Source organism: Bradyrhizobium agreste, assembly GCF_016031625.1.
Taxonomy (GTDB): domain Bacteria; phylum Pseudomonadota; class Alphaproteobacteria; order Rhizobiales; family Xanthobacteraceae; genus Bradyrhizobium; species Bradyrhizobium agreste.
The window spans coordinates 1-43,770 of the sequence record NZ_JACCHP010000040.1 but is presented as its reverse complement, the minus strand read 5'-3'; the positions used below and the strand labels follow the sequence as shown (position 1 = coordinate 43,770).

Genomic DNA, 43,770 nt, shown 5'->3' with positions numbered 1-43,770 from the left:
AACGGCCGCTACATGGTGCAGTACCGCGAGCAGCTGATGCCGCTGGTCGCCATGGACGGCGTCACCATCGCCAGCCAGGGCGCCCAGCCGATCCTGGTGTTCGCCGACGACGGCCGCTCCATGGGCCTCGTCGTCGACGAGATCATCGACATCGTCGAGGAACGGCTCAACATCGAGGTCGGCGGCTCCTCCTCCGGCATTCTCGGCTCGGCCGTGATCAAGGGCCAGGCCACCGAGGTGATCGACGTCGGCCACTTCCTGCCGATGGCGTTCGTCGACTGGTTCACCCGCAAGGAGATGAAGCCGTCGCTGCACTCGCAGTCGGTGCTGCTGGTCGACGACAGCGCGTTCTTCCGCAACATGCTGGCGCCGGTGCTGAAGGCCGCCGGCTACCGCGTCCGCACCGCGCCGACCGCGCAGGAGGGCCTCGCCGCATTGCGCGCCCAGAACTTCGACGTGATCCTGACCGACATCGAGATGCCGGACATGAACGGGTTCGAGTTCGCCGAAGTCGTCCGCGCCGACAACAACCTCGCCGCAACGCCGATCATCGGCCTCTCGGCCTTGGTGTCGCCGGCGGCGATCGAGCGCGGCCGTCAGGCCGGCTTCCACGATTACGTCGCCAAGTTCGACCGTCCCGGCCTGATCGCGGCGCTGAAGGAGCAGACCGCGGGCGCCGCCGGCGCCTCCGAGCTGAGCCGGGCGGCCGCGGCTTAGGCCCTGAAGCGGGATGGATCAGGAGAGACGCAAGATGAGCAAGACCCAGTCCAGCGAAGGCGCCATGGTCGAGTACGTCACCGCGATGATCGGCGGCCAGCTGTTCGGCCTGCCGATCTCGCGCGTCCAGGACGTGTTCATGCCCGAGCGCGTCACCCGCGTGCCGCTGGCCTCGCGCGAGATCGCCGGCGTGCTGAACCTGCGCGGCCGCATCGTCACCGTGGTCGACATGCGCTCGCGCCTCGGCCTGCCCAAGGACGAGGACGGCAAGACCGCGATGGCGGTCGGCGTCGATTTGCGCGGCGAATCCTATGGCCTCCTGATCGACCAGATCGGCGAGGTGCTGCGCCTGCCCGAGGACGGCAAGGAGGAAAACCCCGTCAACCTCGACCCCCGCATGGCCAAGCTCGCCGGCGGCGTCCACCGCCTCGACGGCCAGCTCATGGTCGTCCTCGACGTCGACCGCGTGCTCGAGCTCGAAACCAAGTCGCAAATGGCTGCCTGAGCCAACGAAACATCGAAGCCGGAGAACCGAAATGAAGACGTGTTTGGTGGTCGATGATTCCAGCGTGGTACGCAAGATCGCGCGCCGGATCCTGGAAGGCCTGGAGTTCGAGGTCACCGAGGCCGAGGACGGTTCGAAGGCGCTCGAGATCTGCCAGCGGCAGTTGCCCGACGCGGTGCTGCTCGACTGGAACATGCCGGTCATGGACGGCTTCGAGTTCATGGGCCACATGCGCCGCCTGCCCGGCGGCGACCAGCCCAAGGTCGTGTTCTGCACCACCGAGAACAACGTGGCTCATATCGCTCAGGCGCTCAGCGGCGGCGCCAACGAGTACATCATGAAGCCCTTCGACAAAGACATCATCGCCGACAAGTTCGCTGAAGTCGGTCTGATCCCGGTCGGACAAGCCATGGTCTGAGTGTGTCTGGCCCAACGTGCTTGGGTCGGAGTGTTCCAGTACAGCTTTCGAGAGGCCATTCGTGACCCCGACCGAGTATGAGTATCTGCGTAAGTTCCTGAAGGATAATTCCGGTCTCGACCTGTCCGCAGACAAGCAATATCTGATCGAAAGCCGCCTGCTGCCGCTGGCCCGCAAGGCCGGGATGTCCGGCATCGCCGAGCTTGTGCAGAAGCTGCAAGGCGGTTCGCGCCAGCTGATCACCGACGTGGTCGAGGCCATGACCACCAACGAAACCTTCTTCTTCCGCGACAAGGTCCCGTTCGATCATTTCCGCGACCACATCATGCCGGAGATCATCAAGGCGCGTGGGGCCAAGCGCAGCGTGCGCATCTGGTGTGCCGCCGGCTCGACCGGGCAGGAGCCCTATTCGCTGGCGATGTGCCTGAAGGAGATGGGCGCGGCCCTCACCGGCTGGCGCGTCGAGATCATCGCGACCGACCTGTCGCAAGAGGTGCTGGAGAAGGCCAGGGCCGGCGTCTACAGCCAGTTCGAGGTGCAGCGCGGCCTGCCGATCCAGATGCTGGTGAAATATTTCAAGCAGACCGGTGAGACCTGGCAGATCAATCCCGAATTGCGGGCGATGGTCCAGCACCGCCAGCTCAACCTGCTGCACGATTTCGCCCAGCTCGGCACCTTCGACGCCATCTTCTGCCGCAACGTGCTGATCTATTTCGATCAGGACACCAAGATCAACGTCTTCAACCGCCTGGCGCGCCAGATCGAGTCCGATGGCTTCCTGGTGCTTGGCGCCGCCGAGACCGTGGTTGGGCTGACCGACACGTTCCGGCCGATTCCAGAGCGGCGCGGCCTCTACAAGCCAAACGATCCGCGCGCGGCAGCGGCCAAGCCGGTTCTCGCCGGTGCGCCGCCGCGCATGGCGGCGATGGCGGGACGATAATCATGGCCGAGGATGGCAAGGGCGCGGAGCGTGTGACCTTCAGCCGCGGCTATGATGTCTGCATCATGGCCATCGACGGGACCTGGCGGCGCGACTGCAAGCTCAATGCGATCTCCGACACCGACGCCGTTCTCACGGTGGAGGGCTCGATCCAGGGCTTGAACCTGAAAGAGTTCTTCCTGCTGCTGTCGTCCACGGGTCTCGCCTATCGTCGCTGCGAGCTGGTCCGTGTCAACGGCGCCGAAATGGACATCCAGTTCCTGCGCGGCAAGAACCGGAAGAAGCGCGGTGCGGCCGGCGGCCACGACGCCGCGGCCTGATCTCGCCGCCGCCGTCGCGACGCTTTCCGGCACTTTGCTTCACATTTGCTGAACATTTCCGAGTCAATTGCTCGCGGCAGCTTTACGCGGCTGAAGCGCGATCCGTGTATCCATTGACGCTCTCAATCTCAGGATACGGCAATGCCCAGAAGTTCTCTTTCCGCGATCTCGCCAAACCTGCCCGACGGCACTGAACGGCGTGCACTTCAGCTCCTGGTGGTCGATGACGACGCCACGCAGCGCCGCCTGATCACGGTCGCGGCCAAGCAGGCGGGCCACGAGGTCACCGTGGCGCCATCCGTGGCGGACGCGATCGAGAAGCTGCGCGCCGCGCGGTTCGACTGCGTGACGCTCGATCTCGTGCTGGAGGATGGCGACGGCATTGACGTGCTGCGCGAGATGGCGAGCGCGAAGTTTGCAGGCTCCGTGATCGTCATCAGCGGCATGGACGGCAAGCGCCGCAGTGCCGCCCGCAGCTTCGCCCGTTCCGTCGGGATCGAGCTCCAGAGCCTGCCGAAGCCGCTGGATCTCGCGGCGCTGCGCATCAGCCTCGCCAATCTCGGCAAGACCGCGATGGGCCTGCCGGCGATTCACACCTGGGGTGGTGTCGCCACCGACGCGATCGTGGAACGGCACCGCGCCTAGCTTGCGGAGCCGCCAGGCGGTCAGACGCGGCCGCCGGCCGCGTTGCCGGATTCCGATAGACATTGCAGGGCGTGGCCGAGGCCCGCCCGGCAGGCATTGAGGGCCGCGCTCGCGCTGGCGTAGCGGGGCGTGACGTCGTCGAGCAAGACGACATCTGCGGAACCTTCCGGATCGCTGCCGTGTTCTTGATCCATGGCTGCGGCGATCCGGCGCATGCTGGTCTCGATCTGTGCGACCAGCAAACGAAGGTCCGCCGCAATCAGCTCACGGCTCTCGACTTCGGACGTTGCGACGGGAGGCGACGTGTCGGCCAAATTTAGCATGGATATTCTCCCTCCACTGCAATTAGGCGCCATGCCGCTACTTGTGCGTTAAGTCCATGTCCCGTACAAATACGGGTGGGCCGAATCCGCGCCGAGCGCCATAACGATTGGCGCGGACGCGAGTCCTTCATGCCAACCGGATGTGGCACATGGCGGAACAAAGCTCTCGCGGTGAAATCTTCGTGGTCGATGACGACCCTGCCGTTCGCGACACCTTGTCGATGGTGTTGAAGGCGGCGGGCTATGAGGTGATCTGTTTCGCCGACGGTGCAGCGCTGCTCTCCGTCGCGCGAAACCGCACGCCGGCTGCAATCCTGCTCGATGTGCATATTCCCGGGAAGTCGGGTCTCGACATCCTGAAGGAGCTGCACGGCGAGGACTATCCGGCGCCGATCTTCATGATCTCCGGGCAGGGCGACATCGCGATGGCGGTGGGCGCGATCAAGAGCGGCGCGCTCGACTTCATCGAGAAGCCGTTCCGCGGCAGCGAGATCGTCGGCCGCCTCGACGAGGCGATCGGTGCCTATGCACGCAGGCAGGCGGAGAACGCGTCGCCGAAATTCGGCTCGCTGCATTTCCCCGGCCGCGAGCCGCTGACGCGCAGGGAGCGCGAGGTCCTGGAGCAGTTCGCCTCCGGTGCCTCCAACAAGGAGGCCGGCCGCACGCTCGGCATCAGTCCGCGTACCATCGAGGACCACCGTGCCAACATCATGAAGAAGCTCGGCGCGCGCAATGCCGCCGACCTGATCCGCATCGTGATGACCGCGGCCCAGCGCGCGTCGTAAGGCGACTGGTCATTCTCTCGCCCCGGACGCAGCGCATCATGCAATGATGCGCTGCCGAGCCGGGGCCCATCTCTCCTCACCGACGGTTTCGTAGCCCGGATGGAGCGCAAGCGTAATCCGGGATTTGCGCGCGCCGCACGATTGTTCCCGGATTGCGCTGCGCTCCATCCAGGCTACCGACGCTCCAGATTCCGGATCGCGCTACGCGCGTCCGGAATGACTCCCAAACATCACCCGCTCAGCGCCTTGCGGATGATCCTCGCCAGATCCGATTTGCGATAGGGCTTGGCCAGCAACATCACGCCGGAATCCAGCCGGCCGTGATGGATGATCGCATTCTCGGTATAGCCTGACGTGTAGACCACCTTCAGATCCGGGCGCGTCTTCATCATCTCGTCCGCAAGCTGCCGTCCGTTCATCTTGCCGGGCATGATGACGTCGGTGAACAGAAGGTCGAACGGCTTGCCGGCTGCGAGGATCGCGAGCGCCTCCGCGGCGTTCGCCGCCTGTAGAGTGACGTAACCCAGCGAATGCAGCTGCGCCAGCACGTAGTCCCGCACCAGCCGGTCATCCTCGACCACCAGGATCGTCTCGTGTCCGCCCTCGATCGTCGCTGGTGTCACGCCCTCGCCGACCGCCGTCGGCGTCTTGCCGGGCGGCAGATACATCTTGATCGTGGTGCCGTGTCCCTCCTCGCTGTAGATCTTGATGTGACCTGCGGACTGCTTGATGAAGCCGTAGACCATCGAAAGTCCGAGTCCGGTGCCCTTGCCGGGTCCCTTCGAGGTGAAGAAGGGATCGAACACCCGGGGCAGCATGTTCGCTGGGATTCCGGTACCGGTGTCGCTCACGGCGATCAGCACGTAGTGCCCCGGCGGCACGTCGTTGGCGCTGGCATAGACCTCGTCGAGATAGGCGGCGCCGGTCTCCACGATCAGCTTGCCGCCGCCGGGCATGGCGTCGCGCGCATTGAGCGCGAGGTTGAGGATCGCGGTGGTGAGCTGGTTGGGATCGACGATGGCGACGCAATTCTCGTCCTCGAACACCGATTCGATCTGGATCTGCTCGCCGAGCGTCGGACGCAACAGTTTCGCGGTGTCGACGATCAGCGTGTTGATGTCGATCTCGCGCGGCTGCAGCGGCTGCTTGCGCGCAAAGGCGAGCAGGTGCTGGGTCAGATCGGCGCCGCGCGCGGCGGCCTCGTCGATCATCTTCGTGATCGCCGCGAGCTGCGGCTCCTTGGCGACCGCCTCCGCGAGAATCTCGATCGTCCCGGTGATGACGGTAAGGATGTTGTTGAAGTCATGCGCCACGCCGCCGGTCAGCTGGCCGAGAGCCTCCATCTTCTCGGCGTGGCGGATGCGCTCCTCGGCGGCGATCTTCTCCGTGAGATCGCGGTAGAAGACGTTGAACAGCAGGCCCTCGCGCTGCTTCAGCGCGGTGACGCTCAGCTCGGCCTTGAATTCCTTGCCGTCGCGGCGGCGGCACATCAGCTCGCGGCGGCGTTTCAGCGTCCGGCCGTCCTCGTTGGCCAGGAATTGCTTCAGCCCCGCCCTGACCCTGTCGCGTTCGCTCTCGGCGACGATGAGGTCGATCGTGCTCTTGCCGAGCACCTCGTCGCGCCGCCAGCCGAACAGCTGTTCGGCCTGCGAGTTCCAGTTCAGGATGCTTCCGGTCTCGTCGGTCTGGACGAAGGCGTCGAGCGAGGTCTCGACGATGTTGCGGGCGAGTCGCTCGCTCTCGCGCAGCGATTCCTGCGCGAGCCGCGCTTCGGTCATGTCGCGCCCGATGAAGAAGAAGCGCTTGGCTGGCTCGGACCAGCTGCCGAGCCACGACAGCCAGACCTCGTGCCCGTTCTTGTGGATGCAGCGGGTGTCGGCCAGCTTGACGCGCTCGCCGCGGCGCATCGCGCGCATCTCGGCACGGGACTGCTCCAGATGATCGGGATGGATGAAGTCGGCGCCGCTGCGGCCGATCATCTCGTCCGGCGGATAGCCGAGAATGGTCTCGCTGCTCGGGCTGATCTGCGTGACAAGGCCCCGCGCGTCCATGATCATGATCAGGTCCTGCGACGTCTCGAAGATCTGCCGCCGCTCCTCGAGCTGGTGCTGCAGCGCCCGCTCGGCGCGCCGCGCCTCGGTCAGGCTGCGCGCGCTTCCCGACGCGCCGATGATCTCGCCCGACGGTCCCTTGATCGGCGACAGGCCAAGCGAAATCTCGACCGGCGTGCCGTCCTTGCGCAGGCGAACGGTCTCGAAGCGTTCGATCGGCTCGCCCCGGGCGATGCGCCGCAGATAGTCCTTGCCGTGCTCGCGGCGGTCGGGCGGGACAATGATCGAGGTGGGCTTGCCGATCGCCTCTTCCGCCGTATAGCCGTAAAGGCGTTCGGCGGCCGGATTCCAGCCGGTAATGATGGCATCGAGCGTCTGCATCACGATCGCGTCGTCGGACGATTCCACCGCGGCACTGAACAGGCTTTCGCGTGCCGCGTGATGGCTTCGCGCGGCCTCGGTGCGGCGATGCTCCTCGATCTCGCGCTCGAGCGCGGCTGTTTTCGCGCGCATCTCTTCCACCATCCGCGCAAAGGCCCGTGCCAGCACGCCGGTCTCGCCGCTGGCATCGATTGGGATCTCGGCGGGACGTCCGCTGCCGATGGCCTGCACCGCCTCCGTCAGACGCCCGATCGGTCGGGTCAACGAGCGCGCCAGCAGCACCGCGAGCGCAGCCGCGGCGAGAACGGCCAACACGCCGACCAGCAGGGACGTTTTTTGAATGGCGGCCGGCACGCGGCCGAACACGGACGCGGGAATGGTCACGATGATGGCGACCCATTCCTTGCTCGCAAGCGATATCGGTGCGAACGCCGCGCCGCTCGTCCGACCCGACTCATCGGTTGTGAGCCGTGTGGCCACCTCGGACGTGCCGGCCAGGGCTGAGAAGAACGGAAAGTCCTTGCGCCAATCGGTGGGATGGCCGCGCGATGCTCCGAACTCCCGCGCCTGGTCGGGATGGACGAGATAATCGCCGCGCGCATTCACGACGTAGATCTCTCCGCCCGAGGTCGTTGTCGCGCGGACCCGGTCGAGTGCCGGGCGCATGTCGATATTGGCCACGATGATGCCGAACGGCTTGTCGTCGGCTGTGAACAGCGGCATCGCCGCGCGCAAAGTCGGCGCGTGAGGCGCCGTCGTTCCCCCGTGACGGGTCGCGAGTTCGATGGGAGACACATAGATCTCGCCGGGCCCGAGCCGTATGGTTTCCTGAAAGTAGGCTCGGTCGCTCTTGCGCTCCAGTTCGCTGTCCGGGGCAATCCGGGCTGCTCCGTTCGGACCCGAACGATCGACGTGGACCAGTTCGCGCTGGTCGTTGTCGACGCCGATGATTCTGAACTGCCCGTAGATGGGCTTGGCATCGATCTCGGCCGCGAGCCGCGCCGCGATACGTTCGCGCCAGGTTTGCTCCGAGACGCCGTCCACAGGATCGATCCCGCCGCCGCCATGAGCGCGGATCAGGCCGTTGATTGCCGCTGCGGCGCGAAACCCGACCAGATCGCCGCGCACGCCGGCGACGTAGGATTCAAGATTGGTCGCGAGCAGGCGCGATTGGGCTTCGACCCGCTCCAGCACCCGTGGAATGACGGCCTGTGTGGTGTTGCGATAGCCCAGCCATCCGACCGCGGCCACGGTGACTGCCACCAGCAGGATCATCGCGATGGCCAGCCGCGTGGCCAGCGTCGTTGCTGCTCGCATGGGGAATTTCGCCGGACCTGCCGCATCGCTGCGCCATTTCTGGCTTGCAGCAGAGGAGGTGTTCTTGTCATCGGCGGCCGGAGCGGACATCGGACCTCTCCGGCGCGCGGGCCTTCAGGCAATCTGCGACCACGGCAAGCAGTGCATCGGGCCGGAACGGCTTTTGCAGGCTGGCCACCGCGCCGAGCTTGGTCGCCATCTTCAGGAAGTCCGGCTCCGCATCGGCATCCGGCGTGATCGAACGGCCGGAGATGACGACGGTCGGAACGGCCGGGGCCAGCGTCCGAATGTGACGCATCGTCTCCAATCCGTCCATACCGGGCATAAAGATGGCGAGAAACAGCAGGTCGAACCGGCTGGCCTTGAACAGCGCCAGCCCCTTGCAGCCATCCCCGGCGACCGTCACGTGATGACCAGCCCGTTCCAGCAGCAGCCGGATGGTGAACTGGACGGCCGGATCATCATCCAAGATCAGGATGTTGGCCACGCCTGAAATCCTCCGCGGTCGGCAGGGAGTGTCCCAGCGACCGCAAATCAAACCAATGAACACGAAATTGTTGCGCGGATTCACGACGGCCGGCAAGCACTTCGGAACCTCTTGGGCCCCGCCTGCCGCTTTATTGCGCTGCACTGTTCGGTGTGCACGCCTGAGTGCATAGCAGAGGACCGCCCTCCGTCCGCCCTGCGCCTTGCCGGGGATGGACGGCCTGTGAGAAGAGCAGGGCGAATCCTCCGGACGGACAAGGAAAGAGATGACCAACAAGAAGAAAACGCCCGACCAGCTCCGCAGCGCGCGTTGGTTCGCGCCGGACGATCTGCGCTCGTTCGGCCATCGCTCCCGTGCCATGCAGATGGGCTATGCGCCGGAGGAGTGGCAGGACCGCCCGATCATTGCGATCCTCAACACCTGGTCGGACGCGCAGCCCTGCCACATGCACTTCAAGTCGCGCGTCGACGACGTCAAGCGCGGCGTCCTGATGGCGGGCGGCTTGCCGCTGGAGCTACCGGCGCTGTCGCTGTCGGAATCGCTGCTCAAGCCCACCACCATGCTCTATCGCAACCTGCTGGCGATGGACGCCGAGGAGCTGCTCCGCAGCCATCCCGTCGACGGCGTGGTGCTGATGGGCGGCTGCGACAAGACCACCCCGGCGCTGCTCCTGGGCGCAACCTCGATGAACATTCCGGCGATCTATCTGCCGGCAGGCCCGATGCTGCGCGGCAACTGGAAGGGCAAGACGCTCGGCTCCGGCTCCGACGGCTGGAAATATTGGGACGAGCGCCGCGCCGGAAAGATCTCCGACAAGGACTGGCTCGACATCGAGGCCGGCATCGCCCGCAGCTACGGCACCTGCATGACCATGGGCACCGCCTCGACCATGACCGCCATTGCGGAAGCGATCGGCATGACGCTGCCGGGCGCCTCATCGATCCCCGCCGCGGATGCCAACCATATCCGCATGGCCTCTGAATGCGGCCGCCGCATCGTCGAGATGGTGTGGGAGGATCTGACGCCGAAGGTGATCCAGACCCGAAAGGCCTTCGAGAATGCGATTGCGGTCGCGATGGCCATGGGCTGCTCCACCAACGCCATCATCCATCTGATCGCGCACGCCCGCCGCGCCGGCCAGGATATCGGCCTCGACGATTTCGAGAGGGCCAGTCGCAAGGTGCCGGTCATCGCCAACGTCCGCCCGAGCGGCGATACGTACCTGATGGAGGATTTCTTTTACGCTGGCGGCCTGCCGGCGCTGATGGCCCAGATCAAGCCGCATCTGCATCTCGACTGCATCACGGTCACCGGCAAGACGCTGGGTGAGAATATCGAGGGCGCCGAGGTCCACAATGCCGACGTGATCCGCGGTATCGACAATCCCATCTACAGGGAGGGCGCGCTCGCCGTGCTCAAGGGCAATCTCGCGCCCGACGGCTGCGTCATCAAGCCCTCCGCCTGCGCGCCGCGCTTCCTCAAGCACACCGGCCCCGCGCTGGTGTTCGACGATTATCCCGCGATGAAGAAGGCCGTTGACGATCCCGATCTCGACGTCACCGAGGATCACATCCTCATCCTGCGCAATGCCGGGCCGCAGGGCGGGCCGGGCATGCCGGAATGGGGCATGCTGCCGATCCCGACCAAACTCGTGAAGCAGGGCGTGCGCGACATGGTGCGCATCTCGGATGCGCGCATGAGCGGCACCAGCTACGGCGCCTGCATCCTGCACGTCGCGCCGGAATCCTACATCGGCGGCCCGCTGGCCCTGGTGCAGAACGGCGACCGCATCACGCTCGATGTCGCTGCGCGCACCATCAATCTCGACGTTCCCGAAGCCGAGCTCGCAAGACGCCGCGCCGCCTGGAAGCAGCCCGAGCGTCGCTTCGAGCGCGGCTATGGCTGGATGTTCACCAGGCACATCAAGCAGGCCAATGACGGCTGCGACTTCGACTTCCTGGAGACCGATTTCGGCGCGCCGATCGGGGAGCCGTCGATTTACTAGTTTTCACCGTCGTTCCGGGGCGATGCGAAGCATCGAACCCGGAACCCATTTCTCAGCAGAGCGTGTGGCCCGATGGATTCCGGGTTCGCGCTTCGCGCGCCCCGGAAGGACAGGAGGATGCACATGACCAAACTCACCGAAGCCACCCGCACAAAACTCAAATCCGTCTCCACCGCCACCGTCGCCACCGCCCTGTTCAAGCGCGGCCTGCGCATCCAGATGGTCCAGGACGTGCATCCGCTCAGTCCGGACCAGCCGACCATGGTCGGCGAAGCCTTCACGCTGCGCTACATGCCGGCGCGCGAGGATCTCAACACCATCGACGTGTTCAGGGACCGCTCCCATCCGCAGCGCAAGGCGGTCGAGGATTGCCCGCCGGGCGCCGTGCTGGTGATGGACAGCCGCAAGGATGCGCGCGCGGCCTCGGCCGGCGCCATCCTGGTGACGCGCCTGATGAAGCGCGGCGTCGCCGGCGTCGTCACCGACGGCGGCTTTCGCGACTCCGCCGAGATCGCAAGGCTCGGCTTTCCCGCCTTCCACCATCGCCCCTCGGCGCCGACCAATCTGACGCTGCATCAGGCGATCGAGATCAACGTGCCGATCGGCTGCGGCGATGCGCCGGTGTTTCCCGGCGACGTCATCCTCGGCGATGCCGACGGCGTCATCGTGATCCCCGCGCATCTGGCAGACGAGATCGCCAATGAGACCTTCGAGATGACCGCGTTCGAGGATTTCGTCACCGAGGAAGTCGGCAAGGGCCGCGGCATCTTCGGTCTCTATCCCGCCACCGATCCGCAGACGCTCACCGATTTCGCGGAATGGCGCAAGAAGAACGGGCGATAGCGCTCTACGACGTCACGCCTCCGCCATTCCCGCCGCCCACAGCGCGAACGCGTAGACGATCGCGACCTCGTCGAGGCGGTCGAAGCGCCCCGAGGCGCCGCCGTGGCCGGCGCCCATGTTGGTGCGCAGCAGGACCGGGCCGCCGCCGGTCATGGTGGCGCGCAGGCGCGCGATCCATTTGGCGGGCTCCCAGTAAGTGACGCGCGGATCGGTCAGGCCGCCCATCGCCAGGATCGCCGGATAGTCCTTCGCCGCGACGTTGTCGTAAGGCGAGTAGGAGAGGATGGTGCGGAAATCCTTCTCGCTCAGAAGCGGGTTGCCCCATTCCGGCCATTCCGGCGGCGTCAGCGGCAGCGTGTCGTCGAGCATGGTGTTGAGCACGTCGACGAACGGCACCTCCGCGACGATGCCGGCGAACAATTCGCCGGCGCGGTTGGCGACCGCGCCCATCAGCATGCCGCCGGCCGAGCCGCCATGGCCAATGATGCGGTTGGCGCTGGTGTATTTCGCATCGATCAGCGCGCGGGCGCTGGCGGCGAAATCGTCGAACGAGTTGGTCTTCTTCTCGCGCTTGCCGTCGAGATACCAGCCCCAGCCCTTGTCAGCGCCGCCGCGGATATGGGCGATGGCATAGACGAAGCCGCGATCGACCAGCGACAGGCGGTTGGCGCTGAAGGAAGCCGGCATCGCCATGCCGTAGGAGCCGTAGCCGTAGAGCAACAGCGGCGCTGCGCCATCGAGCTTCAGCCCGCGGCGATAGAGGATCGAGACCGGCACCTCGGCGCCGTCATGCGATTTCGCCGTGATGCGGGTGGTGACGTAGTCGGCTGGGTCATGACCTGACGGAATCTCCTGCCGCTTGCGCAGCACGCGCGTTCGTTTCGTCATGTCGTAATCATAGACTTCCGACGGCGTCGTCATCGACGAATAGGAAAAGCGCAGATTGGTCGTCTCGAACTCGTAGGAGCCCATCGTATCCAGCGAGTAGGCGGCCTCGTCGAAGGCGATGGCATGCTCCTCCCCGCCAGCGAGATCGCGGATCACGATCGACGGCAGCGCATTGGCGCGCTCCAGCCGCACCAGATGGCCGGCATAGAGATCGAGGTCGATGATGTAGATGCCGGGCCGATAGGGAATCAAGTCGCGCCAGTTCTTGCGCTCGGGCGCGTGAAGCGGCGCGGTGACGATCTTGAAGTCGATGGCATCGTCCGCATTGGTGAGGATGAACAGCTCGTCGCCGCGGTCGGCGAGCGAATATTGCACGCCCTCCTCGCGCGCCGCGACCAGGCGCGGCGGCGCCTCGGGATTGGCGAGGTCGATCAGCCGTTGCTCCGAGGTCTCGTGATCGCCGCCCGCTATCACGCAGAAGCGGCCGCTGGTGCTTTCATGCAAATGGGTGAACCAGCCGGCATCCTGCTCCTCATAGACCAGCGTGTCGTCGGCCTGCCTGGTGCCGAGCTTGTGCCGCCACACCTGCATCGGCCGATGATTGTCGTCGAGCTTCACATAGAAGAAGCTCTTGCAGTCCGCGGCCCAGACCACGCCGCCATCAGTCTCCTCGACGAGATCGTCGAGATCCTTAGCCGTAGCCCAGTCGCGAACGCGGATCGAAAAATATTCCGAGCCTTTGGTGTCGGCGCTCCAGGCCTGCAGCTTGTGATCGTACGAGTGCCGGCTGCCGCCGAACTTGAAATATTGGTGGTCCTTGGCGAGCGCATCGCCATCGAGCACGATCTCGCCGTCGCCGCCGTCGCGCGGCATGCGGCCGAACAGCTCGTGCTGGCCGCCCTCGCGAAACCTGCGGAAATAGGCGAACGGGCCGTCGGGCGACGGTACGCTGGAATCGTCCTCCTTGATCCGCCCGCGCATCTCGCGCACCAGCGTCTTCTGCAACGGCGCGGTATGGCCGAGCAGGCTCTCGGTATAGGCGTTCTCCTCGTCCAGATACTTGCGGATGTCGGGATCGAGGACGTTGGGATCGCGCAGCACCTCCTGCCAGTTTGCGTCCTTCAGCCAGGCATAATCGTCGGTCACGGTGATGCCGTGCCGCGTGAAGGAATGCAGCCGGCGCGGGGCGACGGGGGGCTTCGAAGGCGTCTTGGCTTGGGTCACTCAGTCCTCATCATTTCGTATGCGCGGTGCTGTCTCTTCACCTCGCCCCGCTTGCGGGGAGAGGTCGGAATTTGCGCGAGCAAATTCCGGGTGAGGGGGTACAGGTCTCTCGAATGGCTCACATGCCGAGAGAGCCCCTCACCCCACCCCTCTCCCCGTAAGTACGGGGAGAGGGTGAAGGCGCGTTCCCTTATATCGTCCTGATTCCGCAGATTGCCAGCACCGCTACGCTGGATGAGCTGAAGGCGCAGGTCGAGGCGTATCGGATAAAACAGCCGTAGCTCATGGACACTCCGCTGTCGTCCCGGACAAGCGCGCCTCAAGCGCGCGCCGATCCGGGACCCATAATCCCAGGGGGAGGTCGTAGCGCGAGCTGATAACTCCGAATCTTCGTCAAACCACTTCCTGTGGCTATGGGTCCCGGATCAGCGCTCCGCTCTGACAACGCTGCGCGTTGTCAGGACTACGCTTGTCCGGGACGACAGCGGAGTTTGTGGCTGCTACACCGCCACCTCTTCACCCAGATACGACACCGCCGCCTCAAGCCCGCCCTTGCCGTGCGGGATCTTCAGCGCGTTGAGGCCGACCTCGATCACCCCGAGCGTGCCGAGCAGCATCGGCGCGTTGACGTGGCCCATATGGGCGATGCGGAAGGCCTGGCCGGAGAGGTCGCCGATGCCGGTGCCGAGCACGACGCCGCACTTGTCCTTGCAATAGCGTTGCAGCACGGCGGGGTCGTGGCCGTTGCTCATGGTCACCGTGGTCACCGTGTTGGAGCGCTCGCTGGCTTCGGCGACGTTGAAGCCGAGCACCTGGCCTTCCGACCAGACCGAGACCGCGCGGCGCGCGGCTTCGCCGAGCAGGCTGTGACGGCGGAAGGCGTTCTCGAGCCCTTCCTCGTGCAGCATGTCGATCGCCTTGCGAAGCGCGAACAACAGATGCACCGGCGCGGTGCCGGCATATTTGCGATAGTTCTCGGTGCCCTCGCGCTCGCTCCAGCTCCAATAGGGCGTCGACATGCCGGCCTTCTTGTGCACCTCGAGCGCGCGCGCATTGGCGGCGACGAAGCCGAGGCCAGGCGGCGTCATCAGGCCCTTCTGCGAGCCGGACATCGCGACGTCGACGCCCCATTTGTCCATCTCGAACGGCATGCAGCCGAGCGAGGCCACGGTGTCGACCATGTACAGCGCGGGATGGCCGCTCGCCTTGATCGCCTTGCCGATCGCCTCGATGTCGTTCTGCACGCCGCTCGCCGTGTCGACCTGGACCACGACGACGGCCTTGATGCTGTGCTCCTTGTCGCGGCGCAGGCGTTCCTCGACCTCGTGCGGCCGCACCGCGCGCCGCCAGTCGCCCTTGAGCACCTCGACCTCGGCGCCCATCAGCGCCGCGGCGTTGCCCCAGCCGATCGCAAAGCGTCCGCTCTCCAGCACCAGCACCTTGTCGCCGCGCGACAGCACGTTGCTGAGCGCCGCTTCCCAGGCGCCGTGACCGTTGGCGATGTAGATGTAGGACTTGCCCTTGGTCGCGAACAGCTTCGAGATGTCGCTGAGCAGGCTCTCGGTGAGATCCAGCATCTCCTTGGCGTAGATGTCGATCGCCGGACGGTGCATCGCCCGCAGCACCTCGTCGGGCATCGTGGTGGGCCCGGGGATGGCCAGAAACTCCCGGCCCGCGCGAACGGTCATTGCTGTCGGTCCTTGTTGCTTGAGAACAGGATGGTGGGTTGCTGAGTCTCACTTTTACGCGGCGTTGGAGGCCAAGAAAAGCGCGCAAAACGCAGGTCTGGGGCTCTTATCTCTTGGTCTCCCGGCAACCGGCCGCTTCGGCCTCCTCGACCGAGCAGAACCAGCGGGTGCCCTTGCTGATCTTCATCTTGATCTGGGCGTACCAGCGGCTGGTCGGCTGGTGGTAGATGCACTCGCCGGCGCTGTTCACGTTGCCCTTGATGGTGCAGTCCGGCGACGGCGCGACCGGCCCCGAGGCCGAAGCGAGCAGCACCGCGTGCGCGCCATCCGGCGGCTTGGTCGCGCCGAGGATCGCCGTCTTCTTGTTGCGGACCCGCCAGTCCCAAGGCGCGATGAAGGCGCCCTGCCACATGCCGGCTTTTGCCTCGCGCGCGGCGGCTTCGTCTGGCTCGTAGTCCTTGGAGATGCGGCTGTAGGCCAGCGCCCAGCCGTTGCGCACCAGCCATTTCTGGATGTCCTCGCCACCGACCTCGCAGCGCGCCACGGTGCGGCCGCGCCGGTCGACCGCTCTCGGGTGGTCGGCGGCATCAGCCAGCGAAGGGATGGCGACCAAGGACAGCGCAATCAGGACTTTCCGCAACATGCCGGTCCGGTTGTGATGAACATCTCGATAGATGGCGCAATTGTGGTCGGCTTTTGGCCGCTCGGCCAGCGCAGGCCGAACAGATGGGCTTTCAACTTCCTGTCATTGATGCGGGCGAATTGCGAATGGGGAGTGGCGAATAGGGGCGCGATGAGGCCCATTCGCTACTCGCCATTCACTATTCGCCTCCGGGCCACCGCCAGCCCCATCAGCACGAAGGCCGAGGTCACCTCGGGCCCACCGACCAGGATCCGCGTCGGCGTCTTCATCTTGTTCCATTCATAGGCGCGGAACGGGCCGCGGCGGCCGCCTTCACCCAGGCTCGCGACGATCACGTTCAGCGCCGGTGCGAATGCGCGCGGGTCGGCGCCGAGATGGCCGAGCGCGATCAGCGCCAGCGCCGCGTCGAACACGTTCATCTCGGCGGCCATCAGCTCACCCTTGATGTAGGACAGCACGCGGTGGCGGATGAAATCGAAATCGCCGGCGGGATCGATCGCGGCCTGCGCGCTAAGCGGCAGTGCCAGGAAGGCGGCATAGCAGCGGCCGAAATAGGCGCTGTAGAGCTCCGGCAGGTAATAGATGTGCGAGCGCGGATTGGCGAAGGCGCCGCTGGCGGCCAGCCGCTTCTGGAAGCCGATGATCCGGTGCACCGTTGCAAGCCGCGACGGCGTCTCCAGCACTTTCCAGCGCTCAAGGTTGCGGAAGCTGACCTCGAGAATGTCGAGATTGAGCGTCGGATCGAGATCGTTGCCGTAAGGGCGCTCGCCCGCGAGATTGTCGATCCAGGTCGCAACCCCGCCCTCATAGTCGATATTGTCGTTGAGCGGCACGGTCACGCGCGGCTCGTTGACGCCGGCGCGCACCTGATAGCCTGCATAGAAGTCCAGGAGCGGTTGGTCGATGATGGCATCAAGACAGCCGGCCTGCGTCGCCGCGGAGATCGAGCAGGCCGTGGTGTCGCAATCCGGCACGTAGATGCCGAAGCCGAGGTCCTGCTTGATTTGCGCGAAGTAACGGGAGAAGCGCGGATGCGGTGCCGGCGCCAGTGCGGTAATGACGTTGAAGCGCGCGCCGCCCAAGCCCTCGACCTCCTCGCGGCTGATGTTGACGCAGAAATCGACCATGTCGGCGATGGCGCGCTCCGCCGCGATCTTGTCGGCCGGCGAGGCGAGCCCGGTCTGGACGAAGCTGAGCAGGGCCTCGATGAAGAACGCGTCGTAATAGGCCGAGCGGTGTCGGATCTGCACCGGCTCCCACATCGGCTCGGCAATACCCTTCCAGGGCGGATTGACCACGGCGCGCGCGGGCGAGCGCGCGATGAAGACGCGGGCGAGGTTGAACAGCAGCGAGGAATTCTTGTAGCCGCGCGCGTTGAGGCCCGTGAGCGCCATGATCAGCTCGCGGCCGCGGACGTCTGGATCGCCGATCAGGTTGAAGGCGGCGTAGGTCGGCAGGAAGCCGTTCTTGCGATACGAGCCGAGCAGGTGCTGCGCGCAGTCGCGGATCACGCCGTCGATCTGCGCGCTCTGCGGCATGGCGGCGGTGAACGGCACCGGCGGCGGCCTGGGATGGTCGAGCGCGATGCCGTCGACGAGATCGGCGATCGGCTGCCCGACCGCCGCCCAGTCGGGCTCGACCTCGTCGCGGGCCTGGGTGAGGGCCGCACGCAGTCGGGACAGCATCCCCTCGTCGCGCAGCTCGGGCAGGCCGGCGCGGCGGAGCAGGATCCGCAGCGCGGGATTGCCAAGCGCCGTCTTGTAGAATTTGGCGAGATGCGGATCGCCGCCAGGCGTGCCCGACAATACGGGGTCGCAGACGTCGTAAATCGAGGGGCCGTCCTTCCGCGCCGTCAGCGCCCGGCAGGCGGCGCCGGCAAAATAATGAAAGCTCATGAAATACCTGGTCGCGGGGCCTTGGTCGGGGGACGGCCGGCACGCTGCCATCTGCGCGCCACCCCCTGCAAGTCGTTGAAAAGGCTACCCGGATTCGCAGGAAATACAAATGTGATGAACGTCACGGAAAAGCCGGCACGAGGGGCTGCATGGTCGCGCCCCGGAAGGCTACGGGGAAGCCAACGATGCGAGGATTCCAGCTCGGAGAATTTATTAACGCATTCAGACACTTAGATCAAATTTTTGGCAATCTATTGCCCCCGGGCCTATATCCGGTTAAGGGTTTGTTTGGTGCGGCGCCGCAAATTGCGCGCAATTCGGGGGCACTTCCCCGGCCAATCCCTCAAACCTAAAGACGCTATCGCGCTACTCAAACTGTGTGCGCGCGCTTGGCTGGTCTTTGGCACAGGAAACGAACCGAGATGAATGTAAAGCAGCTCGACCTTTCCAGACGTACGATCGCCCTCGCCGCAGCCCTCATCGGCACGGTGTCGCTGGTGATCGGCGCCCATGCTGCTCTCAACATGCGTGCGATCGATGCCGCCAAGGCCGTCTCGACCGACCAGATCACCGGTTCGATCGGCCAGACCTCGCGCCTCGCGCTCGTCATCGGCAATGGACATTATCCCGACGCCAGCGCGCCGCTGACGCAGTCGATCAACGACGCCCGTGCGCTGTCGTCGTCGCTGCGCAAGAACGGCTTTGACGTCGACATGGTGGAAGACGCGACCAAGGACGACATGGTCCGCGCCGTGGGCCGCCTGAAATCCCGGATCACGCGCGACAGCGTCGTCATGCTGTTCTTCGGCGGCTACGGCGTGCAGGCGGGACGCGAGAGCTACATGCTGCCGGTCGATGCCGTGATCTGGAAGGAAAGCGACGTCCGCCGCCATGGCGTCTCCATTGACGGCGTGCTCGACATGATGAAGGAGCAGGGTGCCAAGGCCAAGCTCGTCGTGGTCGACGCCTCCCGCCGCAATCCTTACGAGCGCCGCTTCCGCTCCTACAGCCACGGTCTCGCGCCGATCAGCGCGTCCGACAACGCACTGGTCCTCACCTCGGCCTCGCCCGGCAAGGTCGTCGACGACGGCAAGGGCGAGCACAGCGTGCTGGTCGGCGAGTTGCTCAACAACCTCAATGCGCAGGGCAGCGCCGAAAGCGTCTTCAACAAGACCCGCCTCGCCATCTCCCGCGCCAGCGAAGGCGACCAGGTCCCGACCGTGTCGTCGTCGCTGCTCGAAGACGTCCGTTTCGGCGAAGCCGGCGGTTAGTTTCTCACCCTCCCCTGGAGGGGGAGGGTCGGCACGCGATCGAGCGAAGCGAGATTGCGTGACGGGGTGGGGTGATCTCTCCACTCGGGCACTGTTCGTTGCGGAGGGACCGTCACCCCACCCCGCTCGCGCTGCGCGCGATCGACCCTCCCCCTCCAGGGGAGGGTGAAGCTGCATCCTTCTTCAAACCCTATTTCGCAGCTTCCGCGCTCGCCATCACGGGACGCACCGGATCGCCTTCGCGCAGCAATGCGCCGGCGCGGGCGACGACGACATCGCCCTCGTTGAGGCCATCGCGGACCTCGATATTGCCGCCGGACATCAAGCCGACCTCGACACGCTTGGTCTCGACGCGGTTGCGGCGGATCACCTGCACCACCGTGCCGGCGGATGAATATTGCACCGCTGTCAGCGGCACGGCGACGTTGCAGCTCTGCCCGGTCTTGATCAGCGCGCGCCCGCTCGCATTCAGCAGCAGCCGCTTCTGCGAGGAGATGCCGATATAGACCATCCCCTGCTGGATGTTCGGCTCGACGGTCGGGCCGATGCGGCGCACCTTGCCGCTGATGTCGCCGGCGCCTGCGATCCGGACGGTGGCCTGCTGATTGACCGCGAGCTTGCGCACATCGGTGGTGGCGACGAGACCGACGAGATCGTACTCGCTGCGCGCCACGATCGTGAACAGCGCCTCGCCCTTGGCCGAGGCGAAGTTGCCGATCTGCGCGGTCGAGGTCGCGATCACCCCCGCCACGGGGGCGGTGACCTGCAGCGTGCCGCCCTCGGGCAGCGCCAGCCGCGCCAGCACCTGGCCGGCGGTGGTGGTATCGCCCGCTTCGGCCAGCACATCCGTGACCTTCAGGCCGGGACGCTCCGGCCGCACCGAGGTTTCCTCCCGCGCGATGATCGTGCCGGTGGCCTCGACGATATCGGAGAAGCAGGATTTCGCGACCTTCAGCACCGTGACCGCCGGCCCCTTGGGCGCGTCGTCCTCGGCGGCGCCGGCCGGATGGGGGCTGAGGACGAGCAGGCCGGCGACGGCTGCGGGATACAGGTTTCGAACAACGGCGCAGGGCAAATGACGCATCGGAAATTCCACGGGGGCTATGCCTCCAATCGATAGCAGATGGCCGCCGCCGGCACTACGGCCGCGTCGTCCCGAAACAGGACGCCGCGGCGCCGCAGGCAGTCGCGGCAAGTCTTTGATGAGTCGCTGGATTGGAGAACAGGTTCGCTCCGAAGAGCTCGCGGCGGGCGTCAGCGGCGCCGATCACCCACCAGCTTGCCGCTGGCCCGCTCGATCAGATGCAGTCGCGTGCAGGCCGGACAGGACACCGACACGTGCGTGCGATCGCTCGGCTCGTCGGTAAGCCGATGCTGCACGTTCAGGCCCGTCCGGGGGCATTTGAAGACAATCTGCCGGTCCATGACCGAGATATGACGCCAAGCCGGACCGCGCGAAATTACGGATGATTACGTAGGTCGGCGACGGCCCCTCACGGTAGATTCAGGAACTCGACCCAGTTCGGTTTCTTGCCGGTGGGATAGGATTTCAGTTTGGCCAGCGCGCCGGTGCCCTGGTCGATGGCATAGACCGTCATGCTGTCGGAGAGCTCGCCGACCGCGGCGAGATAGCGCCCCGAGGGGTCGACCTGAAAGCCGCGCGGCTGCTTCTCGGTCGGCACACTGCCGATCGTGGTGAGCTTGCCGCTCGAGCCATCGATCTTATAGGCGGTGAGCGTGCTGGAGGTGCGCTCGGAAGCATAGAGGAAGCGGCCGTCCGGCGTGATGTGGATGTCGGCGGCCCAGGGTTTTCCGGAGAACCCTTCCGGCAGCGCGGTGGTGCGCTGGATCTCGTCCCAGGCGCCGCTCCTGGCCTCATAGCTGAATGCCGCGACGTCGCCGTTCAGCTCGTGGAGGAGATAGACGAACTTGCCGCCGGGGTGAAACACGAAGTGCCGCGGCCCCGATTTCACCGGCACCTTGTGCTCCGGCGGATCGTTCGGCGTCAGGGTGCCGGTCGTGGCATCGAATGCGAACGCCAGCACCTGATCGGAGCCGAGATTGGTGGCGAACGCGAAGCGGTTGTCGGGCGAAGGCAGGAAGGCGTGGGCGTTCAGCCCGGTCGGGATCACTTGCTTGGGCTCGCCGGCGACGCCGCTGCCAAGCAGCGGATTCAGCGCGACCTTGTTGCCGCCATAGGAGGCGCTGAACAGGAACTTGCCGCTGCGGTCGATGGCGATATGGGCCATGCTGTCGGCGAGCGGTCCGTTGCCGAGATGGCTGAGCTCGCCCGTTTTGGCATCGATCGCAAAGCTCACCGCGAGGTATGGCTGCGAGCGGATTGCGGCAATCAGCACGCGGCGGTCGGGCGTGATCGCGAGCGGTGTCGAGGAGCCCGGCTTTTCGACGCCCTTGAAGGCGGCGGTCTGCACGAGCGTCATCTCGCCGTTCTCGCTCATCTTGAACACGCTGATGTCGTTGCTGTCGGCGTTGCCGACATAGGCGAAGGTTTCGGCCATGCCGGCACGGACTCCAGAAACGAGGGTGACAGAAGCGAACAGGACGGCGGCGATCGCAGCGTGCGGCGCGCGCGATGCGATGCGTCGGATCGGTCTCGACATGGGTCTCGACATGGGCTCCTCCTGAAAGCCGGCTCGCGGCATTGTCGCTTTTGCTGCGAGAATAGCGGGCGGAGCGCCGCCGCACCAAAATCCAATGGGGATCGATCGATGCCGAAATCGCATCGGTCGCGGGATGGCGGGTCAGCGCACCGCTGCGGTCCGGGAGGGCAGATGCAACCCGGGCGGCTGGTCCGGCGGCCCGAGCACGGTCCACACGGTGATCGCGACCAGGGCAGAGGTCATGAAGGTCCAGAGGATGAGTCGTTTTCGCATCAGGCCAATCCATCGGTGCAAGCCGCGAGGCCAAGGGCCGCGTCAGCGATCCTGCACCGCAAAGAGCGGCGGTTCTATGAGGTCGTTCACAGGGCGAAAACGGCCGATGCTGTCGCGAACCCAATGCCCTGCGAACGCATTGAACCGGCATGCCCCGCGCAAACGATCTCGAAGGCAAGCCCGACATGGGCGGCAAGCATGGCGGTCAAGCCGGCCAGCCGAAGCTTCCGCCGCGCCCGCACGAGAGCGAGCGCGACGCGGACGTCGTGGCAAAGCGCCACACCAGCCAAACCGATCGGGCGGCGCCGCCGACCAAACCAAAATAGCGCCTTGCCGCTCGCCATCGCGACGGCCTCGCGTGGAGACGGCGGCGTCGCTCTGCCGCGTGAGAAAAGCAAGAGGGAGGCTGACCCGTGTTTTGGATCTATTGGAATACCGCCTGGTCGCTGATCATCAGCGGCATCATGATCGCCACCATCGTCAGCCACCCCGACGCCGAATTCGCCGAAGTGCGGGCGGCCCGACAATCGATGTGAGCTTTTCCGCCTTGCCGCGCTCGTTCCGGATCACGTCATGCTGCCGGGCATGAAGCGCAGATCATGGGACGGCCGTTGACGTAGTAGGGCCAGACCATGGTGCGCCCGGCGCGGTTGGGCTCGGTGATCACGGAATCGTCGGGCACCTCGACCCAGTTGCCGAGGAGCCGCACCCGGTAATATCCATCCCGCTACGCTTCGGCTTCTCGTCCTAGGTTCGAGCGTTCCACGGATGATCTCTTAATGACAGCATATCGAGTTCATTTGCGAGCGCGATGGCTTCTTTCACGTCCGGCGTGAAGAACCCTTCACGGAGCCTGCCGACAATTGGCACAAGCAGGTCCGCGGCCTGCTCATGCTTGTTGGAATCTCGCCAGAGGCGGGCCAGGCTGACGGCTGTCCGCAGCTCCCACGAGCGGGCATTCTGTTCGCGCGCGACCTCCAGCGACTGCACGAGCAATTCCTCGGAGTCGGCCGCTGGTCCGGCATGGGCCCGGATGGACTCCCCTTGCAGGCGGTAGATCTCCGCCAGATAGAAGTGATCGCCCGTCCTCTTCGCGACCGCCAAGGCGCCATCGAGCGCGCGCAAGGCCGCTTCCGACAGACCGGCCCTCGCATAGCCTTGCGCGAGGAGGCATCTGAACCAGCAACTGGCGAGCCAGGAATCCTGCGCCTCGTAACCCTCGACGCCCGCGCGCATTTCGCTCAGACCTGCATCCATGTCCCCGAGCTCAGTCAACGCCCATCCATGCAGAATGGTCGCCTGTTGCTTCCAATGCAAAAAGCCGTGTTGCGATGAAATGGTCATCGCGCGGCTGGCATAATCTCTGGTGCCCGTGACATCGCGCAGATGCTGACAAAGATATGCGCCAAACACCTGCGCGAATGCCAGCGTAAAAGGATGGCGCATTTGCTCGGCATCGGAAATCGCCTGCTCGCTGTGCTGCCGCGCGGTGTCGGGCTGCCCCAGGAACCATAGCAGGTATCCGAGGTACGACGTCGACATGACACCTGGATTGAGGAGCCTTTCCGCCGAACCGCGATGCAGAGCCGGATCATCGAGTTGGATTGAGCGACGAAGATGATGTTGCGCCGCCAGAAACCGCCCGCGGTAAAGCATGGTCGCCGCGGTCGACCTATGGGCCTCCACGAGGTAGAGGGTCTGCTTCGATAGCAACTCGCTCGGACGTTCTTGTCTGGCGAATTTCAGGAGTGCGGCACTCAGATCGTGCGCCTTGGTCAGGTCAGCCCGAATGAAGTGGTGCATCCAAAGCCCTCTTATCGCCGCTAGCACCTTGTCTTCATCATCGAGCTGCCGTCCGAGCTCGAGGCCTCGGGCAAAATTGTCTTCCACCTCCTGTGTGCCGTAACCTTTGGCAGCGATCAGCGCGTTACCCAGCGCAAGGCGAAGCTCCAGCTCCATTTCATCGCGGTCGGGCATCTCGGGACTACCCAGGACGACCGCTAGGCCGCGGCGCAGATGGCCGATCGCTTCCAGGTAGGCTCCCAACCTTGCGGCGTGCCTGCCGGCTTTGATCCAGGAACCTGCCGCCGGCTGGCTTTGATCGGATTCGGTCAGATGATAGGCGAGAAGCTCCGGCTCGCGCTCGGTCTTTTCCGGATAGTTCTCAGTCAGCACCGACGCGATCCGCGCGTGGAGCCGTCTCCTCTCGCTGCGCAACAGGCTCGCATGCGCTGCATCCTGGATCATCACGTGCTTGAACGAGTAGAGCGCATCCGGCGGATGGCCCAGCCGGACGATCAACCCTGCCTCCTCCAGGCGATCGAGCGCCGCCTCGATCTGGTCGGCTGGTACGGAGGCGACTGCGTTCAGCATCTCGTAGGAGAACTGCCGGCCGATGGTGGCACCGATCTGTGCGACCCTCTTGAACGGGCCCAGCCGATCCAGACGCGCCATCAGCGAATCCATCAGCGTCGCCGGGATTGCCAGCTGTCGCCACGAACCGGAGAGCACATAGTTTCCGCGTTCCTCGGTCAGAAGGTCGCCTTCGAGGACGGCTTTGGTCAGCTCCTCGACGAACAGCGGTACGCCGTCGGTCTTGACGATGATGTCCTCGACGACTTCCTTCGGCATTTTGCGGCTGCCTGCAACCCGCTCGACCAAGGTCGTCCGCTGCTGCCGGCTCAGCCTGTTCAGCACCAGCGTCGTGAGGTGAGAGTGAGCGCTCCAGCTCGGCCTGAATTCGGAACGGCAGGTGATGACGACGAGAATGGGCGTGTTCTGGACCCGCTCCACCAGCAGATCGATGACCTCCCGGGATGTCGGATCAATCCAATGGGCGTCCTCGAAGGCGATCACCAGCGGCTGATCATGCGCGAGGCCCAGGAGATGATGGATGAGGGCGGAGACGATCGCGTCCTTTTGCTGCTGCGGCGACAGATCGAGCGGAGGATACCGACCTCCGGTCGGAATCGACAGCAGCGCCGCAAAGAGCGGCGTCACCTGCTCGATATCGCCATGCGCGGCCGCAACGGTCCGCTCAAGACTCGACAGAGACGAGGCCGAGGCGTCGTCGCGGTCGAGGCCGAGAGCAAATTTGAGCTGCTCGATGAAGGGATGGAACGCCGTCGAGCTGTAGTAGGGCGAACACTGGAACGAGACATGCCCGTGCCGATCGCCCGCAATCCGCACGAAGATTTCCTGGACGATGCGCGACTTGCCAATGCCCGGCTCCCCGAACAGCACCACGACCTGGCCGTCGCCCGCCTTGGCCTGTTCCCAGCGGCCGAGCAGAACCGCGATCTCGTCGTCGCGATTGACGAGTGGCGTCAGCCGGGAGCCGATGGCCGCGGCAAAGCGGGTCTCCACGCGCGACGGCCGAACCACATGCCACGCCTGTGTTCTCCCGGCGATGCCCTTGAGTGCATGGACCCCGAGATTGCGATAGTCGAACTTTCCCTTCACCAGCGACTGCGTCGATGACGAGATGACCACCCCGTTCGGCGGCGCCAGGCCCTGCAATCGCGCCGCCAGATTGACGGTCTCGCCGACCGCGGAATCGCGCTCCTCGGTCGCCTGGCCGACCAGGTCGCCCACGACCACCAGTCCCGTCGCGATGCCGATCCGGACGGCGGGCGCATGGCTGAGCGCACCTAGCGGCTCGATCGCAGGCGTGGTCGACAATGTCCGCACGATCTCGAGACCAGCCCGCACCGCTCGCTCGGCATCGTCCTCATGCGCTTTCGGGTAGCCGAAATAGACCAGGATGCCGTCGCCGACGAAGCGGGCGGCAAATCCTTCATAATGCTTGACCACGCGCACGCAGGTTTCGCGAAAGCTCGCGATCAGGTCACGCACGTCCTCGGGATCGAACTGCGCGGAGAGCGCGGTGGAATCCACCATGTCGCAGAACATCGTGGTGAGTTGGCGACGTTCCGCAACGATTGCCGTACCGGGCAATGTCTGAGCCGTGGCTGGCGCGGCCATTCCGGAAAGGGACGCCATTGCCCGCTGAAGCCGCTTGCGGTCTCCGAGCGGCAGTCCCAGCTGTGCCAGATCCGACTCGGTCAGGTGGGGCAGGACGTCGAGATCGATGCGGTGGCGGACGAAGAGGTCCGTGTATGGGCTGAGCCCAACGCTTTCAAGCCAGTGTCTCAGACGCTCCGTCCCGGTCCTCGACTCGTCATGCGGCATGAAGAAATCCCTGGTTCAAATTGCGCTGAGCGGTTCAGAAATGCCCGTGGTTTGCGCTTGGATGGGACTCGATGCAGCTCTTCGTTGCGGCGGCCAATGGAGGCAAATCCTCGGCATTTGCAGCGTTTCTCGCCCGCGTCCTGAAAATGAGGCGGATCAGCGGCTCACCGTTTCGACGAGCCAAGGGCGCAGAATACAATGAATTGATAGCTGTCGGTCGCTGATTGTCAAATCGCCGCGACCGCCTGCGCCGCCAGCAGCTGCTTCAGCTTCGCTGCGCCAGCGTGCGCGAGCGGAATTGCACCGGCGACACGTTGACCGCGATGTGAACCCGGCCGGGCCAAGGAATGGATCGCACGGGAGACCGCGGCGAGACCGCGAGGCTCACCGCTTGATTTCCCACTTCAAGGCTTCCGCGTTGCCCTTGGCGAACATCTTCGGCACATCGAACTTGCCGGTCTTGAGGTCATAGCGGCATTTCCAATCCGCCAGTCCCTTCACCGCGACGTTCTTCGGATGCTTGTCCATTTCGCCCGACAGCGAGATCAGGAGATAGCGGTTGTTGGGCCAGTCGACGCCGAGCCAGCGATACCCATCCTCGGTGCCCTTCATCAGGTTGGCCGAGATGTGGTAGTCGAGCTTCATCTTCCCAGTGTCGGGCCGGCTGTGGAAATAGGCCCAGGCGAGATCGCTGAGCGATTGCTTCGTCGCGTTGACGAAGGCGCCGTTCTCGACATGGTAGAGAAAGAGGTCCTGCGAGCCCGAGCCGGTCTTCTGCATCCGCACCAGCCATTGCGAGTCGGCCGTGAAACGGAAGCCGGCCGGATAGCCCTGCTCGGGCTTCAACTCGCGCATCTCCTCGCCGCGTCGCGCCCAGACTTGCCACTTGATGTCGAAATCCTCGCCCTCCTTCATGTACTGCTCGAGCCTGGTGGCGCCGTCGGGCGAGGTGAAGGCAAGATCGGCATCGTCGGAGAGCGTGAAGCCGGGCGGCGGGCCGGAGGCGGCCAATGCGGGTGAAGCGGCCAGCGCCACCACCAGGGCCAGCGATCGCGCGGCATGGGAAAATACGGTCACGGCAAGAAATCCCTTGAAGAATGCCGCGAGGCGGCCTTGATACTTGGACACCCGCATGGTCGCGCCGGTTCATCCCGCGGGCCTGGACGGCGGCCTAATCCCATCGGCAGTCTTGCTGCCGCGGCCAAATCGGCGCACTTTGCCGGCATCGGCTGATTTGCCACCCAAGGTCCTTTTCAGATGATCACCGCCTCCAAGGCCTTCATTGCCTTCTGTCTGCTCGCGCTGGTCGGCACCGCGCTGGTGATCGGCCCGACCGAGCTGCGCCGCCTGCTGCCTGATGGGACGAAGGTTACCGTCGCCGCCAAGCCGGAGGCCAAGGTCGAACCCAAGCTTGAAGCCAAGGTGGAGTCCAAACCTGAGTCCAAACCTGAGTCCAAGCCAGAGCTGAAGCCGGAACCGCCGAAGCTTGCCGGCAGCGCGCCGACTGCTCCCGAGCCGAAGGCAGGCGCGCTCGCCGAGACCCAGAAGCAGGTGGCCGCGCTCGGCGATCTCGCGCCGGTCAAGCCGCCGGCGCCGGCTGCGGATGCGGGGCCCCGTTTCGACGTCGCCCGGGTCGACGAGCACGGCGAGGCGGCGGTGATCGCCGGCCGCGCCACGCCGGGTGCGAGGGTCGAGCTGCTGCGCGACGGCAAGCCGCTCGACAGCGTGGTCGCGGACGCCTCGGGCCAGTTCGTGATGACCCCGCCGCGGCTGCCCGCCGGTTCTTATGACCTGACGCTCCGGGCCAAGGCGCCGGACGGCACGGTCACCGAATCCGGCCGGACCATGCCGGTGACCATCGCCGCGGCGGCGCCGCCGCCCGCCCCGCCGGTTGCGAAGCAGGAGACCAAGCTGGCCGAGAAGCCCGACGACAAATCGGATGTCGTCGCCGCCCTGCCGTCCGCCTCGCCGCGCCTGGCGTCGGTGCCTGAGAAGCAAGCGGCCCGGCCGAAACTGATCGGCGCGCCGAAGCCCAAGGTTTCGGTGCATGCGCCTTTTGCGCATGCGGCTGCGGGTACCGCGGTCGCATCGGCCTCGCCGGCGGAGGCGCTCACCGCCGCGCCGGCCGAGGCTGGCGGCAGCCGGATCATCGCCCGCGGCGACAGCCTGTGGGCGCTCAGCCGGCTCGCTTACGGCGACGGCTCCCGTTACGGGGTGATCTTCAAAGCCAATCGCGACAAGATCCACAACCCGAACTTGATCTATCCAGGCCAGACCTTCGTGATGCCGCAAAAGGCGGAGTGATATCGCACCGGCATTGGCCAGCCAGCGTTGCGACGCATTGTCCTGTGTCTACTCCGGAACATTCGGTTCCCTCGTGCGTCATCGTGATGCGACGCATTGCGCACCTTGGCGCGGGAGGGAGGGCCAAGACGTGATCAAGCCCGTCTTTAGGTCAGCGATCGTGCCGGAACGCATGGCGCTGGCGCTCGCCGGTGCGACCCTGCTGCTCGCGGCCGTGCTGCTGCCTGACAGGGCGCAGGCGCAGTTCGGCTTGCGCGGCGGTCCGCTCGGGGTTGCGCGTTTCGCCGTCGGCCACATGATGGGCCTGTCGCGCCTGCGCCATTCCCGCATGGCCGTGCGCGGTGGCCGCTACCGCTCCGCTGCGCTGAGGTCGCAGGACCCGCGCGGGGCCGACCGCGACCAGCTGTCGAACCCTTACGTGTTGCGCGCGGCCCTCACGGCGCAAGCGGCGCTGGCGGGCTGGCAAGGCGGCCGCCGCCCGCAGGGCTGGTGGCGTCATCCCGACGGCAGCTACGGCTGGGTCGGCCCGGTGTTCTGGCCGTTCGCCCATGACGATCTCACCAATGCGATCGTCTTCGGCGACGCCACCAGCCTCTCGCTCTACGGCTATGGCGACCTCTATGCCGCGCTCTTCACGCCCTATGCCGCCACCGAGCTTGCCGCCTACACCGTGCCATCAGGCCGTCGCGCGCGAAAAATCCCGGCCGCAGAGACGCTGTGCGAGGCCAGCGACACCGGTGGCCTACCGGTCGACCGCATCGCGCGCGCCGTCGCCCCGAACGAAGCCCAGCGCACCGCGCTCGACGAGCTCTCATCCGCCTGGCTTGCCGCGCGCGACACCATCCGCGCCGCCTGCCCGGCGCAGACGCCTGCGAATGCGGCGGAGCGGCTCGGCCTGATGCGCGAGCGCGTCGAGGCCATGATCAAGGCCATCGATACAATCGAAGCGCCGCTGTCGAAATTCGTCGGCCTGCTCAATGACGACCGGAAAGCCCGGCTCAACGCCCTCGCCACTGAGCGTCGCGCCGCCCTGGCGTCCTACCAGTCCAAGAATGCTGACAAGAACGCCGACAAGAACGCGGGCAAGGACGCACAGGCGGCCAAGGCCTGCCAGGCGGACTACGATCCGCTTTCCGACGAGAACGCGCAGCGCCAATACCAGCAGCTCGTCCAGCAGCAATGGCCCGCCGCCGAGATCGCGGCCACGCTCCACCTCGACGAGGTCGCCCGCGCCCGCCTCGAGGTGCTGCAGGATACCGCGCTCCGCACCATGCAGACGCTCAGCGCCTGCCCGACCGAGCCCGCCGCAACCCCGCAGGCCCGCCTCGCCGCCGTGAAGACGCGGCTCCAGACCCTGCTGGAAGCAGTGAACAGCGTGGCCGACGCGCTCGACGATTTCCAGGCCGATCTGAGCGACGAGCAGAAGGCCGGTTTCGAGGCGATCGGGCCGAAGCGGGGGGTGTGAGGGTCCACCGGGCGAGCTTGAAGCGGAATGATATCCACGCTAAGATATACATTATTAAATGTATATCTTGGAGAATACCATGCAGGTCTCGAAATGGGGAAATAGCCTCGCCATCCGCCTGCCCAAAGCGCTAGTTGATGAACTCGGCCTCAAGGAGGGCGACGAAATCGATGTCGTGGCCGCTCGCAAAGGCACGATCGAAATCGAGACCAAGGAGGAGCGGCGTCGGCGCGCGATCGAGAACATGGAGGCGCGCAACTGGCCGGCCTTGCCCGCCGGCTGGAAGTTCGATCGCGACGAGGCGAACGAGCGGTGATTGCCTTCATCGATACCAACATCCTGGTCTACGCCCAGCAATCCGGCCCCAAGGCGACCATCTCGCGCGATCTCATCGCCCGGGGCGGTACGATCAGCGTGCAGGTTCTGAACGAGCTGATCAATGTGCTGCGCAAGAAGGACAATCGAAGTTGGCGCGACATCGAGCTCGTTCTCGACGACATCGACGCCGCGCTCGATCCCGCTCTGCCGCTGACGGCCGCGACCACCCGCGCGGCGCTTGCGCTCGCACGGGATCACGGCTTCTCCTACTATGACGCGCTGATCGTTGCTGCGGCGATCGAAGCCGGCTGCGATACGCTCTATAGCGAAGACCTCCAGCACGGCCGCAGCATCGGCGGGCTCGCCATCGTCAATCCGTTTCTCGGCATGACGCCGTGAACGCTCGTATCATCGGAAGGTCCGGACTCTCGCGCGGTTTCTGTGCTCTCACCCGCACGCCCAGTCGAACTTCATATCCTTGAAGTCGAGCTGCGCGTTGCCGCCGCCGAAATTGTAGCCGCCGAAATATTCCTCGAACTCGATGTAGAACGGGCTCATTTCCGGCACGGCCTGGCAGGGCCGCATGGTGCCGCCGAGATGGTTGTGGGCGTGATCTTTGGCCCAGTCGTGCAGGCGGAAATTGTCGCGGCCGGGCTTGCCGCCGACATAGTAGTAATATGGCTGATAGCCGGTCGGCGGATTTTCGCGCACGTACTCGTCCTGCGGGCCCTTGCCGGCGTTGGGATCATCAGCGCGCGGCGACAGCGCGATGGCGCGCGTTTCGCCGAGGTCGGCGGGCGGCGGGGCCGCGAACATCTTCTTCGCGTAAGCCGGCGCGGCCTCGAAGAAGGCGCTGGCGCCGCCGACGTCGAGCCAGCGCGGCCGCTCCGCTGTTGCCAGCGCAAGCGGCGCCGGCGGCGTCGCGAACGCGCCGTCATATTCGGCCTGCGTCAGCAGCAGTGCGGCATAGGCGTAGTCGAGAATATCGGTCATGCGCGACAGGCGCGGATGCGATGGTCGCGCCAGCACCGCCTCGCGGACTTCAGGATCGTCGGGCGCGCCGCCGTCATTGTGATCGGGCGCCGTGGCGAAGAACGACACCGCGACGATGTCCGCGCCATGCACCCGATAATCCTCAGGCAGCTTAAGCGTAAAGCCGTGCATCAAGGGATAGCCGGTCACGGGATCGAGCGGCCATTGCTCGGATGCAATGCCCGGCGGCAGCCCAAACACCCAGCCCTGGTCGCGCGCCCGGTCGACCGGCCGGTCCAGCATCTGCAAATCATAGGCACGCGAAGGCAGCGCAAGCGTCACCGGTCGTCTCCCAGAAATCCATCTCGCCGTTGAGGCGATGGTTGGTCGTTGGGAGAGGCGATGTGGTTCGCGAAAGGCGTCGGGGCATGCCTGCCAATCTGCCGGTGTTTTGCCCGACCAATCAAACAGCGCCGGCAGTCATCCGATGCACGCGTAAGTCATTGATTCCGTTGCCCCCGCCTACTGTGCATGGGGTTGTTTTCGCAACTTTTGGTTTGGCTACCCCCGTCGCCGCACCGCAGCCGCGTCCACCATGGTCTCCACCGCCTCGCGCCAGCTCAGGATTTCCATCGCCAGCACGGGGTGATTGAAGCCCTTGAGCTGGAGATCGTCGAGCGCGCGGGCCTCGACCCAGGGCTCGACCATGCCGTAGACGCGGCGGCTGACCACGATCTGGTTGGGCTTGGCCTCGCTGCAGAGGCGGGAGGCGAGGTTGGTGACGCTGCCGATCGCGGCATATTCCAGCCGCTGCTCGAAGCCGACCTGGCCGAGCGTGGCATAGCCGAGCGCGATGCCGATGCCGAACCCGAGGCTGTGCCCGCGGTTGCGCCAGCGCTCGGTCAACGGGCCGATGGTGTCGCGCATCTCCACCGCCATCTTCACCGCGCGCCTGGTATGGTCCTCGAACTGGATCGGCGCGTTGAACAGGATCATCACGCCGTCGCCAGCATATTTGTCGAGCGTGCCCTCGTACTTGAAGATCAGCTGGCCGAGCGCGGCGTGATATTCGCGCAGCACGTTCATCGCCTCTTCCGGCTCGGTCGCTTCCGTGAACGCAGTGAAGCCGCGCAGGTCGCAGAACACGACTGTGACCTCGCGGCGCTGGCTGGTCAGCAACCCTTCCGGGCTGTCGGAGGAGGCGATCAGCTGCGCCACCTGCGGCGCCAGGAAACGCTCGAGCTTGCGGATGCGCTCGATCTCGCCGAGCTGGGTCCGGACGCGCTCCTCCAGCGACTTGTTCCAGTCCCTGAGCTGCTCGGTCTGCTCGCGGAGCTTGTCGGCTTGCGCGCGCACGGTCGTGTTCGCCGCCTCCAGCGCGTGGCTCTTGTGGTCGACCTCGGTGAACAGCTGCGCATTGCGCATCGCCAGCACGGCCTGGTTGGCGAAGGTGCGCATCAGGCCGATGATGCTGGGCGCGAACGCGCCGGCGGCGCGGCGCAGCACCACCAGCGAGCCCAGCGTGCCCTGCTGGTCGATCAGCGGCACCACCAGCACCGAGCTGAAGCCGGCCGCGAGCGCGGCCTCGCGCAGCGGCTGCTCGGCGGCATCGCCGAGCTCGGCCAGCGCGATCGGCTCGCCGCTGTCGGCGGCATCGCTCAGGATGTTGCCGCCTTGCGCGATGGTGACATGCGCGCCCTCGGCGGATTTGTCGATGCCGTTGGCCTCGACCAGCTTGAAGCGGCGCGCCTCGGCGTCGAAGCCGTAGATCAGTACCGCGTCGGCACGGGTGATCTCGATCGCGCGGGCCGCAATCGTTGCAAGCACGGCGTTGAGATCGAGCGAGGAGGCCACCGCGCGGCCGACCTCCTCCAGCACCTTGAGCTCGTGAATCGATTGCGCGAGATCGCGGGTGCGCTCCTCGACCTTGCTCTCCAGGTTCGAATAGGTCTCCTGGATCTGGTCGGCCATGCGGTTGAACTGTCCGGCGAGGTCCTCCAGCTCGTCGGAGGTGTGCACGTCGATGCGGTGGCTGAAATCGCCTTCGCCGAGCCGATAGGCGCCGTCGCGCAGCGCCGTGATCGGGATGATCATGCGGCGGGCGAGCAGCGTGCCGGCGAGGATCGCGACCATCAGGCCCATGCCGATCAGAAGCGCGATGCGCACCAGCTGGTCGCGGATCGGCGTCAGGGCCTGCGCGGTCGGCTGCTCGAACAGCACGCTCCAGCCGAGCTTCGGCACGAGGCTCGCGGCGCTCATCACCGCATGGCCGTTGAAGTCGGTGCCCGAGGTGTCGGCTTCGTGGCCGGGCGCAATCGCGGCCGCAACCTGCGGCAGCTTGGAAAGGTCCGTGCCGATCTCGGGCCCCTTCGACGACGTCGCCAGCACCCGGCCGCGCGGATCGACGACATAGGCGAAGGCGGCCTTGCCGACCTGGGCGTCGGACAGGTAGTCGGAGAGGAAGCTGAGATCGATCTCGGCCACGGTGACGCCGGCATTGAAGCCGGAATGCGCCACCGAGATCGACATCAACGGCGTGCCGTCGGCGAACCAGGCCGGCGCGTAGGTGACGCCGCGGGCGACGGCGTCGGTAAAGCGCATGTCGCGCGAGAGGTCGGCATTGCCGCCGGTCGTGGTCGATTGCCTGGAGACGCGCAGCACCTCGCGGCCGTCGCCGTTGAGCTGGAACAGCTGGTTGACGACCGAGACCTGGTGCAGCAGCGAGGCGTAGTCGGCACGGCGCTTCTCCAGCGTATCCTGGCTCGCCCGCGTCACCCAGCTGATCTGGCGGTCGAGCTCGGAAATCGCCTGCTCGATGCGCCGGGCGGCGGCTTGCGCCTTGTCCTCCAGGCCGTCGGTCAGCTGTGTCCGTGTGGCGCGGTAGGAGATCCACGTCTCCATCGCCCCGTTGACGGCGAGGACGAACACGACGAGGCCGACGAGGGAGACGACGTATTTGGCGAACAGGCCCTCGCGCAGAGATCGTGTCTTGTCGTTCGCTCCTGCCATCCCGATCCTCTGGCGCCGCCGCTGACGCTGCGCGCTTTGGGCCGTACAGGCCCTTCCAAGCCGTTCTAGCACAATTTGGACCGAAGGGCCGTCATGCAGCCGGCGGACCAGCCGGCGTGGTTACCCCTGTGGTCTCCTGGGCAGGCGGACCGGCAGCGATGGGTCGCAGCCCGATCCAGTCGAAGGAGGGAGCTATCGGTTGAAGAGCTGCCGCAGCACGTCGTTCATTGGCTGACTGTCCTGCTGCGCGGCCGGCGGGTTCTCCAGGGCGGGAGCCGCAGGGGAGGCCTGCGGCGCCGGCGTCGTGGGCGTTGCCGGCAGGCTGCGGCTGCGCGCGGTGCCAGTGCCAGTGCCGCTCCCCGCGCCGCTGGAGAGACCCTGCTGAATCAGGTTGCCGATCGCCTCCCCGAGCGGGCCCCCGAGCAGATTGTTCTGCCCCGGTTGCTGGCCTTGCGGATTGGCATTGCCGGTGGCATTGCCGCCGCCCGGCGCAGCGGTGCCACCTAGCCCGAGGCTGCCGAGGATGTTGCCGAGCCCGGCGCCGTCAGGGCCGAACAGGCCCTTGCCCATCTCGCGCAGCTTGGCATAGGCGGCGTCCGGATTGTCCAGCATGCCGGCCATGTCCGGGTAGATCCGCGGCTGCGACCAGGAGCCCTGGATCATCACGGGGATGCCGAAGCCGACCGGCTCGCTAGCGCGGCCCTGGCCTTCGGTCGTCATCACGAGCTTGGGCTCGACGCGAAAACCCATCATCTTGGTGTCGAGCGCGATGGTGCCGGCGCCGGTGACGCGCACCAGCGGCCCGATCAGGTTGAGGTCGGTCGTCACCGCCTGGCCCTTGTCGATGCGGAAGGAGGCCGAGAGCTGCGACAGATCCGTGCTCTGCTCCTGGCTCGGGTCCTGGTTTCGGTCCTGATTTCCTTGCCAGCCGGAGAGCGTGCTCGTCGTCAGCGAGCGGATCATCTGCGCGACATTGATGCCGCGGATGGCGCCGTCCTGGAAATTGACGAAGGCCGTGCCCTGCATGTTCGCCATCAGCGCGCGCTGGCTGTTGCCGGCGCTGCGCAAGGCGAGCTTGGCCTGCAGCTTGCCGTCGATGCGGTCGAATTCGGCAAGGCTCTGGAGCAGCGGCAGCGCGCGCACGCCGACGAGGTCGGAATGCATGGCAAAGCTCGGCGCCCCGGTGGTCGCGTCCAGGATCACCTCGCCCGAGACCTGGCCGTCATAGGCGCCGAGATTGGCCGTGCCGGCCTTCAGCACGCCGCCGGCGAGCTTGGCGTCGAGCGCCAGCGGCGCGATGCGCGCATCGCCGATCACGGCCTCGTTCGCGGAGATCCGCACCTGCGCATCGACATAGTTGAGCCCGGAGACGTCGATCGGCGCGTTGCTCCAGGGCTGCCCGGACACGCCATCCGGCGATTTCGCCAGCGGCATGGCGAGCCGCTGGAAGTCGAGATCGACCTTGACCAGCGGCTTGCTCGCGATGTCGACCGAAGCCCAGCCGTTGAAGGCGCCGTCGCCGAGCCTGCCGTTCACGCCGTTGATCATCACGACGTTGCCGCTCAGCCGCATCTCGGCGTGGCCGGTGAGCTGGGATTTCAGCACGCTGGGCATGTCGACGGCGAAATCCACCGGGACCGGGGACCGTTCGGCCGGTGCGGCCGCCTTGATGTCGAACTTGGTCGGATGATCGCCGACGCGCGCGGTGCCGGTGATATTCACCTTGCGGTCGCGGTCCATGGTCGCGTCGGCGTTGATGGCGCCGATGCGGCCCTCGACACGGTCGCGCAGGCGCGAGAATGCCACTTCGCCGTCGGTGATCCTGATGCGGTCGATGGTGGCGCCCTTGCTGTCGAGCGCGAGCGCCTTCGAAGGCGCGGCTGCATTCGGCAGGCGTTCGCGCAGCAGCGGCTGGTAGAGCACGGGATGGGTGACGACGAGCTCGCTGATCTCGGGCGTGCCGGACCACACGCTGGCGAGCGACATGTCGGCCTGCACGCGGTCGATCGTCAGGCGCGTGATGCCGCTGCGATCCCGGGGGTCGGCCAGCGTGAGGTCGTTCAGCGTGACGTTCAGCGCCGGCCACAGGCTGATCTTGGTGCTGCCGTCGATCGACAGCCGATAGCCGGTCGCACTCTCGAGCCGCGAGGCGATTGTCGAGGTCAGGAAGCCCGAGGGGACCCCGACCACGAGCAGAAGTGCGATCACGACGATGACGGCGGCCAAAACCCCGCCGGCGAATTTCAATGCTCTCATGTCGACTTTCCAGCGACGGACAATCCGCGTCGAACCCGGCCGATCGCCCGTCCTTTGCGCCCGGAGTTTATCCCCGGACGGGAAGCGGCTCCAAGCGCGTAAAAATAGTCAGGGGGTGCTGCAAAGTTATGTGACTTATGACACACTTCTCCGGCGCGGTTTTACGCGATCTTTGAAGTTGATGGTTTCAAGCGATTTGCCAAAACGATGACCAGGACGTTCACAGGGACATTGACATGAGCAAGCAGGCCGAATTTGCGGTCATCCTGAAGATGAACCCGATGTTCGCCGATCTCGGCGCCGACGAGCTGCAGCGGCTGTCCAATCTCTGCCACACCCAGCACCTGGCCAGCGGCGAGGTGCTGTTCCAGAAGGGCGATCCCGGCGACGCGCTGTTCGGCGTGCGCCGCGGCCAGGTCCGCATCGAGACCGGCGCCGCCGATGGCAGCCGGCTGACGCTGAACTTCATGGGGCCGGGCGACCTGTTCGGCGAGGTCGCGGTCCTGGACGGCCAGAACCGCACGGCGGATGCGACCGCGGGCGAAGCCAGCGAATTGTTCGTGCTGCGGCGCGAAGACTTCCTCGGCTTCCTCGAGCGCGAGCCCAAGGTCGCGATCAAGATCATCGCCCTCTTGTGCCAACGCATCCGCTGGCAGAGCGAACGGATGGAAGAGTCCATGCTGCAGCCGCTGCCGGTGCGGCTGGCGCGGCGGCTCTGCGCGCTCGCCGCCGATTTCGGCTCCGAGGTCCACATCTCGCAGGAGCAGCTCGGCGTCTTCGTCGGCGCCGCCCGCGAAAGCGTCAACCGCCAGCTCCAGGCCTGGCGCAAGGAAGCGATCCTCGATCTCCAGCGCGGCCGGATCCTGCTGCGGAACATGACCAAGCTGACCGCGATCGCGCGGAATGAGTAGGCGGCTAGGCTGCTTCTGGCACGTAGTGCAAAGGTAGCAGGTCTGATCGTAAACACGGTGCGACGGCGTATGGTCGTCCGTCGTCGTCGCTGAACTCGACGAGCACGGTCTCCTCGTCGAGTTCTTCGACAATCGTTCCGACGTTTCCCCGCGCCAAACGGTGCTCTGGAAGATTTGCCAATAATGCAACAACGTCCAATGCTCGCGGTGTTCTATCTTCCTTCTTGTTCGCTGCGCTCATCATAGCACCCAACAGGTGACGAAGGTCGGCCGGCCGTCGCCGGCCCGAATCATCGCAACCTGATCTCGTCCGTCGGCCGCTTGGACCCTACTCCGCAGCGGGCCGCGCGACGCTCGCCGGCGCCGGTCTGGCTTCCGCCGGCGCAGTCCCGTGATGGTCCGTTTCCACGTCCTCGCTGTGCACGATCAGCCGCTTGGCGAAGCGCCAGATCAGGGCGCCGACATCGTCCATCACCATGAACATCGCGGGCACGAACACCAGCGACAGGATGGTGGAGAAGATCAGGCCGCCGATCACCGCGAGCGCCATCGGCGAGCGGAATTCGCCGCCGGCGCCGACGGCGAGCGCGCTCGGCATCATGCCGGCGGCCATCGCGATCGTGGTCATCACGATCGGGCGGGCGCGTTTCATGCCGGCGTCGATCATGGCCTCTTCGCGCGGCTTGCCGGCGTGAATCGATTCGATCGCGAATTCCACCAGCATGATCGCGTTCTTGGTGACGATGCCCATCAGCATCAGGATGCCGATCCACACCGGCGTGGTGAGCTGCTTGCCGGTGACGAGCAGGGCCGCGATCGCGCCGCCGATCGAGAGCGGCAGCGAGAACAGGATCGTGATCGGCTGCAGGAAGGTGCCGAACAGCAGCACCAGCACCGCGTAGACCATCATCAGCCCCGCCGTGATGGCGGTCGCAAAGCCCTCCGACAATTCGTTCAGGCTTTCGGCATCGCCCGAGGGCGAAACCTTAACGCCCTTCGGCAGGGTCTTCATGACGGGCAGGTCGTAGATCTTCTTGGTGGCGTCGCCGAGCGCGGCCGAGCCGACGAGATCGGCGGCAACGGTCGCCTGCCGTTCGCGATCGTAGCGGTTGATGCTGGTCGGCCCCTGGTCGAGCTTGACGTCGGCGATGACCGAAAGCGGCACGCCGCCCTTTTCCCCGTGCTCGCCGAGCGGCACGCGGAGCTGCTCCAGCGTCTTCAGATTGCCGCGTGCGGCGTCCTCGAGCTGCACGCGGATCGGCACCAGGCGGTCGCCGACGTCGAACTTGGCGAGCGCCGGTCCGACGTCGCCGATGGTGGCGACACGGATGGTCTGCGACAGGCTTTCGGTGGAGACGCCGAGCCGTGCGGCGAGATCGGCGCGCGGCTCAATGCGCAGTTCGGGGCGCTCCAGCGCAGTTTCGGAGATGACGTTGGCAATGGTGGGAATGCGCTTCATCTGCGTCGCAAGCTCGCTCGCGACGTTGTTGACGATGTTGGGGTCGACGCCGGTGACCACCAGCGAGATCGCGCGCAGGCCGTTCTCGTCCAGGAACCAGAAGCGGATATCGGGAACGTTCTCCAGCTCCTGGCTGATGGAGAATTCGAGCTCGCGCTGGGTGATGTCGCGGCTGTCCTTGGGCGTGTAGTTGATGATCAGGGCGGCGCGGCGCACCTCCTGGGTGCCCGGCGGGACGCGGCCGCCATCAACGAAGATGCTCTTCACCTCGGGCCGCTTGCGCAGGCGCGCGACGATGTCCTCGGTGACCTTTTCGGTGTAGGCGAGTTGGGTGCCTGGCGGCAGCTCGAGCGCGAGCAGCGAGCGGGCGCTGTCCTGGGCCGGCAGGAAGCCCTGCGGCAGCAGCGTGATGCTCCAGATCGAGGCCGCGAAGATGCCGAGGCCGATCAGCACTGTGATGAAATAGTGCCGCACCGACCAGGCCACGATGCCGTGATAGGAGCGCAGGATGCGGCCGGGCGGCGGCTCCTCGTGCGTACTGTGCTTGAGGAAATAGGCGGCCAGCACCGGCGTGACGAAGCGCGCGGCGAGCAGCGAGAAGAACACCTGCACCGAGACGGTGATGCCGAACTGCTTGAAGAACTGTCCGGCAATGCCCGACATGAAGCTCGCGGGCGCGAAGATGGCGATGATGGTCAGCGAGATCGCGATGACGGCGAGGCCGATCTCGTCGGCGGCCTCGAGCGCGGCCCGGTAGGGCGACTTGCCCATGTTCATGTGCCGGACGATGTTCTCGATCTCGACGATGGCGTCGTCGACGAGAATGCCGGTTGAGAGCGTGATGGCGAGGAAGCTGACGAGGTTCAGCGAGAAGCCGAGCAGGTCCATCGCCCAGAACGCCGGGAAGATCGACAGCGGCAGCGAGATCGCAGCGATGATGGTGGCGCGCAGGTCGCGCAGGAACAAGAGCACGATCACGACGGCGAGGATCGCGCCTTCGAACAGGGTGGAGATCGCCGCGTGGTAATTGCCCTTGGTGTATTCCACCGAGGTGTCGATCAGCTTCAGGTCGACATCGGGATAGGCGGCCTTCAGCGCGTCGATGCGCTTCTGCACGGCCTCGGCCACCTTGACGTCGCTGGCGCCCTTGGAGCGCTTGATGCCGAGCGCGACCACCGGCTCGCCGTTGAAGCGGGCGAAGGTGCGGCGGTCGGCGATGGTGTCGGTGACGGTGCCGAGATCGTCGAGCCGGACCTCGCCGCCGCCGAACAGCGGGATCATGGTGCCGGCGAGATCGGCAAGCGTCTTGGCGCCGGCGAGCGTGCGGATCGCCTGGTCGTTCTTGCCGATCTCGGCGCGGCCGCCGGCGACGTCGACATTGGTGCCGCGCAGGCTCTGGCTGACATTGACGGCGGTCAGGCCCATCGCCTGCAGGCGATCGGGATCGAGCGAGACCAGGATCTCGCGCTCGACGCCGCCGATGCGTTCGACCTGGGCGACGCCGCGCACGCCCTGCAGCGCGCGCTTGACCACGTCGTCCACGAAATAGGAGAGCTGTTCCGGCGTCTTGCCGGGCGAGATCGCAGCATAGGTCACGATCGGCAGGCCGATGACGTCGACGCGCTGGATCAGCGGCTCGGTGACGTTCTGCGGCAGGTTGGAGCGCACGCGCGTCACCGCGTCCTTGACGTCGTTGAGCGCGCGATCGGTGTTGGTCTCGAGCGCGAACTGGATCGTGGTGACCGACAGGCCGTCGGTGATCGACGAGGTGATGTGGCGCACGCCCTCGACGCCGGAGACCGCGTCTTCAACCGTCTTGGTGACCTGGGATTCGAGTTCGGCCGGCGCTGCGCCGAACTGCGACACCGCCACCGAGATCACGGGGATGTCGGCCGAGGGCAGCCGTGTGATCGCGAGCTTCGTGAAGGACACCCAGCCCAGCACCAGCAGGATGATCGAGAAGACGACCGACGGGAGCGGATGACGGATCGACCATGCCGAGATATTGAGAGCCATCAGCGTACCCGCGTGCGATCGAGTTCATCGGCGAACATGGTCTTGATCTGGTCGCCGTCATGGAGCGAAGAGCCGGCGTCGGCCACGACGATTTCGCCGACCTCGAGCCCTTCCAGGATTTCCGTCGCGCTGTCGGACGACAATCCGACCCGCACCTTGCGTGTCTCGACGACATTGCCTTTGACGACCTGCACCATGAGGTGATCGATCGCGGTCTTCGGGATCGAGACGCCGCAGCTTCGCTTGGCGTCGATCGAGGCGCGCGCGAACACGCCGACCTTGAGCGAAGGATTGTTGGCGACGCTGATGCGGACCCGCCCGAGCTGCGTGGTGCGGTCGATCTCGGGTGCAACCAGCCGGACCCGCCCGATCAGATCGGGCGCGTCGTCGCGGCTGATCCGCACGGTGGCGCCGGAGGTGAGCTTGGACATGTGCACCGCCGGGACCTGGGCGTCGAGCTCGATCTCGTTGTTGACCGCGATGCGGAACATCGGACCGGCCTGCGGCGAGGCCGGCGCGCCGACGATGGTGCGGACCTCGGTGACGAGGCCCGGCGCGGGGGCTTTCAGCGAGATCGGGCCTTGCGGGCCGGGCCGCTGCGGCTGGCCCGGAATCTGCGGCGGCGCAGTGAGGCGCGCCAGCTCCTGGTTGTCCGTGACGATCGTGCCCTCAGTGACCAGGAGATCGGTGACCCTGGAGCCTTCCTGGTCGGCAACCACCACTGCCTCGCGGCGCGGTACGAAGAAGCCGGTCACCCGCACCAGATCGGAGAAGCAGGCATTGGTCGACTTCGTCACGATGACGAGCGCCTCGCTTTGCGTCTCCTTCGGCTCGGGACGCTTGCGATGCTCGAACAGATAATAGCCGATGCCGAGCGCGACGACGAACAATACGGTTCCGGCCGGCTTGAGATAGTCAGTCAAATTCATCGCCGGATCATCCTGACCTGGCTCACGGCCATCCGCGCGAGGCCCAAACGGAGCGCTGTTCTGAAACGAAGCGGCGTCCCGCAAGGCTGCGGGACGCGCTTTGGAAACGAGACCTTACACCACATCACGACTTGTCACTGGCAAAGGATACGTCGTGCTCACTTCGATGCGGTGGTCTTGTTTTCCATGTTGACGACCTGCACGCGCCGGTTGACCTCCGCCAGCGGCTGGTTCGGGTCCTTGAGCTTGCTCTTGCCGTAGCCGACGGTGACGAGATCGGTCGCGGAGATGCTGTACTTCTCGACCAGGTAGCGCTTGATCGAATCCGCGCGACGCTCCGAGAGGTCCTGATTGTAGGCTTCGCCGCCGGCGGCGTCGGTGTGGCCGGCGACCACGAAGGTCGAGCCCTTCAGGTCCGGACTGGTCAAGGCGCGGCCGAGCGCCTGCACCGACGGCAGCGACTTGGCGCTGATATTGGCGGAGTTGTAGTCGAACGTGATCTCGAGATCGATGTTCGGCTTGTCCTTGGCGACCGAGGCGATTTCCTCGCGCTCGGTCGAGGACAGCGAGCGCGTCGAGCGGCCGCGCACCGACTGCAGCAGCTTGGTCTCCGCGGCGTTCGGCGCGGATTCGGTCTGCGGACCGATCGAGAGGCCGCGGGTCAGGGGCTTCTTCGGCGCCGGCGCCAGCGCGCGGACGATCTCGTCCTCGGTGACGTTCTTGCTGTTGCCGTCATCGCCCGCATAGGCGGCCGAGGTCGGCAGTGACAGCGCGACGCCGACGGTGATGATGGACAGAATCGCGGTAAGCCCTTTTGCAGCCGATCTCATAGCCAGTCCCTCCTGCGCAGCCAGCTCGCGTGCTCTCAAAATTCAAGCAACACGCCCTCGAAAAGGCCTGTTGCGGCATCCGCCCATTGGTCTTCTCAGGGCTGTTCAAGGTTCGAGCCTTGGACCGGCCCAACTCAAAAAAATACTAACGCACTCCGTAGCTTGCGAATTCCTGAACGATGTTCGGATCCATCGCCTTGGCATTGGCGATGTCCAGCGCCCCCTCCTGGGCCGAGCCGTTGCGTTGCTTGGCGAGGCCGCGTCCGTAGAGCGAGGAGGTGAGGCGCGGGTTGATCTTCAGGGCCGCGTCGAAATCGGCGATCGCATTCTTCACCGCGCCCGACTTGAGATTGACCAGCCCGCGGCTGTCCAGTGCGTCGACGAAGTTCGGCCGCAGCCGCAGCGCCTCGTTGCAATCCTTCAGCGCGCCCTGGAGGTCGCCGACCACGGTGCGGGTCCAGCAGCGGTTGTTGAGGGCCTCGACATCCTTCGCATTGATCCGGAGGGTGTCGTCAAAATCCTTGATGGCGAGGGTGTAGGCGCCCTTGCTGGCATAGACCTGGCCGCGGCGGTACAGCGCGTTCACGTCGTCAGGATTGGCGGCGATCTTGGCGCTCAGGCTCTTGATCGTGGGATCGTCAGCCAGGGCGGCCGCGCTCGGCCCGCCGTCCGTGCTCGGCGCGGGAGCGGGATCAACCGGCTTCACCGGCGGTGCCGGCGGTGGCGGCGGGGGCAGGGCGGCCTCGATCTGCGGCCGCGGCGTGGGAGCAGGCGCCGGTGCCGGTGCCGGCACTGCAACTGGAGCCGCAGGTGCCGGAGCCGCGGGAGCGGGGGCCGCTGCGCTCTCGGCCGGCTTCGGCGGCTCCGGCA

General features: G+C 65.8%; 41 protein-coding genes. 17 read left to right on the top strand and 24 right to left on the bottom strand.

Annotation, left to right across the window (positions count from 1 at the left end; all coding sequences use genetic code 11):
- The 6 genes from HZZ13_RS35460 to HZZ13_RS35435 form a co-directional block, all read left to right on the top strand.
- Window positions 1-717: response regulator (locus HZZ13_RS35460; RefSeq protein WP_197964064.1), on the top strand; the 717-nt coding region annotated here is incomplete at its 5' end.
- A gap of 34 nt (window positions 718-751) precedes the next feature.
- Window positions 752-1,222, top strand: a complete 471-nt coding sequence (locus HZZ13_RS35455) for a chemotaxis protein CheW (RefSeq protein ID WP_197964063.1) — start codon at window positions 752-754, stop codon at window positions 1,220-1,222.
- A 31-nt stretch (window positions 1,223-1,253) separates the two neighbouring features.
- The gene (locus HZZ13_RS35450; protein ID WP_018321619.1) at window positions 1,254-1,640 is read left to right on the top strand and encodes a response regulator; all 387 of its coding nucleotides are present in this window, start codon (window positions 1,254-1,256) and stop codon (window positions 1,638-1,640) included.
- Between the two features lie 61 nt (window positions 1,641-1,701).
- On the top strand, window positions 1,702-2,580 hold the full coding sequence (locus tag HZZ13_RS35445) for a CheR family methyltransferase (protein ID WP_197964062.1): 879 nt from the start codon (window positions 1,702-1,704) through the stop codon (window positions 2,578-2,580).
- A 2-nt stretch (window positions 2,581-2,582) separates the two neighbouring features.
- On the top strand, window positions 2,583-2,900 hold the full coding sequence (locus tag HZZ13_RS35440) for a hypothetical protein (RefSeq protein ID WP_036015908.1): 318 nt from the start codon (window positions 2,583-2,585) through the stop codon (window positions 2,898-2,900).
- Window positions 2,901-3,041: 141 nt separating this feature from the next.
- Window positions 3,042-3,545, top strand: coding sequence for a response regulator (locus tag HZZ13_RS35435; RefSeq protein ID WP_197964061.1), 504 nt, complete (start codon window positions 3,042-3,044; stop codon window positions 3,543-3,545).
- 20 nt (window positions 3,546-3,565) lie between these two features.
- Here the strand turns inward: HZZ13_RS35435 and HZZ13_RS35430 are convergent, their stop codons facing one another.
- Window positions 3,566-3,868: a hypothetical protein gene (locus tag HZZ13_RS35430; protein ID WP_197964060.1), complete on the bottom strand. Its 303-nt coding sequence runs from the start codon at window positions 3,866-3,868 to the stop codon at window positions 3,566-3,568.
- 149 nt (window positions 3,869-4,017) lie between these two features.
- Here HZZ13_RS35430 and HZZ13_RS35425 point away from each other — a divergent pair, with 149 nt between their 5' ends.
- Entirely contained in the window at window positions 4,018-4,653 is a 636-nt protein-coding gene (locus HZZ13_RS35425; protein WP_091897867.1) for a response regulator transcription factor, read from the top strand.
- 230 nt (window positions 4,654-4,883) lie between these two features.
- On the opposite strand, the gene HZZ13_RS35420 is transcribed toward HZZ13_RS35425, so the two are convergent.
- Both HZZ13_RS35420 and HZZ13_RS35415 read right to left on the bottom strand, forming a co-directional pair.
- Window positions 4,884-8,492, bottom strand: coding sequence for a PAS domain S-box protein (locus HZZ13_RS35420; protein ID WP_197964059.1), 3,609 nt, complete (start codon window positions 8,490-8,492; stop codon window positions 4,884-4,886).
- On the bottom strand, window positions 8,470-8,889 hold the full coding sequence (locus HZZ13_RS35415) for a response regulator (RefSeq protein WP_197964058.1): 420 nt from the start codon (window positions 8,887-8,889) through the stop codon (window positions 8,470-8,472). The genes HZZ13_RS35420 and HZZ13_RS35415 overlap by 23 nt, the downstream gene beginning before the upstream one ends.
- Before the next feature lie 265 nt (window positions 8,890-9,154).
- On the opposite strand from HZZ13_RS35415, the gene araD reads away from it, so the two are divergent.
- Both araD and HZZ13_RS35405 read left to right on the top strand, forming a co-directional pair.
- Window positions 9,155-10,894: an L-arabinonate dehydratase gene (araD, locus tag HZZ13_RS35410; protein ID WP_197964057.1), complete on the top strand. Its 1,740-nt coding sequence runs from the start codon at window positions 9,155-9,157 to the stop codon at window positions 10,892-10,894.
- A 123-nt stretch (window positions 10,895-11,017) separates the two neighbouring features.
- On the top strand, window positions 11,018-11,737 hold the full coding sequence (locus HZZ13_RS35405; protein WP_197964056.1) for a ribonuclease activity regulator RraA: 720 nt from the start codon (window positions 11,018-11,020) through the stop codon (window positions 11,735-11,737).
- A gap of 12 nt (window positions 11,738-11,749) precedes the next feature.
- Here HZZ13_RS35405 and HZZ13_RS35400 read toward each other — a convergent pair whose 3' ends face one another.
- The 5 genes from HZZ13_RS35400 to HZZ13_RS35385 form a co-directional block, all read right to left on the bottom strand.
- Window positions 11,750-13,849 carry a S9 family peptidase gene (locus tag HZZ13_RS35400; RefSeq protein WP_197964055.1) on the bottom strand — a complete coding sequence of 700 codons (2,100 nt, stop codon included), beginning with the start codon at window positions 13,847-13,849 and terminating at the stop codon, window positions 11,750-11,752.
- Window positions 13,850-14,349: 500 nt separating this feature from the next.
- Window positions 14,350-15,537: a pyridoxal-phosphate-dependent aminotransferase family protein gene (locus tag HZZ13_RS35395; protein ID WP_197964054.1), complete on the bottom strand. Its 1,188-nt coding sequence runs from the start codon at window positions 15,535-15,537 to the stop codon at window positions 14,350-14,352.
- A gap of 106 nt (window positions 15,538-15,643) precedes the next feature.
- Complete coding sequence (locus HZZ13_RS35390) at window positions 15,644-16,213, bottom strand: thermonuclease family protein (RefSeq protein ID WP_376707097.1); 570 nt, start codon at window positions 16,211-16,213, stop codon at window positions 15,644-15,646.
- Complete coding sequence (locus HZZ13_RS36410) at window positions 16,162-16,341, bottom strand: hypothetical protein (protein ID WP_210349607.1); 180 nt, start codon at window positions 16,339-16,341, stop codon at window positions 16,162-16,164. Before HZZ13_RS36410 ends, HZZ13_RS35390 begins: the two co-directional genes overlap by 52 nt.
- Before the next feature lie 3 nt (window positions 16,342-16,344).
- Window positions 16,345-18,075 (bottom strand): hypothetical protein, encoded by a 1,731-nt coding sequence (locus HZZ13_RS35385; RefSeq protein ID WP_197964052.1) that lies wholly within the window; start codon window positions 18,073-18,075, stop codon window positions 16,345-16,347.
- A gap of 422 nt (window positions 18,076-18,497) precedes the next feature.
- Here HZZ13_RS35385 and HZZ13_RS35380 point away from each other — a divergent pair, with 422 nt between their 5' ends.
- Complete coding sequence (locus HZZ13_RS35380) at window positions 18,498-19,346, top strand: caspase family protein (protein ID WP_197964051.1); 849 nt, start codon at window positions 18,498-18,500, stop codon at window positions 19,344-19,346.
- A 190-nt stretch (window positions 19,347-19,536) separates the two neighbouring features.
- Here HZZ13_RS35380 and HZZ13_RS35375 read toward each other — a convergent pair whose 3' ends face one another.
- The 5 genes from HZZ13_RS35375 to HZZ13_RS35360 all read right to left on the bottom strand — a co-directional run bounded on the left by HZZ13_RS35375 (window position 19,537) and on the right by HZZ13_RS35360 (window position 22,584).
- Window positions 19,537-20,430: an efflux RND transporter periplasmic adaptor subunit gene (locus HZZ13_RS35375; protein WP_197964050.1), complete on the bottom strand. Its 894-nt coding sequence runs from the start codon at window positions 20,428-20,430 to the stop codon at window positions 19,537-19,539.
- A 170-nt stretch (window positions 20,431-20,600) separates the two neighbouring features.
- Entirely contained in the window at window positions 20,601-20,771 is a 171-nt protein-coding gene (locus HZZ13_RS35370; protein WP_197964049.1) for a hypothetical protein, read from the bottom strand.
- 68 nt (window positions 20,772-20,839) lie between these two features.
- A complete protein-coding gene (locus HZZ13_RS35365) occupies window positions 20,840-21,967 on the bottom strand; it encodes a lactonase family protein (RefSeq protein ID WP_197964067.1) in 1,128 nt (375 codons plus the stop codon).
- A gap of 141 nt (window positions 21,968-22,108) precedes the next feature.
- The gene (locus HZZ13_RS37290; RefSeq protein WP_283815888.1) at window positions 22,109-22,240 is read right to left on the bottom strand and encodes a hypothetical protein; all 132 of its coding nucleotides are present in this window, start codon (window positions 22,238-22,240) and stop codon (window positions 22,109-22,111) included.
- An 86-nt stretch (window positions 22,241-22,326) separates the two neighbouring features.
- Window positions 22,327-22,584: a hypothetical protein gene (locus HZZ13_RS35360; RefSeq protein WP_197964048.1), complete on the bottom strand. Its 258-nt coding sequence runs from the start codon at window positions 22,582-22,584 to the stop codon at window positions 22,327-22,329.
- A 69-nt stretch (window positions 22,585-22,653) separates the two neighbouring features.
- On the opposite strand from HZZ13_RS35360, the gene HZZ13_RS37285 reads away from it, so the two are divergent.
- A complete protein-coding gene (locus tag HZZ13_RS37285; protein ID WP_311972994.1) occupies window positions 22,654-22,776 on the top strand; it encodes a hypothetical protein in 123 nt (40 codons plus the stop codon).
- Between the two features lie 35 nt (window positions 22,777-22,811).
- Here HZZ13_RS37285 and HZZ13_RS35355 read toward each other — a convergent pair whose 3' ends face one another.
- Both HZZ13_RS35355 and HZZ13_RS35350 read right to left on the bottom strand, forming a co-directional pair.
- A complete protein-coding gene (locus HZZ13_RS35355; protein ID WP_197964068.1) occupies window positions 22,812-22,949 on the bottom strand; it encodes a hypothetical protein in 138 nt (45 codons plus the stop codon).
- 38 nt (window positions 22,950-22,987) lie between these two features.
- Window positions 22,988-26,431 carry an ATP-binding protein gene (locus HZZ13_RS35350; RefSeq protein ID WP_197964047.1) on the bottom strand — a complete coding sequence of 1,148 codons (3,444 nt, stop codon included), beginning with the start codon at window positions 26,429-26,431 and terminating at the stop codon, window positions 22,988-22,990.
- Window positions 26,432-26,502: 71 nt separating this feature from the next.
- On the opposite strand from HZZ13_RS35350, the gene HZZ13_RS35345 reads away from it, so the two are divergent.
- Entirely contained in the window at window positions 26,503-26,655 is a 153-nt protein-coding gene (locus HZZ13_RS35345; RefSeq protein ID WP_197964046.1) for a hypothetical protein, read from the top strand.
- A gap of 160 nt (window positions 26,656-26,815) precedes the next feature.
- Here the strand turns inward: HZZ13_RS35345 and HZZ13_RS35340 are convergent, their stop codons facing one another.
- Window positions 26,816-27,508 (bottom strand): TolB-like translocation protein, encoded by a 693-nt coding sequence (locus HZZ13_RS35340; protein WP_197964066.1) that lies wholly within the window; start codon window positions 27,506-27,508, stop codon window positions 26,816-26,818.
- A gap of 180 nt (window positions 27,509-27,688) precedes the next feature.
- Here HZZ13_RS35340 and HZZ13_RS35335 point away from each other — a divergent pair, with 180 nt between their 5' ends.
- From HZZ13_RS35335 to HZZ13_RS35320, 4 genes are all read left to right on the top strand, one after another.
- Window positions 27,689-28,735 (top strand): LysM peptidoglycan-binding domain-containing protein, encoded by a 1,047-nt coding sequence (locus tag HZZ13_RS35335; protein ID WP_197964045.1) that lies wholly within the window; start codon window positions 27,689-27,691, stop codon window positions 28,733-28,735.
- A 172-nt stretch (window positions 28,736-28,907) separates the two neighbouring features.
- Window positions 28,908-30,200, top strand: coding sequence for a Spy/CpxP family protein refolding chaperone (locus HZZ13_RS35330; RefSeq protein ID WP_197964065.1), 1,293 nt, complete (start codon window positions 28,908-28,910; stop codon window positions 30,198-30,200).
- Between the two features lie 79 nt (window positions 30,201-30,279).
- Entirely contained in the window at window positions 30,280-30,516 is a 237-nt protein-coding gene (locus HZZ13_RS35325) for an AbrB/MazE/SpoVT family DNA-binding domain-containing protein (RefSeq protein WP_197964044.1), read from the top strand.
- Window positions 30,513-30,917: a PIN domain-containing protein gene (locus HZZ13_RS35320; RefSeq protein WP_197964043.1), complete on the top strand. Its 405-nt coding sequence runs from the start codon at window positions 30,513-30,515 to the stop codon at window positions 30,915-30,917. Before HZZ13_RS35325 ends, HZZ13_RS35320 begins: the two co-directional genes overlap by 4 nt.
- 48 nt (window positions 30,918-30,965) lie before the next feature.
- Here HZZ13_RS35320 and HZZ13_RS35315 read toward each other — a convergent pair whose 3' ends face one another.
- The 3 genes from HZZ13_RS35315 to HZZ13_RS35305 form a co-directional block, all read right to left on the bottom strand.
- Window positions 30,966-31,832: a hypothetical protein gene (locus HZZ13_RS35315; RefSeq protein WP_197964042.1), complete on the bottom strand. Its 867-nt coding sequence runs from the start codon at window positions 31,830-31,832 to the stop codon at window positions 30,966-30,968.
- 219 nt (window positions 31,833-32,051) lie between these two features.
- Window positions 32,052-34,499, bottom strand: coding sequence for an adenylate/guanylate cyclase domain-containing protein (locus HZZ13_RS35310; RefSeq protein WP_197964041.1), 2,448 nt, complete (start codon window positions 34,497-34,499; stop codon window positions 32,052-32,054).
- Window positions 34,500-34,691: 192 nt separating this feature from the next.
- On the bottom strand, window positions 34,692-36,755 hold the full coding sequence (locus HZZ13_RS35305; protein ID WP_197964040.1) for an AsmA family protein: 2,064 nt from the start codon (window positions 36,753-36,755) through the stop codon (window positions 34,692-34,694).
- Window positions 36,756-36,991: 236 nt separating this feature from the next.
- Here HZZ13_RS35305 and HZZ13_RS35300 point away from each other — a divergent pair, with 236 nt between their 5' ends.
- Window positions 36,992-37,666 (top strand): Crp/Fnr family transcriptional regulator, encoded by a 675-nt coding sequence (locus tag HZZ13_RS35300; RefSeq protein WP_197964039.1) that lies wholly within the window; start codon window positions 36,992-36,994, stop codon window positions 37,664-37,666.
- A 4-nt stretch (window positions 37,667-37,670) separates the two neighbouring features.
- Here HZZ13_RS35300 and HZZ13_RS37720 read toward each other — a convergent pair whose 3' ends face one another.
- The 5 genes from HZZ13_RS37720 to HZZ13_RS35275 form a co-directional block, all read right to left on the bottom strand.
- Window positions 37,671-37,907 carry a DUF4926 domain-containing protein gene (locus HZZ13_RS37720; protein WP_197964038.1) on the bottom strand — a complete coding sequence of 79 codons (237 nt, stop codon included), beginning with the start codon at window positions 37,905-37,907 and terminating at the stop codon, window positions 37,671-37,673.
- A gap of 87 nt (window positions 37,908-37,994) precedes the next feature.
- Window positions 37,995-41,141 (bottom strand): efflux RND transporter permease subunit, encoded by a 3,147-nt coding sequence (locus tag HZZ13_RS35290; RefSeq protein WP_197964037.1) that lies wholly within the window; start codon window positions 41,139-41,141, stop codon window positions 37,995-37,997.
- Complete coding sequence (locus tag HZZ13_RS35285; protein WP_197964036.1) at window positions 41,141-42,070, bottom strand: RND family efflux transporter; 930 nt, start codon at window positions 42,068-42,070, stop codon at window positions 41,141-41,143. The genes HZZ13_RS35290 and HZZ13_RS35285 overlap by 1 nt, the downstream gene beginning before the upstream one ends.
- 158 nt (window positions 42,071-42,228) lie before the next feature.
- A complete protein-coding gene (locus HZZ13_RS35280) occupies window positions 42,229-42,900 on the bottom strand; it encodes an OmpA family protein (protein WP_197964035.1) in 672 nt (223 codons plus the stop codon).
- Between the two features lie 145 nt (window positions 42,901-43,045).
- On the bottom strand, window positions 43,046-43,770 hold a 725-nt coding region (locus HZZ13_RS35275; protein WP_246504687.1), incomplete at its 5' end, for a tetratricopeptide repeat protein.

Coding starts and splice junctions, on each gene's coding strand:
- HZZ13_RS35365 (WP_197964067.1), bottom strand. CDS start 21,967: ATGTCGAGACCGATCCGACGCATCGCATCGCGCGCGCCGCACGCTGCG.
- HZZ13_RS36410 (WP_210349607.1), bottom strand. CDS start 16,341: ATGGGCCTCATCGCGCCCCTATTCGCCACTCCCCATTCGCAATTCGCC.
- HZZ13_RS35325 (WP_197964044.1), top strand. CDS start 30,280: ATGCAGGTCTCGAAATGGGGAAATAGCCTCGCCATCCGCCTGCCCAAA.
- HZZ13_RS35335 (WP_197964045.1), top strand. CDS start 27,689: ATGATCACCGCCTCCAAGGCCTTCATTGCCTTCTGTCTGCTCGCGCTG.
- HZZ13_RS35305 (WP_197964040.1), bottom strand. CDS start 36,755: ATGAGAGCATTGAAATTCGCCGGCGGGGTTTTGGCCGCCGTCATCGTC.
- HZZ13_RS35420 (WP_197964059.1), bottom strand. CDS start 8,492: ATGTCCGCTCCGGCCGCCGATGACAAGAACACCTCCTCTGCTGCAAGC.
- HZZ13_RS35425 (WP_091897867.1), top strand. CDS start 4,018: ATGGCGGAACAAAGCTCTCGCGGTGAAATCTTCGTGGTCGATGACGAC.
- HZZ13_RS35455 (WP_197964063.1), top strand. CDS start 752: ATGAGCAAGACCCAGTCCAGCGAAGGCGCCATGGTCGAGTACGTCACC.
- HZZ13_RS37720 (WP_197964038.1), bottom strand. CDS start 37,907: ATGAGCGCAGCGAACAAGAAGGAAGATAGAACACCGCGAGCATTGGAC.
- araD (WP_197964057.1), top strand. CDS start 9,155: ATGACCAACAAGAAGAAAACGCCCGACCAGCTCCGCAGCGCGCGTTGG.
- HZZ13_RS35345 (WP_197964046.1), top strand. CDS start 26,503: ATGCAGCTCTTCGTTGCGGCGGCCAATGGAGGCAAATCCTCGGCATTT.
- HZZ13_RS35310 (WP_197964041.1), bottom strand. CDS start 34,499: ATGGCAGGAGCGAACGACAAGACACGATCTCTGCGCGAGGGCCTGTTC.
- HZZ13_RS35360 (WP_197964048.1), bottom strand. CDS start 22,584: ATGGCGAGCGGCAAGGCGCTATTTTGGTTTGGTCGGCGGCGCCGCCCG.
- HZZ13_RS35330 (WP_197964065.1), top strand. CDS start 28,908: ATGGCGCTGGCGCTCGCCGGTGCGACCCTGCTGCTCGCGGCCGTGCTG.
- HZZ13_RS35380 (WP_197964051.1), top strand. CDS start 18,498: ATGAATGTAAAGCAGCTCGACCTTTCCAGACGTACGATCGCCCTCGCC.
- HZZ13_RS35435 (WP_197964061.1), top strand. CDS start 3,042: ATGCCCAGAAGTTCTCTTTCCGCGATCTCGCCAAACCTGCCCGACGGC.
- HZZ13_RS35440 (WP_036015908.1), top strand. CDS start 2,583: ATGGCCGAGGATGGCAAGGGCGCGGAGCGTGTGACCTTCAGCCGCGGC.
- HZZ13_RS35285 (WP_197964036.1), bottom strand. CDS start 42,070: ATGAATTTGACTGACTATCTCAAGCCGGCCGGAACCGTATTGTTCGTC.
- HZZ13_RS35300 (WP_197964039.1), top strand. CDS start 36,992: ATGAGCAAGCAGGCCGAATTTGCGGTCATCCTGAAGATGAACCCGATG.
- HZZ13_RS35280 (WP_197964035.1), bottom strand. CDS start 42,900: ATGAGATCGGCTGCAAAAGGGCTTACCGCGATTCTGTCCATCATCACC.
- HZZ13_RS35395 (WP_197964054.1), bottom strand. CDS start 15,537: ATGACCGTTCGCGCGGGCCGGGAGTTTCTGGCCATCCCCGGGCCCACC.
- HZZ13_RS37290 (WP_283815888.1), bottom strand. CDS start 22,240: ATGCGAAAACGACTCATCCTCTGGACCTTCATGACCTCTGCCCTGGTC.
- HZZ13_RS35405 (WP_197964056.1), top strand. CDS start 11,018: ATGACCAAACTCACCGAAGCCACCCGCACAAAACTCAAATCCGTCTCC.
- HZZ13_RS35430 (WP_197964060.1), bottom strand. CDS start 3,868: ATGCTAAATTTGGCCGACACGTCGCCTCCCGTCGCAACGTCCGAAGTC.
- HZZ13_RS35375 (WP_197964050.1), bottom strand. CDS start 20,430: ATGCGTCATTTGCCCTGCGCCGTTGTTCGAAACCTGTATCCCGCAGCC.
- HZZ13_RS35350 (WP_197964047.1), bottom strand. CDS start 26,431: ATGCCGCATGACGAGTCGAGGACCGGGACGGAGCGTCTGAGACACTGG.
- HZZ13_RS35385 (WP_197964052.1), bottom strand. CDS start 18,075: ATGAGCTTTCATTATTTTGCCGGCGCCGCCTGCCGGGCGCTGACGGCG.
- HZZ13_RS35450 (WP_018321619.1), top strand. CDS start 1,254: ATGAAGACGTGTTTGGTGGTCGATGATTCCAGCGTGGTACGCAAGATC.
- HZZ13_RS35370 (WP_197964049.1), bottom strand. CDS start 20,771: ATGGACCGGCAGATTGTCTTCAAATGCCCCCGGACGGGCCTGAACGTG.
- HZZ13_RS35290 (WP_197964037.1), bottom strand. CDS start 41,141: ATGGCTCTCAATATCTCGGCATGGTCGATCCGTCATCCGCTCCCGTCG.